The organism is Methanolinea sp., assembly GCA_030055515.1.
In the GTDB taxonomy this organism is placed as follows: domain Archaea; phylum Halobacteriota; class Methanomicrobia; order Methanomicrobiales; family Methanospirillaceae; genus Methanolinea_A.
Genome location: JASFYI010000002.1, coordinates 1 through 57,671 on the forward strand (window position 1 = coordinate 1; position 57,671 = coordinate 57,671).

Genomic DNA, 57,671 nt, shown 5'->3' on the forward strand with positions numbered 1-57,671 from the left:
TGTAGTTCGTCTTCCTCGTCGTGTTCGAGCCGTACGAGTTTGCCACAGTGAGCGTGACCGTGTAGTTCCCCGCGCGCTCATACGTGTGCACGGGGTGCTGCTCTGTGGAGTTGGGTGTGCCGTCCCCAAAGTCCCACTCCCACGACGTCGGCGCGTTCGTGGAAAGATCCGTGAATTGGACGGCGAGGGGCCTCACGCCGCGGGCAGGCACAGCTCTGAAATCAGCAACCGGATCTCGGCGTATGTTCCCGAATGCCTTGATGCAAGCATTGCTGTTTCTATAGTATGACGTGAGATCACTCCATGATACGCCGTCGGGGCTGATGAAACTCTGGCCCGGACCGGCGACGGCAGTGCTCGAATAGCCGGAAATGGGCGTTTCAATAGCAATCGGGTAGGTATACGCGGGATTCGTGACCTTCACCACGACGGAGAATCTCTGTCCCGCGTTGAGTCTCACCGGCCCGACAGGAACAGTGTGATACCCCGCGTACTGCATGGTCCCTGAGTGTGTCGCCTTGAGCGTCCCACTCCTCGGCTGTGACGGGGCAGGATCTGTATACATAAATATCTCGTACTGGGAGCCCGAGTCCGTGGTGTAGAATCCGACCGCGCGGATATCCTGGTCTGCAGGCGCCGTGAAGATATTCGCACTCCACGCGGATGACGTGTTGTACCCGAGGTTCGACGTCCACCCGAGGTGATCGTACTGGTGAATGTAGTCGTAGTTCGTGACAGGCTCGGCATCCTTGAAGAGAGAGAGTTGTTCGCGTCCGAGGAACTTGTCGTAATAGGAAATCCAGAAGTACCCCCTGTCTCCGAAACTCGTGCCCCAGCTGTTCTTGCAGAGGAACGCGCCCAGTCCCGGCGCCCCTGCCACCTGCCGCGAGTCATCCCACCCGACGATGGTGATCATGTGATTTCCGTAATTCGCCGGTCCGGATGGAGGGTAATAGTAGTTGCAAGAGCCACTCTGGTAGTACGCACTGTTCCAATAGAACGAGGCAGATACCCCGCCGTGGTTCATGATCGCTGCCTTGATGTGGTCGTTGTCGGTCGGGCTCCTCTTCAACGGGAGGTAGGTGACCTCTTGGACGTGCTTCTGGACGGGAGAATTCTGCCCCTCGTTCATCGGGCCGCTCCACCGCGCGAGGTACGCGGTGGACATCTCGTTGTTCCCGCCCTGGCAGGAAGGGTAGTCGAAACCGTGGTTGACGTTGAGGTGCCACTCGTTGAAGTCCCTCGGCTCCGCCGGCATGAGTGTCGATTCGAGTGACCCGTACGCACCGAACGCCCAGCAGTCACCGCACGTGCCCTGGTCCCTCACGGGAGTGACCCTCCCCTCGGAAACGAGAGAGTATGCGATGGGGAATGCGAGGGTCGTGATTTCCGCTCCCGTAGGGGAGAGGTGCGAGAGGTCAAGGGGCGAGGGGATGTACCCTGTTGCCTTTCCCGGTTGTTCGGTATCGCCATTCCCCATCTCCCTGAACATGACGAACGCCGGGTTGAGGGGTGACGTGATAGGTTCGTTCGGGGGTGCTGGGGTCGCAGTCGGGGTAGGGGTTGGAACGGCCGTCGTCGGCGTCGGGTTTACCGCGGCAGCAAGTGCATTCCCTGCATTGATCCTCCCGCTTGTCAGGACCTTGCCTTCGAGCGAGGGAATGCGATCGGCCGATGAAAGGATGGCCTCCTTCACGTGGAGAGTTGAGTATTCAGGATTTCTGGACTTCACGAGACCAGCAACGCCGGCGACGAAGGGGACTGCCATTGAGGTTCCCTGAAATTGTGCATACCCTCCACCTCTCGCGGTGGAGAGGATACCCGCACCCGGCGCGGCGATATGAACAGAATTCGCCCCGAAATTGGAGAAAGGTGCGAGTGTATCATTATCGACCGTTGCTGCCACGCTAAGCACGTTTGGGAGATCGAATGAGGCAGGATAGAAGGGTACCGCGTCATTGTCTGTCCCGCTGTTCCCCGCGGCACAAACGAAAAGTGCAGGAGACGAAGCCATTACCTCGTACAGCGCCGGGTAAGGGGCAGTTCCCCCCCACGAGACACTCACGACATCTGCACCGGTCGCACTGGCATACAGAATGGCGTCGATCGCGTCACTCTCGTACCCGTAACCCTCCGGCCCGATGACCCTGAGGGGGACGAGTTTCACGTCCCACAGCACCCCCGCGATTCCCAGTTTGTTGTTCCCTACCGCCCCGATGACCCCTGCGCACGCCGTCCCGTGCCCATTTTGGTCCATCGGGTCGTTTGTATCGCCAAAGAAGTCCCACCCGATGGTATCATCGACAAACCCGTTCCCATCGTCATCGGCGAAATTTCCCGGGATCTCCCCTGGATTGGCCCATATATTGCGGGAGAGATCAGGGTGCGTGTAGTCGATTCCCGTGTCGGGGACGGCGATTACAAGGTCTCTCATCCCTGTTGTGACCTCCCATGCATGGGGTGTCATGATCTTTTCTAGGCCCCATTGCTGGCCATAGAGGGGGTCGCTGGGTGAGGAGAGGATCGAGATCTTGTAATTCGGCGTTGCGGAAAGGACACTTGGGTTCTTGCTGTACTCGGAGATTGCTTCCTGTACGCTTTTTCCGGGTGGAAGTCTCACGACCTGCATCCCGGCGATGCCGTGCCGGGCGTAATCTCTTTTGACTACCGCACCGACAGCCCTGTGTGCGCGGGCCATCACCACCTCGCGGGAGCCTTGTTCTACAATGACAGATGGCTTGAACCTGACGATGACCTCGTCTGGTGCATATTCACTCCCACCCGTCTCGTGAATAGAACTCTCGTCATTGCCCTTTCCTGGCTTGTTCCCGCTCTGCCCGTCTCTTGTGGGCATGAATGCCCCTTTTGGATCCAGGACTGAGAGGGGAATGTCTTCTCCTCTCGCGGACTGTTCTCCTGATCGGCCATCGGCGGGAGGTATCCCTATATGAACACCTGAGGGGAGGTTCTCCGGGCACTTTGAATCCTCCTCTTCTGGAAGACAGGAAATAAAATTGACGCGAGGAGTATCATCTTGTGTGCATCCTTCCCGCGGGCGACCGGTACCTGATGTTCCTCTGTCAGGAACCTGTCCGTGCGATGCCGCCAAATCTCCCACTGCAGTGGGGTCTATAGAGGAGTCCCGCGCGGTAGAAGAATTCTCCCATGCATATTGGGACGTTCCGTCCTGAAGAGTATCCCGACCCGCAAAACCGTTCGCGGTAACGGCAAGCAGGATGATGAGCCCGATGAAAACCCGCCGGAGATTACAAGCCACGTGCATAATCCGCCCGCTTGGATTGGGATCCTGACCATGGGAAACATACAAAGAAGATCCCGGCTTTATTACGGTACTTGGAGAAATTTCATATAAAAGAATCGGTGATGTCACTGGTGCGGGGGGGATTATTCGCCGCGGACCACTCCGCGAATGTCATAGAACACCCCTGCACGTGCGGGACATGGAAATCTCTTATGCCTTGGATAAAGAGCGCACAAGATTCGAACTGCAATGCGTTCCACAGGATCGCCCGGGAAGGGTCCGACTTACGCAATCCCGCATCGACACGCGCGCCATGACGCGGTTTTCCCTCGCCTCTGCCCGGCGACCTCCATGAAACGCGGAAGAGACTTCCGCACACCCTATCTCCCCATAAGTACATACTCCGATTATCCATCCCGCACGTGGAATAGTGCTCCGGCATTGAACCAATACTACCTTTGCGGGAGTGCTCATCACACCTAAAGGAAACAGGAGGGGAGAGATTCATTGGAATTTACACCTGGTTCCAAGGAGCCTTCTCCTTGAGGCTGAGTAACTCCCAGTACTTTCCTTTCCTCTCCATGAGTTCTTCGTGCGTGCCCTCCTCGATGACCCTCCCCCTGTCGATTACCACGATCTTGTCGGCGTTGCGCACCGTCGTCAGCCTGTGGGCGATCACGAGTGTCGTGCACTCCCTCGCGACCCTGTCTATCGCCTCCTGCACAGCGGCCTCAGAGATATTGTCAAGCGAACTCGTCGCCTCGTCAAGGATGAGGAACTCGGGTCTCCCGATCATGGCCCTCGCGATCACGATGCGCTGTTTCTCCCCGCCCGAGAGCGTCACACCCTGGTCCCCGACGAGAGTATCGTACCCCTTCGGTAAGTCCATGATGAACTCGTGCGCGTGCGCGATCTTCGCAGCATGCATTACTTCCGCGTCGGAGAACTCGCGGCCAAAGGTGATGTTCTCCCTCACCGTGCCGTTGAAGACGAATGGTTCCTGGCTCACGTATCCCACGAGGCTCCTGTACGTGGTAATATCGTACTCCCTCAAGTCGCGCCCGTTCACGAGGATCCTCCCCGAGTCCGGGTCGTACAACCGGAGGAGGAGGTGCGCGATGGTCGATTTTCCGGAACCCGATGGTCCCACGAGGGCAGTCATCGACCCTTTCCGAATCGTGAACGAAACGTCGGAGAGGACCCTCGCGTGGTCGTACGAGAATGTGATGTTGTCGAAAACGATGTCGGACATGATACCCCGGCACTCGAGATTCCCATTTTTAATGGTATTGTACCTCTCGTCTTTGAGTACAGAGTAAACAGTGGCGAGGTGTGGGGCGTAATTTCTAAGCTCCATTTTCTGACTGCCCATGCTCGATGCCCGCGGGACGATCTTCATCAGGCCCACCGTGAACGTTCCCAGCACGGGGATTATCGAGAGGAAACTGTCCGCGTAGTAGATGTAGAGGATGAGGACGATTGCCCCGATGGTCACGAGGAACAGGGAATTGATCGCGATCACCGGGATCTTCTGGATGAACATGAAGTCTGCGAACCTGTCCCAGTATATTCGCAGGGCCTTGTCGTACATGGTTTTCCAGTGGCCAGAAACGTTCAATGCCCTTATAGGCTTGATACCGGTTATGTACTCGTTTATCACCTTGTTCTCGGATTGCCCGGAAGAAATCTGGAGTCTCCCCAGCCTCTCGGAGATGCTGCTGCTGATCGAAGTGATGACGAGGTAAAAGACCCCTCCCCCGATGAGCACCAGGATGAGTCCCCCGGGCGAGATGAAGAAGAGCATGGCGATGATGAAAAACGTCGTAATAACCTCGGAAGAGAGCGATATGAGGAGGTAGTATGTCATCTGGATGAAGTACGGACTCTGGTTGAAGAGGTTGATGAGGTCCCCCTGCCTCGAATCAACGAAAAATCTGTAATCGTTTGCGTCTATCTTCGAGAAGATCGACTTTTTCGTCCGGACGATGAGTTCTCTCTGGAAGATGAATGCAACCTTCCAGTACACCACCTGGAGCAGGAGCGAGAGGACGGTAAGCGAGATGAAAAATAACCCGAGGTGCACGAAGAGCGACCCGATGGGGATGAGACTACTTAGAGATTGGATGAGGCCGTAAAAGGGTATCGACTCCGTGTTTATCTGGAAACCGATGGATATCATCGGGTAGAGCAACGCGATGCTCGCTGCGTCCACGATGCCTATCGTGACGGCAGTGAAGAAGAGAAATACGATGTAATGCTCGTACCCGCGTGAGAAAAACCGGATGTAATGGAGATATTCCCTGAAATTCACCATTGCAGTAATGGTTGAGCCCTTCCGGCGAAATACATTCCGGTAATACCTCAAACTTCCCTGATTATCCCCGCGATCCTCCTGCTCGCGCCGGGCTCCCCGAAGACCATCCCCCTCTCCTCAGACGGGGAAAAGTGCCGTATCGCGTCTGCTATCTTCCCCCTGTCCGCCCCGACGAGCACGTTCCACCCGTCCCGGACGGTCTCGATCCATTCCGTCGTGTCCCGGAGCGTGATGCACGGCACCCCGAGGAGGTACGCCTCTTTCTGGATCCCCCCGGAGTCCGTGAGGATCTTCCGTGCGCAGGCCATCGCGTGGAGCATGTCGAGATAACCCAGCGGTGCGGTCGCGATCACATTTCCCGGCATCCTTTGCCAGAGTCCGTGTTCCTCGAGCGCTCTCCGCGTCCGGGGGTGGACGGGAAAGAGAACAGGCATGCCGGACTCACGGAGTGCCGCGAGGATTGCCTCCATGCGAATCTCCGAGTCCGTGTTTGCCGGCCTGTGGACGGTGAGGACGAGGTATCCTCCCGGCTGCAGCCCGAACCAGGAGAGGACCCGTGACGTCTCGGCCGCCCTTGCCCTGTTGTACTCGAGGGCGTCGACCATCACGTCACCGGTGAGGTGAACGCCCCTCGTGATCCCCTCGCGGGCGAGGTTCCGGACGGCAGTCTCCGTCGGGCAGAAGAGGAGGTCGGAGAGGTGGTCGGCCACGACACGGTTGATCTCCTCGGGCATGGCCCTGTCGAAACTCCGGAGACCCGCCTCGACGTGTGCGACGGGGATGCGGATCTTTGCTGCCGCGAGGGCTCCGGCGAGCGTCGAGTTCGTGTCCCCGTAGACGAGGACGAGGTCCGGCTCCTCCCGGAGAAGTACTTCCTCGATCGCGGAGAGCATCCTCCCGGTCTGCGCTCCGTGGGGACCCGAACCGATCCCGAGGTTATAGTCTGGCTCGGGGATGGAGAGTTCCTCGAAGAAGACATCCGACATCTCGGGATCGTAGTGCTGGCCGGTGTGGATGAGGACCTCGGTGTGCTCCCTGCGGAGTTCCCGGGAGAGGGGCGCACACTTGATGAACTGGGGCCGGGCCCCAACGATCGTCGCGATCTTCATAGTACCTTCCGCTGGAAATTCCGGTTTCTCAGACGAGAATCTCTCCTTCGATATCGTTAGACTGCCGGTCCCCCGTTACCAATGCCTGGCCATGGACCATGCCAATCACGTGGGAGAGTGCGTCGGCTGCAGTATACCCATAGAAACACCCGAGATGTGCGGCCGCAAGGGCAAATTCCCGGTCCACCGGGTGTACCGCGGCATGGGGAGAGATTGCCGCGATGGGGTCGCGCGCGGGGGCCCCTCCCCGAATTTTGCAAGGCCGGCAGGCTATGTCGGAGGGATTCACGACAGATGCGTGAATGGCTTCTTTCTTATCCACGATTCCGAGTGCTTTTCGTCCCTTTTCCGAACCCTGAATTTCTCCGAGCCACACGAAAGAGTCATGAGGTATTCCTCGTCCTGCACCTCTTCATGTTCCCTGGAGATGCGGGGAAGATCGAGTTCCGGAACTGTTTTAAACAGCGATTCGAGGGACTTGACAGACATCATTTCCGGATCCGGGTTTTCCCGGATTCCCCCCGGTATGCCCGCACGTCCATTGTTACCCGTTCGATTAATTTTTCCCATGCAATCTGGTCGAGCATACGAGTGTACCCACCTCAGGGAACGGGCGACTGGTTCATCCTTGTCTCGTCGGGAGCTGAAGGGATATCTCCGGAAACGATCCCGTGCGCGTTCTTGTCCCCCCTCCCGATCCCCTTGTACACCCACCCTTCCCGGATGAACGCGTCCGGGTCGACCACGTTGCGCCCGTCCACGATGACAGGGTGCGGGTGCCCTGTAATCTCCCTGAGCCGGGCGGGTTCGAGGGCGTAGTACTCGCGGTGCCCGGTGAAGATGGCGACCGCGTCCGCCCCCCGTGTCACCGCGCCGAGGTCGCGGGAGATCTCGACACCCCGCTCGTTGTCCACCCAGGGGTCGTGGACGCTCACCTCACCCCCCGCGGCGGTGACGAGCTCGCGGAAGACGGCGGACGGCGTGTTCCGGGAATCCCCAGAGTTCGCGATGAACGCCCAGCCGAGGATTGCAATCCTCGACCCCCGGATCTCCTTCCCGACCCGCTGGAGCCCTTCCCTCGTCAGGTGGAACATGTGCTTTGGCATGAAGTCGTTGATTGCCCGCGCGGCGAGGAAGAGTGACCTCTCCCCTTCCGGCCAGTCGAGCGCGGAAGACCGGAGGGCGACCCCCCGCTCGAGGTGGTACGCGTCCTTCGTGAGGCAGTGGCCCCCGACGCCCGCGCCGGGCCAGAGGATCGCGCGGGTCACGCCCTCCTCGCGGAGGCTCGCGATTCCCTCCCGCACCTCGTACACGTTGACGCCCATCGCCTCGCAGTAGAGGGCAAGCTGGTTCACCGCCGCGATCTGGAGGTCGCGGAATGCGTTCTCGGCGGTCTTCTCCACCTCGGCGGCAGTCGCGTCCATCGGGATCACCCTCCCCCTCGTGAGGATCGGGGCGTAGAGCTGCGCGGCACGCGCGGTGCTCGCGGGATCAATCCCCCCCACGATCCGGTCGTGTTCCCGCAGGTTCCGGAGAAGCCTCCCCACCATCACCCTCTCGGGCGCGTGGGCGAGGCCGAAATCCCTGCCGGCGACGAGCCCCGACTCCTCCTCGAGGATCTCCCGGGCAATCCCCGCCGTCGTCCCGGGCGTGACGGTCGATTCTACCACGACGAGTGCCCCCGGCGTGATGTGACGGCCGGTCTCCCGGATGGCAGAAAAGAGAGGGTTGTAATCGGGCTCAAGGTCCCTTGGGTCACGGAACGGCGTCTGGATCGCGAGCGTCACCGCGTCGCACTCCGCGATCCTCGAGTAATCCGAGGTGCAGCGGAACCTGCCGGCGCCGACCACTTTCCGGAGGAGCTCGGCGAGGCCGGGCTCCTCGCCCGCGAGCGGGCACTCCCCCCTGTTGAGCATCGCGATCTTGTGGCCGGACGTCGGCGAATCGCGCTGGATCCCGTAGACCATCCGGTACTCCGGGACGTCCGCGAAGAGGGCCGCCGACGGGATCCCCACGTACCCCATCCCGACGACCGCGATGGTGCGGATCGGGCCCCTCTCCTCGAATGCTCGCGCGAGCGAGGACCCCACCTCTTCACCTCCCCATGGCCGCGCGCACCTTCTCGCAGAGGAGGAGGTTTTCCACTCCCTGCTCCATGGTGACGGGGAACGGTGTCTTCTTCCGCGCGCACTCGAGGAACGTGGAGAGCTCGACCTTGAGCGGCTCGAGCTTGTTCACCATCACCTTCTCGATGATGTTCTCCTGGACGTATCTCTCGTTCTCCGAGCCGTACTTCTCGGGCTTGTAGTAGGTGAAGACCTCCTGGGTCATGAAGTCCCCTTCCAGCGTGAAGTCCTCTTCCTCGATGTAGATCCGCCGGATTTTCTTTGAGGCCTTCCGGCTCGCAGAGACGAACGCGGCAGTCCCATTGTACCGGAAGAGGGCAGATGCCGCGTCAGGGGTCCCCGCCGCGGAGACCTCGTAGTCGTGGCCGAGGAGGACGTGGACGAGGATGTCGAGGTCGTGGATCATCAGGTCCTCGATGACCGAGGTGCCCATGGGACGCGCGGAGGCAGGGTTGTGCCGGTTCATCTCGACGAAGAGAGGTTCTCCCACGATCCGCCTTATCTCCCCCACGATCGGGTTGAACCGCTCGATGTGCCCGACGCCCGCGACCTGCCCTTCCGCGACCATCCCCGCGAGGGCCCGGGCGTCTTCAGCCGTGGCGCAGAGCGGTTTTTCCATCAGCATGTGGACGCCGGAGGCGAGGACCTCCTCGCCGACAGCCCTGTGGAACGGCGTCGGCACGCAGACGCTCACCGCGTCGACATTCCCCAGCAGCTCCCCGAGGGTCGCGCAGGGCGTCGCCCCGTGCGCGAGCGCAACTCCCATCGCCGCGTCTCGGTTCACGTCGTACACGTACACCCTGCTCACGCTCTTCAGCTCGGAGTAGACGCGGACGTGGTTGCGGCCCATCGCGCCCACCCCGACCACGCCGACATCCATGCCTCACGGCACCTCCAGGATTGCCCTCACGACAGCCTCGCGGTCCTCGTGACGAACACCGGGATGGACGGGGAGGGAGAGGACGGTCGCCGCGCACTTCTCCGCGACGGGACAGTCCGCTCCGTCCGCGTATGCGGCGAGCGCGGGCTGCCTGTGGAGGGGAACGGGGTAGTGCACCGCCGTGCCGACCCCCCTCCCCCTGAGGTACTCCGCAAGATCGTCCCTCGGGAGGGGGAAGTCCTCGGTCACCCTGACGACGTACTGGTGGAATACGTGGGTGACCCCCGGTGCCGTGACAGGGCATTCGATCCCCGCCCGCGCGAGACGGGAGATGTAGTACTCCGCATTCTCCCTCCTTTGCCTGTTGAAACCGTCCAATTTCTTCAACTGTTCCCTCCCGATGGCCGCCGCGAGGTCTGTCATGCGGTAGTTGTACCCAAGTATCGCGTGCACGTACTTCCTCTCCTGCCCGTGGTCGATCAGGACCCTGATTCTCCGGGCGAGCGCGGGATCGTCCGTCGTCACCATCCCCCCTTCCCCCGTCGTCATGTTCTTCGTCGGGTAGAACGAGAAGCAGCCCGCGACGCCGAGGCTCCCCGCCTTCCTCCCGTGGTATTCTGCCCCGTGGGCCTGCGCGGCATCCTCGACGAAGGGGATCCCCTCGTCGCTGCATATCTCGCGGAGGGGGTTTGCATCGCAGGGGTGCCCGAAGAGGTGGACGCCGATGACCGCGCGGGTTTTGGGCGAGAGGAGGTCAAGGACGCTCTCGATGGAGACATTGAATGTATCCCGGTCGATGTCGGCGAAACGTGGCCGGGCACCGCACATGCAGACCGCGGACGCCGTCGCAAAGAAGGTGAAGGAGGGGACGATCACCTCGCACCCCGCGCCTATCCCGAGGGCCTGCAGGGTCACGTGGAGCGCGGCGGTGCCGGAACTTGTCGCGACCGCGTATTCTGTCCCGCAGTACCGCGCGAACTCCTCCTCGAATGCCGCGACCTCCGGGCCGCGCGCGAGCATCCCCGACCGGAGCACGCGGACCACGGCCTGCTCCTCCTCTGCACCGAGGCAGGGGGCCGCGACCGGGATCACGCGTCCCTCCTCCTCATCGCGGCGGGGAGGTCCCTCACCCGCGCCGGCGCGCCGATCGCCATCTTGCCCGGGGGAACGTCCCTTGTCACGACAGCCGCCGCGGCCACGAATGCCCCCTCCCCGATGGTCACACCCGGCATGATCGTCGCGTTTGCACCGATCACGGCATTCTCCCCTATTTCAGGACCCCGCAGATCACCGCCCGAAGGAGGGTACCGGTCGTTCGTGAGGACGGCGGACGGCCCGATGAAGACACCGTCCCCGATCGTCGTGTGGGTCGGGATGAAGACCATGCTCTGGATCCGGACGTTGTCCCCGATCGTCCCGTACCCCTCGATGATCGAAGACGATCCTACCGAGACGTTGTGCCCTATCCGCATTTTCTCACGGATCAGCACGTTGTGCCCCGACTGGAAGTTGTCCCCGATCTCGACCTCGCAGTACACGACGAGGCCGGGCCGCAGCACGGCGTTCTTTCCTATCCTCGTGCCTGGGTACTTCTCAGTCCCGATGTACTCGCGGGAGGGAAAACCGATGGTGACAGGGTCAAAGACCCTCGCACCCTCCCCGAGGGAACACGTGCCGAGCGCGATCAGAAGAATCCCCCGGATTGTTTCCTTTTTTATATATTTTGAATTGCGAGAAATAATGGTTGTGGGGATATCGACGAATTTCCGAGACGATTATCTAGGGCGATTGCCCCCACAGGAGGTCCTCTCCCACGGCAAAAAAACCGTTCCACGTGTATAGTATCCCCCTTTCCTCGCGATGGAAATGCCCGCATTCCATCTCTCCTCTTTCATCCCGTGAAATACTATTGAAAAAAATACGCTGCCCGGGATTGCAGAGTCCGGCGCGGCGGCGAATGCATCGCCGCCGGGGAAAGGGTCTCCCGGCACACCCTCCCTCACCACATCCTCTCCTGAATCCGTGCTTTCGGCGCGTACTTCCGTGCGATCGCCTTGACCTGCTCGAAGTTCTCCGGCGTACAGTAAATGGCAAACGGGAAGATGAGCCATTTCCGGGAGAACACGATCGACCGTTCCCTCGGGTAGATGGTGATGCTCCGTACCTCGTCCCAGCGCATGAAGTCCATCTCGCGGGTGATATTGACCATACTCCCCCCTGCACCGGAAATGGATCCCCCGAGGACCGTTCCCGCGAGTGTCGCGCGGTTGATGAGCCTGGATTCCTTCCCTGCCCGGTACCCGACTCCCCCGGGAGTGACCGCGAATTCCGTTGTGAGACCTCCCTTGGAGATGAACTGGACTGCCGCCGCGATGGCAAGACTCAGGATGACGAAGAAAACGAAGAGCCCCGCGATGTACGGGGCGGCAGCGATTCCTGCATTCACGTCCACGAGGGTAACGAGGATGATGACGAGCAGGAAGGCGATGCCGAGCGCCATGACGAGCTGGGTGACAACCGGCCGGCTGGAGATGACCGGGGCTTTCCGCGTCCAGAGCAGGACCTCTCCCCCCTCATCCCTGCCTTTATTCCCCTTGTTCCCGCACGCGGGGCAGGTCTCCCCATTTCGCAATTCTTTTCCGCACGTCTCGCAGAACGGCATGGACTGACCTCATTCAGAAGTATATCCGGCCATTGTATAAAAAGGAGATTTCCTCCCGGAGAAGTTAGAAGAATTCCATGATATATTCCCTTGGGATCTCCACTCTCACCTGAGTGGACACCGAGCTCGTTCCCACCGCTGCAGTGACCGTGAGAAGGACAGGGCTCTTTCCGACGGGGGATGAGATACTAATCCCCGATTCGACTGAGCCTGCGCCAGTAGAAGGCGATACCGAGAGCCCCTCACTGCCGGGAGGAACGGTAATTGTGATCGTGGTCTCGGGTGCCGGCACCGGCGGGCTCTCTCCCACGATCTTCCATGTTGTGACCCTCAATAGGGCAGGAGAGTCCGGCGTCACGGTCACGTGGTCCGCACTTACCTGGAGGATGTACCGGACATTTTCCTCCTCCTCCTTTTTCTGCTCCCTCTTCCTGGAGGATGCCGCTCGCTTTGCCTTCTGTCTGCCAACCACCTGTGCCCCGATCCCGATACCCGCCCCGATGACCACAAGTGCCCCTATGACCACGATCCAGGAAATACCCCCGTCACCACGGGGAGATGATTCGATCACATTGCAGTCGCACTGGCTGAATGGCCCTTTGCACTCAGTCTTCTGGCAGATGCCATTGATGCAGTCAGCTCCCCCCGAACAGGACATCCCGTTTTCCGGACAGCAAGGTACAGGTACTGGCCCTTCAATGGTCGTGTCAATACTCGACGAAACTGGGCACGTTGCGAGAGAGATTCCAAGCAAGAAAATGAGAATCACATGGAAATTTGGAAATGACAACCTAATGTGCTCCATACGCAAATTGGTGCATTCTCCTCATAATAAAGTTCTTGGTGAAGGATTGCCCGTTCTCGCATGGGGAGAGTACTCCTAAATTTTCCCAAGGAAAATTTCACTCCTTCCTGTTACTCCCTCCTGCATTCCCTGGCAATCTTTCTGAAATACATTTTTCATCCCCGAGTACGAGTGATACCCAACAGGGTGCGTCTCGGCACATACTCTCGGATGGCCGACATTCACGCATCGTGCAAGGTGCTCCATGGTAACAGTTCTCACCTTCCCTTACGACCCCGATTCCGGCAGGCTTGACCCTGTGACCGTCCGATCCCGTATCAGGGTCGCGGGGGGCGACGCCGTGCTCCTGAAAGACACAATCGACGTTGCCGTTGAACCGGGGTCCGGGTGGGAGGGTCTCGTGACGACTGCCGGCCACCAGCTGATTGACGGGAGACGGGCTGCCCGTTTCGAGGCTGCAATCAAGGAGGGGATGTCACTTGCCCAGTATGCGGCCCTGGTCATCCCCCGGGTCCCGGTCCGGCTGAAGGTCACCCTCATCCCGGATATGCAGGCGCCCGCCCCGGGAGTCCCCCTCTCCGTCCCGGTACCCATTCCCCCCCAGACAAGGGTCATCCCGATTTCCATACCCCCCATCGTCCCGGGAAAAATCGAGCTGGAAACAGTCTCCCTTCCCGACGACCCATCCGGAAATCCGCGGGGAGGGATCCGGGCGTGGGTCAGGTTCCCGTCATTTGTCCGACCAACCGCTGATGAACTCCGAGCAGTACAACAATCGCTTTCCTTTACCGAGACAGGAGGGCAGTCGGCAATCATCCCGGGTCCCGTCTTTAGAGATATCGATGGCAGTGTCACCCGGGAATATACCGCGCTTGCATCTCGCGAGACAATGGAGGGGGCACGGATCACCGTTGAGGTTACAGCAACGATCTGCGGGATCCTCCTCCGGTCATCCGCGAAACTCTCCTTTGCACCCCGGAGGGTCTTTCAGCCATACATTGTACCTGCCACTCTTGCAGTTGCGCCGGCACATCCATCCTCCTTTACGGCCCTCCTCAGGGAGATACTCCCCGACGGACAGGAGGCCGAGGTCCCCGATGCATCAATAGCGGTCACCGTCCCTGACTCTGCCACTGAAATCCTCTCCATCCAGCCATTGTCGGCAGTCGGGCAGTTAACTGCGACCGTGACCCAGGAAAAAGCAGGGCCTCCTGACCCTGTCCGGTGCCCCGTGGTATTCCAGGTCGGAAACGATCGGTTCGAGGATGCCATCACAATTACGCCAGGCCGGAGGGAGGGGCTCCTCGAGGTGGAGTTCTCTCCCCCGGAGAAAAACAGCATCAACCCCTACCTCGCCTCCGATTCGGTCATTCTCCGGGCACGCGTCAGGGATGTTCCGGCGACGATCTCCTTTGCAAAGGGTGCGATGTCCCGCTGGCTCGATGACCCAAGCGCACCAGTTGCCCATGCCGAGGGATGGATCGCAGTCCGGGTCAGTGCAACACCGCCCGAACCGGGCTTTTCCACCCCACCTCCTGAATCGGAACCGGTGATTGTCACGGCTTTCGTGGATGGGAGGGTCATTGCTGAAGAGGAGGTCGCCATCCGGTTCGTGATGCCGCCGGTACTGGACGCATCACCCGGCGAGATCCGCCTGCCGGCAGGGAGGGAAGGAGAGGAAAGGACAGTCGTTCTTACCCTCAAGGGGAGTGCCCCCGGGACATGGCGGTTCGAACTGGAAGAGGAGGAGAGTGCATTGCCGTATCTCTCGGTCAGTGACCCGGTGGTGAGGGGACCGACGGCGACGTTTACTGTGAAGCTTACGGGCGTAGTCCCCCCTCCTGCGAGGGAGACCGGTCCCTTGCGATGGCAGACCCTGATCATCCTCCGCTCGCGGGCCACTAACGGGACAAACGAGATCGAGGGGCCCAATGTCAGAGTCCTCATTCTCAGGGAGGGCCTCTTTGTCGAGAAGATCTATGCGGTGGATGAGAGGAACCAGTACAAGACCAGCGAGCAGATGACAGTTCTCCCGCTCCGGGTCGACCTCCCCTACGAAGACAGACGACGAGTCGCCCGTGTCAAGCTCGTCGCGATGGTCTGGGACGGGACCGACCTCGTACGGGACGTGGGAGCAATCCGGGGCAATAGTCTCACCTGGGATACCCCCGTCTGTACGGCGGAGGACTGCCGGAAGTGGGAGACCATTTTTTCCGGAATGAAGGCCACTATTGTGGCGACCGATCAGGACGAAGTTGCCCTCGGGCCCCATAGTGATCTTGCAGGGACCTGGGGCATCTCGCTTGACAGGGTCATCCCGGGACATGGGGAGAAACTTCCGGGAGTGATCACAGCGACCTGCGATGCAGGGAGCGTTACCATCCCCCTCGTTCTCCGGCTCGGCGAACCGCCGGACGAAAAGACCCGTGCCATCGAGAAGGAGCGGGAGCGGTGTATCCGCATCATTGAGAACTGTATTCCAAAACCCTATCGCAAAGTCCTCCTCGAGGATCTCGAGCGCCTCCCCTGCAAGGGTGCCCGTGACTACCAGGTCTATGCCCGGCAGGTCTATGAAACAGCCTGGAAAATCTGGGCAGAAGACCAGAAGGACTACCAGTACTGGGAGAATGGCTGGGGATATTACCTCTTTGCGGGTGCGGAATACGCAAAGATGGCAGGTGACCTTGCCTTTAACCTCCTCGTTGGGTACGCAACCAGTTCACTCGGGCCCGCTTACGCATACGGGGCTTCCACTATGGCCTCGGAGTTCAAGGAACAGGGGCTCGAGTTCTACGCGTACTACGTTGCACACGCAGATGAGAAGGATTTCCGGACCTGCATCATCGACTTCGTGAACGAGCGGTTCGAAAAGTTCCTCATCACACTCTCTACCGCGGCTGTCGATACTGTGATCCTGCAGGGGATCGATATCAGGAACCCCAAAACCTACACGCGGCTTGCCTGGCTGTGGCTCTGGAAGATCGAGACCAACTATGCACGAAATCCAGAAGCTGGTCTCCTAGAAGCCATGATCGCTGCCGGGAAGGAAGTGGCGATGGTATCCGGGACTTTGCTCCTCCATCAGTTTGTCAATACGCACGGGACCGCAAAATTGCGGGAGCTGCATACTTCCGTGAGAGAGAAAGGATGGCTCGGACAAGGACATGCCGGAAGGGACAAGGGTGAGGAGCCAAAGAAGAAACTAGAAAAAGAGGCTAAGCCGAAAAAAGAACAGACCAAACAGGAAGAAGAGGCTAAGCCGAAAAAAGAACAGACCAAACAGGAAGAAGAGGCTAAGCCGAAAAAAGAACAGACCAAACAGGAAGAAGAGGCTAAGCCGAAAAAAGAACAGACCAAACAGGAAGAGAGTGAGATACCCGGAGAAGAACCCAGTGCGGAGAAAGTGAGCTTTAAACCTCCAACGGGAGTGGGAAGCGAAGGGACCATCCAGCCCAAAAAGCGCCCTCAATCCACGTCCGAAGAGCATCCTCAGCCCCCACCCAAAAGGCCGCAGTTACCAAAGATGGTGAGAGAAGTGAATCAGTGGCTCAAGACTCATCCCGAGAGCCGACAGGATGTTTATATCTGCATGACTCCCGAGAGACAGGCACATATAAGCGTGGATGGTGCGCTTGTTCCCTCAAAAAAGGAGGGGCCGGCGGGAGGAGTGGAGGATAATATCTATGGGTCACCCCCCGGATTTGGCCCAATTGGGGGATATGGAGGACCGAAAGCGGTTGTGGTCCGGGTTCCAACCGATAAGATAGTGAAAGTGAGATACAGCGAATTGACCCAGAAGTACACCGACCATAACGGCCAGCCGCTCGATATGTCAAAACTCGAGGGGAAAGTCATCGCAATTTCCGCACCCCAGGGGACAGGTGTCATCCTCCTCCAGGTCCATAACGGGGTGCCTCAACCACGAATCTCCACAGATAACCTCCTCCGTTTCATCGATGGTCATTGGTACGATTTCAATGGGAGGCTTGTGGAATGACTTCTGAGAAAGAACGATGAGACAATTTGGATGGGAGTTTGGCATATATGGGTACGGAAAATGAATTATGTCCCCGGTGCGGCAGTCCCCGTTCGCCCAATGCACGGTTCTGCGGGTCGTGCGGATTCCGTTTCGGGGGACAGGATACAGGCGAAATTATAGGTAGTGCACAGGAGACTGTTCGGTCGGCTGAGTCTGTCGTAAGAGTAGCTGAATCGGTCGTCAGGACTGCGGGTGAGGTGCGCGACCTGACAATTACACCCCCGGCAGAATGGAAGGTTGTCATCGGCGATCGGCTCCCGGAAGCACTGGCTGCAAAGGCAGCAGCATCGGTAGAATCGAGGCTTACCGGTGTGGTGGTCGAGAAGGCAACTTCCGCCCTGGATAAAGCAATATCCGGTACGGGAACGGACGGTTCTTTCCCACCGGCGGGAACGCAACAAGTTCCGGGAGGAGGGGCGCTCGTTCACGATGTACAATGTCCCTCGTGCGGGGCAGCACTGAGACAGGGGGCAAAGTTTTGTAGGTCATGCGGGGCAGCAGTATCCAATGAAAGGATTCACCAGATGCCGGCACGGTGTCATGCCTGTGGTGCACCTGTACGTCCGGGCGCAAGATTCTGCGGGTCATGCGGGACAAAGATTGGATCGCCCTGATGGGGCGTGTCCATTGCAATAGGATGGTTTCCCTCCTGCCCTGCTGCTGATCCACCTTACTTCCAGCCGTCTCTCCGCATCACCCGTCTTGAGGAACGCGGTGACAGAACAATATTATTTCCCGGGGAGATCAACAACCCGAACCGCGATCAGAACGTGCCATAGTGTGTGGTGCATGCCATATAGTGATACGGGGAGACCCCGCCTCACGGATTGTCAGAGGAGACTCATCATAACCTCATGGGCTCTCCGATAGGAGGCATTCGCCTCTTCTGTCCTATTCTCAATGGTAAGGAGGGTGCCTCTCAGGATCAGAGCATGGCAGAGGTCGATGGCCTGTTCCCTGTCCCTGGGGGAGATGGCGATGGCATGGTCGAGGCTCTCGAGGGCTCCCGTCCGGTTCCCGGTCGCGTTCCGGGAAATGGCCTGGTAATAGTATGTCCTGATGTCCCCCGGCTCAATTGCGAGTGCCCTTGCAAAAGATGTTTCTGATTCTTCTGCATTCCCCATCGCGGCAAGAGACAACCCGCGATTTGTCCATGCCCTATGATTCTGAGGATCGATTGCAATTGCCTTGTCGAAAGCAGCAACCGCCTCCTTGTAATTCCCCATCACGTGGTATGCTTCTCCCTGCTGGTTCCATTCCTCCGATGGTGTGAGGCACCCGGTTGCGACAAGAGTAAATGCAACAAGGAGGATGAGTAATCTCTCCATGTCTGTCATAAGGAGAGTGGAAGGTAAAAGTGAGATGGTCATTTGCTATTCAGAGTGGATTGTACTATATTCACCATGGCTTATTTGTCCCCACGTTTCCAATGGAGGTACCCCCCCCGCACTCCCGGAATGTGCTCCTGCAGCGGTTTGACAGCCGATTTAGTTCAAATATAACAATGTTTCATCCCGGTTGGCACATTCAGATAAGTGACAGAGAACAGCGAATTCCAGTTCAATGGAGCCCCACAAAAATGGGGAAGAAGAATAGAATGGTGTTACAACAGGAACATTCGCGATAGGTGCACAACCCGGATCCAAATAGACCCAATCCAGAAAAATAACATATTTATAATCTCCTTGCCACTGTAATGCATGGCGGGCCAATTCTGCGAGTCGTGCGGTGCACCGTTGAGAGACAGGGACAGGTTCTGTGAACAATGTGGCGCAGCCGTGGCAAATACCCCACGCGAGACGGCCAGCTCTGTTCATCCCGTGACAGGAAACAAGATGAAGAATCCAGTCGTGGCACTCATCCTCTCGTTCTTCTTTTCCGGACTCGGGTCTATTTACAACGGAGAGACTCTGAAGGGAATTGCAATTTACCTTGGGACACTCGTGGGATTTTTCATTTTCATCATTCCCGGCATTGTCGTTTGGATATACGGGATGTACGATGCCTACACGACGGCAAAGAAGATGAACGAAGGGACTATTCCATTCAAGGAAGCCAACGTTCTCGTCATGATTGTGTTTGTCGTGGTGACCCTCGTCATCGGGGGAATTGTATTGTTAGCCGGGTGGTTGGCTCTCTAAATTCATAATATCCCGCTACTTTGAGCCTGGAGCGAGGCAAGTGACCGGACATCTCCCAGACCCCCACCCTCGCGTGTCAAGACACCCGTCTCCTGTGGCGAGAGTCCCCTCCCCACCCCTCCTCGCTCCCCCGAACGATCGGGATCACCTATTCCCCCTCCTCTCACTCCCCCACCACGATGTCGTACACCGCGTGCCACCGGCCCGGCGAGTACGAGCGGACGTAACGCTCGGTCACCTCCCTGACAGGGAGGTTCTCCCTGAGTAAGGGGAGGAACTGGCCCTCCTCCTCCTCGAGGGCGTAGAAGTGGATCGTCGTTCCCGGCCGGGAGAGGGCAGCTGCCTGCGGGAGGAACCGGCAGGCCCCGAGCGGGAGGTTCATCACGATGCGGTCGAATTTCCGCGGGAGGATGAGGGGGAGGCGGGACGCGTCGGCCATGACGGGGAGAACGTTTCGAATCCTGTTCCTCGCGATATTCCTCGCGAGGAGCCATACTGCCGCGGGGTTGAGGTCGCACGCGACGACGAGGGCTGCCTTCCGGGCAAGCGCGAGCGCAAACGGCCCCACGCCCGCGAACATGTCGAGGACACGCTCGCCCTCCCTGGCCACCGAGAGGATCCTGCGGCGTTCCTCCGAGAGCCGGGGCGAGAAGTAGGCGGCCGAGAGGTCGACCGAGAAGACGAGGCCGTGTTCGCGGCAGGTGGTCTGTGTCGTCTCCGCGCCGGCGAGTACCCGGAACTTCCTCGTCCGATACTCCCCCTCGACGTCCCCGAGCGGGTAGAGGACGGTGTGGATCGAGGGGCGAAAGGAGAGGAGGCGCTCCGCGGCCGCGGGATCCTCCTCCTGCACGATCGCGATCCCGCCGACGATCTCGTGCCGGGGGAGCTCTGGCGGCGGCGGGACCGGCTCGAAGACGGCCCGATCCGCGCTCCCGATAGGCTCCCTGACGGGGAAGAGGACGACGTCCCCCTCGCGGCGGGGCCTGAACGAGGTATCGAGGAGCCCCCGGGAGAGGAGATCCCTCCGCACCTCCTCGGCGCGGCCCTTCTCGACCCGGACGCACCACTGCTCGGCCATCTTTATACCCATGTCCTTTGTTTCTCAGGGGGATTAAGGGCTGGGTGGGGGACGAAAGGTTATCCCAGCTCCGCCCCCAATGCAGATACATGGACGAGTACCTTGAGCGCATTCGGGCGGGGTCGCTCAAGCTCTACGCGCTCGAGCAGGAGCTCCCCGCTGCCGACGCGATCGCGGTCCGGCGGCGGTACATCGAGGAGGTGACCGGGGTCTCGCTCGCGAAGGTGGGATCGTTCTCGATCTCGGTCGAGCGGGTGGCACGCAAGAACTGCGAGAACATGGTCGGGACGGTCCAGGTCCCCGTCGGCGTGGCCGGGCCCCTCCTCGTGCGGGGCGAGTACGCCTCGGGCGAGTTCTACCTCCCGCTCGCGACGACCGAGGGGGCACTCGTCGCCTCCGTGAACAGGGGGTGCGCCGCGATCACGCGGGCGGGCGGCGCCGAGACGCGGATCCTCCGGGACGGGATGACGAGGGCGCCGGTGTTTTCCGCGCGGAGCGTTGCGCACGCGCGGGAGGTCGCAGACTGGGTCGCCGCCCACGAGGACGAGATCGCCCGCGCGGCAGAGGCGACCACCTCCCACGGGAAGTTCCTCGGCGCGACGTGCACCGTGGTCGGGACGTCGGTCTTCGTCCGGATGGAGTTCGACACGAAGGACGCGATGGGCATGAACATGGTCACCATCGCGAGCGAGAAGGCCGCGCACGTCATCTCCGAGGCGACCGGTGCCCGGCTCGTCGCCCTCTCCGGGAACCTCTGCGTCGACAAGAAACCCGCCGCGCTCAACGTCGTCCGCGGGAGGGGGCGCAGCGTGGTCGCGGGGGTCTTCCTCCCGGACGAACTCGTCTCCTCGGTCCTCAAGACGGACGTTCCCTCCCTCGTCGAGGTGAACACGCGCAAGAACCTCGTCGGTTCGGCGGCCGCGGGTTCGCTCGGGTTCAACGCGCACGCGGCAAACATCGTTGCCGCGCTCTTCATCGCGTGCGGGCAGGACCCTGCCCACGTCGTCGAGGGGAGCCTCGCGGTGACGACCGTCGAGCCGGCCGGGGATGGCGCGTACGTCGCGGTCACCCTGCCGGACCTCCCCGTCGGGACTGTGGGAGGGGGCACGGGGGTCGAGACGCAGGCCGAGTGCCTCTCGCTGCTGGGCGTTGCCGGGGGCGGCGACCCGCCGGGGACGAATGCGAAGAAGCTCGCCGAGATCGTGGCGGCAGGGGTGCTCGCAGGGGAACTCTCGCTCCTCTCCGCCCTCGCCGCGCAGCACCTCGCCCGCGCGCACAGGACCCTCGGGAGGTAGGGCTACCCGAACCACTTCATCATCACGATCGCGTCCTCGCCGTTCGCGTAGTACCCAGCGATGCGGAGGACAGGCCTGTACCCGAGGCTCCTGTAGAACGCCTGGGCGTTCCTGTTCGATGCCCTGACCTCGAGCTGGACGCCCGTCGCGAGGCCGACTGCGAACTGCTGCTCCTCCCGCGTGACCAGCCGGCGGGCAATCCCCCTCCTCCTGAACGGCGGGTCCACGGCGAGGTTGCAGATGTGCCCGTAGATCTCCTCCCCCGTGTCCTCAAGGCCCCCGAGCACGAACCCCGCGATCCTCTCCCCGACCGTCGCGACGAAGAATGTGTCGGGGAAGAACGAGAGGGACTCGGCGAAGACCGCGGCGTCCCAGGGATCGGGGAAGGAGACCTGCTCGATCCTCGCGATCTCCGGGATGTCCTCTGGTCTTGCCCTGCGGATGGTGACCCCGGGGAGCACGTTGTCCATGCGATCTCCCCATTTTGACGTCATCGCTCTAATATACTGCGAGGGAGAATTTCTGAGGGAGACGCCGGAGAGATGGTCGAGATCTTTCGTTTCGCGGCGGTGCGCCCCGGGAGGGTTCACGCTCCACGCGTCGCCGCGGTCCCCTACGACGTGGTGACGAGGGAGGAGGCGGCAGAAATCATCAGGGAGAACCCCTCCAGCTTCCTCCGGGTGAGCAGGGCGGACGCCGAGCTCGCGGACGTTCCCCCCTACGACGGGAAGGTGTACGAGCGTGCCCGTGAGAACTTCCGGAGGCTCATCGCGGAGGGCATCTTCTCCCGCGACGATACTCCCGGCATGTACCTCTACAGGGTGACGGGGAACGGCAACGACTTCCTCGGGCTCTGCTGCACCGTCTCGACGCGGGACTACGAGGAGAATACCATCCGGCGGCACGAGCTCACGCGTGTGGAGAAGGAGGAGGACCGGACGAGGCACATCGACACGGTGAACGCCCACACGGGCCCCGTCGTCCTCCTCTACGTGGACGGCGCGGGCATATCCCGGCGTCTCCGCGACCTCTGGGAGAGGACCGGCAGGGTGGACACTGAGGTCCCCGCTCCCGACGGGACGGTCCACAGAATCGTGCGCGTGACGGACGGGGGGGAACTTGCCGCGCTCGAGGAGGCCTTCAGGGCAGTCCCGCGGCTCTACATCGCCGACGGCCACCACAGGGCGAAGTCTGCCGTTAACGTGGCAGAAAAGAGGAGGGCAGAGGGGAGGCTCACCCCCGAGGCGACGCGTTTTCTCGGGGTCCTCTTCCCCCACGATGGCGTGAAGATCCACGGGTACAGCAGGCTCGTCACTGACCTCGGCGGGATGGATGATAAGGAGTTCCTCGGGAGGCTCGGGGAGAGGTTCGCGGTCAGGCCGTGCGAGGTGGTGGATCCCCGGGCATTCCACGTCGTGCCACGAGCCGGGGACCCGGAGCGGTTCCACGTCTTCCACGTCTTCCTCGGCGGGAAGTGGTACGAGTGTTCCCGGCCCCGCGGGCAGGGAACCGACGCGATCGGGTCGCTCGATGTCACCGTCCTCCAGCAGGAGGTCCTCGGGCCGATCCTCGGGATCTCGGATCCCCGCACGGACCCGCGGCTCCAGTACCTCGGCGGGGCGCGCCCGCTGCGTGACCTCATGGAGATGGTGACGGGCGGCAGGTTCGCCCTCGCCATCGCGATGCAGCCCGTGCGCGTGGAGACCGTCATCGCGATCGCGGACGCGGGCGGGATTATGCCCCCGAAGTCGACGTGGTTTGAACCAAAGCTCCTCTCAGGGCTCCTCGTCCACGCGATCGACTAAAACCAAAAGGAGCGCGCGCCATCGCGCCGGGGGTGCCTTTTTTTCCCCGCGCGCCGAGATGATGTACCATGATCACTCTCGCACTCCCGAAGGGGAGCCTCGAGGAACAGACGCTCCTCCTCTTCCGCGAGGCGGACCTTGAGGTGAAGCGGACGGAGCGTGACTACAACCCGGTGATCGAGGACAGCCGGATAAGCAAGGTGAAGATCCTCCGGCCGCAGGAGATCCCGAGGTTCGTGGAGAAGGGGGCATTCGACCTCGGGATCACGGGACTCGACTGGGTGAAGGAGACCGGCGCCCGCGTCCGGGAGGTCGCGCGGCTCCCGTACAGCAAGACGGGCGAGGGGACGGTCAGGATCGTCGTTGCCGTCCACAGGGACGAGCCGATAGAGGACGTGAGAGGTATCCGGCCCGGGAGCCGGGTCACGACCGAGTACCCCGAGATCACGAGGGAATTCTTCGGGAGGCTCGGGATCCCCGTCGAGATATTCCCCAGCTACGGCGCGTCCGAGGCGAAGGTGCCCGACCTCGCGGACGTCGTCGTCGACCTCACCGAGACGGGATCGACCCTCCGGAGGAACGGCCTCAAGATCGTGGGGCAGATCATGGAGTCCTCCACCGTGGTGATCGCGAACCGCGAGAGCTTCGAGGACACGGGGAAGCGGCGGGCGATCGAGGAGATCGTGACGCTCCTCCTCGGCGTGATCGAGGCCCGCACGCACGTCCTCCTCTCGATGAACGTGCCGGCCGGGGCGATGGAGAGGGTCATCTCCGCCCTCCCCGCCCTGAAACGCCCCACGGTGAGCCGCTTGCACGGAATCGACTACTACAGTGTCCAGACGGTCGCAAAGAAGCGGGACGTCAACGTCCTCATCCCGTGCCTGAAGGCAGCCGGCGCGGAGGACATCCTCGAGATCCCCATCAGGAAGATCGTGAGGTAATCCCTCCATTTTTTGAATGCGCATCTTTCCGCGGGATTTCGCAGAATATCCCTATTCGCCGCGAGAAAGTCCCGATTTGAAAAAGGGTAAGTTTAATCGGCCTTGGGGCATCCCTGCCGCGCAAAGTTTAAGTAGGGAAAGGGGCAAACCCCCGGTGAGGACGGATGGAGGGAGAGGAGACCGCCCGCAGCCACGATCCGTGTTCCTTCCCTCCCCTCAGGATCCCCCGGGTACCCGCGTGCGACGCCCCTCTTTCCCCTGCCCCCGGCTGCAGGCTCCCCGTCATGGTGGACGGGAGCGGTGACGGCCACAGCATCGCGCTCTTCCCCGGCGACGAGGTCTACCTCAGCTACGAGAGGGGGGCCTCGAACAACGACGCGGAGTTCAACGCGGTCATCCTCGCGCTCGAGAACATGCCGGACCGATCCCGCGCCCGGATCCACACCGACAGCCAGGTCGTCGTCTGGCACCTCTCGGCCGCGGTGCCCCGCCGGCCCGCGACCTACGCGCGGAAAAAGGAGAGGATTCAGGACCTAATCGCTTCAAAAGACCTCGACGTCGAGTTCTGCTGGATTCCCCGGAGGGAGAACCGTGCCGACAGGCTGCTGCGGAACTACATCGCGAGCCTCTGCGGGGCGGGTGGGTCAGAGCCGCTCTACCACCGCGTCCGGCGGCTCGAGCGGGAGAACGCGATCCTCCGGGCACGCCTCCTGAAAGCGATGAAGATGCTGCGGGCGCGGCCCGCGGCGGATCCCGTGGATGAGCATTCCCACACTCTACCGTGATGCGGGTTGAGGAATGCGCAGCGACCGCGGGCGCACGCGCTGCCGGCGCTGTGGATCGTGGGGGTATAATTTCCCCCGCGTGCTAATTCTCACGCGATGGTTGCACGGGGGGACCGGCCGGTTCGCAGGCAGGCGTGCGGGGGACCGCCGCGTCCAGGGCGAGGCGGGGATATCCCGGGACGCGGACGGGCACCTCCACGGAGATACTTCCCCCTGACACCCGCGGGGGTGACGGGATGAGGCGCACGCGCCGTTCTCCCGCGGAATCCGTGGCGGGGGGAGATGAGTTCCTCAGGGTCACAGTCCCCCTCGCGGCCCCCCTCACGGAACGGGAGAGAGAGGTCATCTCGAGGATGGGGGAGGCCGGGAGGAACGGGGCGTTCTCCTTCGAGGTCGAGGACACTGCCCTCCACTTCTGCGTCCGGTCGCTCGGTCCCCGCGACCTCGAGGCGATGCGCCGCCTCATTCCCGCGGAGGGCGCGGACCGGGTGAAGAAGGTGCTCGGCGAGATCGCCCGGAAGATCGATGCGATCGGGAGCTACGGTGTCAGGGGCGGCCGGCGGATCTTCGCAGGCTACGACAGGGAGCGGAAGGTGAGGGGGAGGAAGGAGAAGGAGAGGGCGAGGGGCCCGTGGTTCTACGCCCTCGACCACGGTTTCTCCCAGGAGAACAACGAGCTGCCGGCGGAGTTTCGGAACAGGATCGTGGCCGGCGACAGCGGGGAAGTCCTCAGGAGGCTCCCCCCGCAGTGCGTCGACATCGTGGTCACCTCGCCGCCCTACAACTTCGGCCTCGGGTACGACACGACCGAGGACGGGACCGACTGGGAGAAGTACTTCGCGAAACTCTTCACGGTCTTCGACGAGTGCATCCGCGTCCTCAAGTACGGCGGGAGGATCGTCGTCAACGTCCAGCCGCTCTTCTCCGACTACATCCCGAGCCACCACATCATCTCCCGGTACTTCATGGACCGCCGCCTCATCTGGAAGGGCGAGATACTCTGGGAGAAGAACAACTACAACTGCAAGTACACCGCGTGGGGGAGCTGGAAGAGCCCGAGCAACCCCTACCTCAAGTACACGTGGGAGTTCCTCGAGGTCTTTGCCAAGGGCGACCTCAAAAAGGAGGGATCCCCTGACAGGGCCGACATCACCGCGGACGAGTTCAAGAAGTGGGTGGTTGCCCGCTGGTCGATAGCCCCGGAGCGGAGGATGGGGGAGTTCGGCCACCCGGCCATGTTCCCGGAGGAACTCGTCGTCCGGGCCCTCAAGCTCTTCAGCTACGAGGGCGACGTCGTCCTCGACCCCTTCGCGGGGACAGGGACGACCTGCGTCGTCGCGAAGAAGCTGAACCGCGTGTACCTCGGGATCGATATCTCGGAGAGGTACTGCGCGGTCGCGGAGAGGAGACTAAGGGAGATGCTGTGAGTGCCGGGTGCGGGCGGGGACTATCATTCCGGGATTGGAGGCGCGATCTGCGGGCGGAACGGGGACCCGGAGAGGCCTCATCGGTTCATTTTTACGGTAAGGTCTTATGGCTCATTCAATAGTATGCTGAAAAACATCACGGCTTTTAAGATGCCAATCCATGGTATTATGTAATTTTTGCGGGATGCTGTATACCAGAGAGGCCCCCTGTGAAACCTGGGATTCATCAATAAGCGACCTTTTTTTTAATGCGGGGGGGGCAATGGAGGATATTCAGTCTTGACCGTTTACTCGTTTCCGGACTTATTCTTTGCGCATGCGCTATATTTCCCTATCTCGGAAAATAATTTGAATATAACATATATTAAAGGGAGAGGAGAATCATATTCAAATTAGGATAGTTTTGGATTAGAATATATCGAGGAAAACATATTTAAAAAAACAAGTAATTCAAACATCCATTTCATATGACTCTGTCAAGGTATTGTATACTAATATTGATGGGACTTATTTTATCGATGATTTTTATGTCAGGGTGTCTTGAAAGAAGACCATCAGAGGAAGGTTTGAAACCACAATATATTCCTGAGACATTAGATACTTTTTATCCCATTGATTTGAATAATGCAATTTATCTCATGAATGGTCTAATTTTTGAAAATTTTAGTGAGAATAATATTTCACTGCCGATTTACTATATACGGGGAAGAGATTTCAGCGATGGAAAAGCAGCACAATGGATTATTGGGACGAAAATTAAAAATGAAAATTATTTTGTTCTTATTGAATCGAATAGACAAATATTAATCCCATATCAAGGAAAATTCCCTGAAAGGCCTATAACCATTGATAAAATTATTTCCCCTGATTCTTTAATACAAAAAAATATTCATATTATACAAAACAAACTTGGAAAAGATAGAAAATATTTCCCTATTACAATTGAATTAATTGATGATACTTATTGCATAATGCCATCTTCGATAAAAGATCAAAATTACATATTTTATTTTAATGCGTATACAGGAGATGTTATTTGAAAATTTTTTATTTTAATTTTATATACACTTTCCCAGGTGGAGGCATTGTTTGAGTGGGTGTAGGTAAAATATTAATCACGGGTCCGGGGGCATCAATTGCATTTCCAACAACCCTGAATTTTAATTTCGCATCCGGCGGAAATTGATTCCTATTCACTGAATATGATCCTTTTTTATTTAAAGGATTCTTGAGGAATTCACTATCGTATTCACTGGATTTTACAAGTATCCATGTTTTCCCATCATCGATTGAGAGATAGCAGTCTTCCCTCACTTTTTTAACCCCAGTGTATTTTCTATCCCATTTCCACATGACGATATTCGATGGTGTTTCTGATACCTCTGGATTTGAAAATTCAAGTGTACTGGAATTGACTCCTTCAGAGGTCATATTTGGAACCCCAGTTATGTATGTTTTGGGAAGTCTCAACTGCGAAGGCCCAAAAGTACCGTTGAAATACACGTATGAATTGTTTCCAAAAATGTTGATTGTTCCATCGCTGAGAACCTTTAATTTGTATGTTGCCTCCCATGTCTGACCAAGTTTCACAGTTCCTACATTGAAGGTTAACCTGTGGCTTTGGTTAAATTCTTCAGATTGATCGATTTCATAGGGATAGGGCGGTTCGTGGAATGGTCGAGTCCTATTTTGATCGTAGAAATCAATTGTTGTGGTGGGAATATACTGGAAAACCTTGTAGCTTTCATTGACTGTGACGATATCGTAATTTACCTCAATCTGGTCATATCCCATATTAATGAATGTGTCAACACCTGCTTCTTCCTGGAGCTGTCCTGCAATTGTTTTATAAATTTCTTCTATATTCGCAGAGGTTCCCTCAAAATATTGTCCCCCAGTACTTTCAGCCAAGACCCGAAGAGTATTATTCCCTCCCGATGTCAATTCATTTGCATACCCAATTGAATATATCTTTATATTATTACTCTTTGCGTAATTCGACATGTTCTGATTACTGTTAATCCCACTGCCAAGCCCTGAAAATTTACAATACCCCGTCGATAAGTCACCGTAACTTGTAGGGTTGCAACTATCAGAACCAGTCCCCCGAGCCAAGGGATCTCCATAATAATTGTAATCCCCATCGCTCAGGAGGATTATTGCCTTGATTGCATTGGTTCGCCCGTTTGTTATCAGCTCGTTGATTGCCTTGTAAAGACCGTACCTCATCGGAGTTCCCCCCGTCGGAACCATATTATTGATTGCAGTGATAATTAACGAGGGGCTATCTGTCAAACTGCTTTCAATAACTGCATAATCGCCGTAATTTCGGTTATCTGCAGGATAATATGTGTTTATATAAATTTGGTGGTTTGAATTCATATCATAATTTTCAGTATAAGGCCAGTAATTCTGAGTATTATATTGTGTAGGGGTATCCCAATAACCATCCCGGTATACCCACCTGAAACTGGAACTGCTTATCGACGTTGAGGTGGATGAGACACCGTATACATTTGTCCAATCATAGAACCAGCCTTTCAGATTCCTGTTGGCAAATCCAGATCCATTCTTATAACAATAATATGTCCCGTCAAGGTATCGGTAGACAGGAGCCAACTTTGCCCATCCGTTTGTCCCGAATGAAACCAAGCCGATATGATCCCGTGTCGGCCCCACGTGCATCACATTCACGAATTCCCGCGAGGCAGACATTACGGGAATCATTCTGTCGGGTTCATCCTTTAGCATGCTACCGGAACGATCAGTGCAGAGAACAACGTCAATCGGTTTGGGACGTAAAGCCCACCCATCACCCTTTAAATTCAACTTGACAGTAATGGTACCACTCACATTCACTGTCTGGGGAAACACATCAGTGCTAATCGATAAATAGGGATAGTTCTTCCATGTGAGGAGCACCGTTTTATTAGAATATTTTCCCCTCGAGACATTTTCCCAATGTGCAGTGACAATACAACTGCCCGAAGCCGTATCATCGTAGAAGGGGTCTGTCCAATTTCGGGTAAATTCACCTGGATTGAAATATACAATGGCAAACCCATCACTATTTGTCTGAGCTGACGTGGAGACTAATTCCGGGTCTCTCGTGACAACAGGGTAGAACGGTGTCGCTTCATATTGTATTGTGCCGAGACTGAATGTAACCGTCTCTCCCTCGACAGGATTCCCATTTTCATCAATAACCTTTGCCATCAGCATTGCCGGCTCCCATCCCTCGACATCCCGGCTAGCCATGGTATCTGGAACGGCAGTGAATTGTAAGTCCTCGGCCTCTTGACTCACAAACCAGATCTCTTTAGAAACCGTTGGAGGTGGGTCGCTTGCGATTGCCTTTGCAGTGATGTTGAATTTTCCAATGGATGTTTTTGGTCCGTATGTGAGCATGACCTGTCCGATAGAATTAGAATAAAGTATCCTATTTTCAATTTCTTCGTTCGTTGCAACGTCAGTTACTATTACCTGGACGGGAGAATTCATCACACCATTGCCAAATTCATCGACCACCAAATAAGTGATTGCAAAAGAACTTTTTCCATCGGCGTATACCTTGGGCGGTTTTCCCTGAACACCTTCAGGTTCAATTGTCTGGGAAATGGCTACTGGTGACCTGTTGGCAATTATATTGATGAAATAATAATTATCAGGGATTGTTCCCATCTCCGGATCCACCCTGATTACATTGATACTGGGAGAAAAACTCGCCCTTAATATTGCTATTGCATCACCCTTTTCATTGACCGGAACATTCGCGACAGTCGAATTTGAATTCAGAAATATCGCATCACCTAGGGCAGAGGACACCATAAAAATGACTTTTTCTGCAATTCTCCGATTATCAATCGGATTTCCCCACCGGTCACTATATGCCATTGTGATATTAACTATCGATCCTACTGGTGCTTCACTGGGAACGTCATATTTCGCCAATGCATACGGAATATCGTGGTCAATCTTCTGAATGAACTGTTTTTCGAGAATTGTCTCGATACCTTCATATTCATACCTGATGAATGCCTTCAAAGTTGCATTTCCACTCTTGTATTTCACAGTGAATTTAGATTCTGCCATACCTTCGTCGTTTGTCGTAGCAATTGTAGGTTGGAAAGCCCCCATTTCATTCTCTAAAATCTGGAAGCTAACCCCAATATGTGGAATAGGATATGTTTGGTTAAATGTGAATACACGAGCATATGTAAAATCAGTCCCATTTGCGACAAGCCAATCGTTCATGGTAGTAAAAGTAATATTATCCGGAATAGGATTCTGAATCCAGATTTTTTCCTCGCAAGTGAAGTCTTGGTATTTCACAGTATTATTTTCTATATATTGGACTCTCACTGAAAATTGCACGTGTCCATCCTTTTTGCCTGACCTGAATGTTGTTTCGGCAGTTCCAGAAATATTGGTATTTGTTATTGGCGGGATAAATTGGCCCATATCAGGATTATCAAGGATAAACTCAACAGGAATGTCACCGATTCTATTGTTTCCGGAATCATAGACAGTTACTATCACAATGGTCGTGTCCATTCCGTTCGCGATAAGCCCCTGGTGACCTATAATACATTGGATATGGTCCGGTCGGGGGGTGTCACCAATTACAGGGACGCAGAATATCAAACCAATCAGGATAATCGAAAGCCAATTACGATTATTTACCATGATGGCACACACCCGTATTTATTCGTGTAGTATCTGCTCATATATGATACAAGAATATATATGTATGCCAATGGAACCCCACCGTAATTATGAGTCCCTCATTCTCTGGAAACCAATTGACACATTTCATTCAACAATAAATTTTTCTATTGGGAAAACAGGTATTTTGTTAAAATGTTCGTCAGTAATCTAAAATTAGTAATAAATATAGGACTAACCGGATATGACACTCGGTGATTCTGGACAATTGTCGCTTGATTTTTTAGTTGGTATTTCGATTTTTGCTATCGCACTCATTCTCGCATCGACACTAATATCTGGTCTTCTCATTGGATTGCAAGCAAAGCAGATTGATTTAGACGCTGTCGCGTATCGGACGTCCGTCATCCTCGTTGAAGATCCGGGGGAACCTAGTACATTTGCTTCTAGTTTAAGGATTCAGGAAGAAAACCAATGGGAATTTATCGGGCATGACCAACGAGATAAGGTCAAACGGTTTGGTCTCTCGAATTATAAAAGTACCCCACGGATTCTCTCTGAACAGAAAATATTAAGTTTTTTTAACAAGGCACCATATCCGAGGGCAAATTTTCAAGATCTCTCCGAGTATCGCGATCGTTTAATTGGGGGGAATTATCCCTACCATTTTAATATTTCTTTGAAAATTGAAAATAATAATCCCCTCTATTGTGGAGAACCATTCTGGCAAAATAGTAAATATGGGTATATAAAGAGAATATTCCTCGTCAAGAAACAGAGTGTTGTCGGGGCTACTGTTGATATGCAAAATTTTGTTGGCTCCCCTCCTGCCACAACGTATCAGTTCATAGTATCCCTCCCTTACAACAGGTTATATGATATGCGCAGGAGTCCGCAATATTGGATTGAACCAACAAAAGAAGATATCACAATAAATTTGGTTAAGTGTGAATTTATCCGAAATCCCGACCTTCCACCCGATGAGAACATCAGAATTGAAAATATCTATATGACTTTTGAAGGAATTTATATTAATGGGACACGATTATCAAATTATCCATTACCCTATCGAGATTTTTATGCATCGATTGACGGAAATACTCCTGTGAAATTTAATTATTCTCATGGAGTACCCGATGGTCCTTTGAATGTGATGGATAGCATAAAGATAACATTTCCCGCTGGATATTTCATTCCCCCTTCTGCATTCGCAGATCTAACCCTCATTCAAATGAATGTCATTTTTACATTCACACCAGATAGTGTCAATATAGATTCCCTCAACAATATTTATTCATTTGAGCCCAACAGTCCGGGTTTTTCCCAACCTTCTCTTCAATACGGAGTACTTGAGGTCCGCATATGGTAAATGAATCCGGTCAGCTTTATACGATTGAGGGGATTGCTGCATCCGTGTTAGTTTTGACAACATTGTATATGGTTCTCAATACGACGACTATTCTCACCCCGGGAGAGACCCACATTTCAGACATGCAGCTTGAACAGCTCGGGAATGATATTCTCGCGGTAATGGACGTAAACCCGGAATGGACAGATAGTGGGGATGGTTTCCCGGAAAGCCCACTCCAACAATACATTCAGAATAATGACGACGAAGGTTTTAAAAATCATTTTAATAATCTTGCAAGAATGGCTATAGATGGTGTAAATGAGCGTGAAATTTATTTTGCCGCATATTTAACATATCGGACAAATGAAGGCATTAAAACTGAACCATTTTTTGAATATTGGCAATTCACCCGTGAACATGCAGTGAAAGTCACCCGATGGGTAAATGTCGATAATAGAAATGGTCAAATGAATTCGAATTACCCAGGTATCAGGGCAGAGAGACAGACTGTCCTGCTGGAGGTTCTCTTATGGCGGGGTTGAACGAGGAAGGTCAGTGGATTGTACTTATGGGTTTTGTAATTAGTATAGGGATTTTTTTCCTCGCCCTCCTGATAAACCAGTCTATTCTCGTCGGCCAAACTACTGCAGAAGCTGTCCTCGAATTCCCCAAAGCCGATATCCAGGATTTAAGGAGCGAAATTTGGCTGATATATATACGAAACTTCAATCAACAGGAACGGGATTCCATTATTAAAGATATCAAAACCATTTCCCTATTGAAGAAAAACTCTGTTGTAGACATCGATCCCACCACATGGAAAATTCATTTTAATAATGGCATCACGACTTATACGGAGGAGATTTGTGACGCACAAGGTTCCTGCAACTTTTATTATTAAAATAAATGATAATGAATCTGGCGTTTCACAAATGCTAGAATATATTTTGATAACCAGTATTCTAATCATTTTTTTCACTATAACCATCCTCACGGTTACAAATACTTTTATTCAGGACCCCGCCGATTACCTGACTTATCATGCGTATACTGATATAGGTAATGGCGTCAGTACACGTATCGTTGATTTATTCGCGATTATACCCTATAATTCAAATGCTCATATCGTATCAAAATTTGATATCCCTGATGATGTGGCAGGAAAGGATTATATCGTAGAAATAGTGCAAGGTCCACCAGGAAGTCCCGATGACCGACAAATTGCAATCTATGGCAGTGGGTCTATTAAATCTATTATTTCCCTTTCAGGGATCGGAAAAACAGTATTTGGAACGGCCGAAGGAAAAACAACTGCGAGTGGTTTGAATTATATTGAATATCAATATCCGTGATGGGATCAAATGACTTTAAACAAGAACAATCCAAAAAAAAATTCCGCCGTCTCCGAGACCGTCGGCTACGTCATCATCTTCGGCATCATGATGAGTGGCATCGCCCTCGTCACCCTCTTCGGTTACCCCGCCCTCCTCTCCCAGCAGCAGGAGGCAAACATCCGGAACATGGAGCGGAACATGATCGTGCTCCAGAGCGACGTCAACGCGCTCGTCTACAAGAGCGTTCCCTACAGGGAGACGACGATGCAGGTGAGCGGCGGGGTGCTGTCCGTGGAGAAGCCTTCGGATGAAAAATCGCTATCGATAAGGGTCGATGGTGCTGATGTCCTCGAGTTGTCATCTTCAGCGAATCGATTCCTGTTCGGAGGCCTGGTCTTCGCATCGGATTCCGGGCTGCCGCTTGTCACCCTTCAGAATGGGGCTGTCGTAAAAAGAGATATCAGTGGCTCGGTGATGCTCTCGGAACCGCGCTGGTTTTTTGATGAAGCCACCGCGACTCTTGTAATTACTTTAATTCAAATAGATTCGGATAAACCTCTGGCAAAAAGTGGCATTAGCACGATAATGATGGAAATATATCCTTTTGATATCACTGCCGGCTCAAATATCATCAATAATGACTATAGCGCGAGTCCCAAGGAAGTTTACATAAATTATAGGGATGTCCAATCTGATTATAAAAATGCATGGGAAAACTACTTCCAAAACTCCATGAAAATGGAGAAAACCGTATCTGATTGGAAAAAGGACAATGTGAAGAGGCTCGTCGTCAAGGCCTGGAAAGTCAAAATTTTGGACATTTAATATTTCATTCACCCCCCCCAAAACCACAACCTCCATCACCCTTCCCGCCTAAATTCTCCCATGGTACTCGAAGAGACCCTGCTCTTTGACACGGCGGGGGGTGCCGACGCGTTCATAAAGTACCTCCGGAAGAGGGGGTGCAAGGCGCACAGGAAGACGGTGACAATTTTTTTCGAGGACGAGGACCTCGAGGGGACCATTGACAACGTGATCGCATTCCTCGATGGCCTGCTCGAAAAGGAGAGGATGTCCTGCCTGGGGGGAGAGCGGAACGCAGGATCCGGGACGATGCATGCAGGGGAGGAAGGTGCGGGAGCGCAAGGAGAGGGCGGGGAAGACCGCGGGCAGGAGAGCGAGGACGAGTGTGGAGGGGAGATCTGGACGGCTGACAGGGCCGGCAGGTTCTCGGGGACTGTCCACACCCTCCAGAGGCTGAAGTGGGCGAGGGAGAAACTTGGGGATCTCATCGATTCCCGCGACGAGGGAGATATCCTCTTTTCGGAAGAGTACCTCCGGGCCCAGCAGGAAGTCCATGTCCAGAACCTTTTCCGCGCGGGATTCCCCGTCCTCGAGAAAGCCCTCTCGGAGAGGGGGATCCAGCTCCCATCCCGGGAGGAGGACGAAGATATCCCGCCGGAGAGGGTGATAGAGGCCAAAACATTCCTCTTCGTGCACGATATCCTGCAGGAGAACGGGCTCGTGGAGAAGGATTCCGACGGGACCTTCAGGCTCACGCGGAAAGTCCCCGCCGGGGAGTGCCGGGTGAGGATAAGTGCGGACGATCTCCTCGAGTTTGACGACGGGGACCTCTCCTCCGCGGGGGTCTCGTCCATTATCCGGGTCACGGCCGGAGCCCAGCATGCGGCGGTGATGGAAGGATCTGTCATCGTGGAGTTCTCGGCCGAAGACATCGAGGACGGGCTGGAGGGACTCGAGGTCGACGTCGAGAGCCTCGAGGAGTTCCTCTCGCGCTTCGAGATGAAGCGGCTCGCGGTCATGGCGGTCATCGATGCCGTGCACGGTGCGGGGAGGATCCCGCTCGGGAAGCTGGAGGAAATTCTCAAGCGGTACGAGATCGAGACAGGAGATGTCCTAAGGAGGGTGGTGGTCACGCTCGAGCCGGACTTTCTCTCCACTCTCGTCGCCGAATTGCGCAAGCTCGGGTACCTCGCCGGGTCGCAGGAGAATATCCGGCTCGCAAAATAGTATGCGTGAAGGCGGGCGTGTCCACCGGTGCCGCGGAACACCGTGGACGGCCATAGGGAGCACTTTCTCCTCGTCCCCAGCCTCCGAACGCCCGCCCGGTCTTTCGCGATCGTTCTCCTCCTGCCTGCATCGATCACCGGACGCATGGGCGCGAGGAGCGCGCCGTGTGGGCCGTGTGGAAAAACCACGCGCGGATTCTTCGGGATCCTTCGCCCGCGAACGGGGAAGGGGGAGCAGATCACCGTGGGAAAACCCCGGCCCCCTTCAAGGCAGCACCATCGGCGCGAAGGAGAGATGGTGGGGGGATCTCTCCTCCCCTCTTTCCAGAGACATTTGGTGACGGCTGAAGGAGGAACCGGAAATCTCGGGAATGGAAGGCACGAGGTGACCGGGGCAAATGCGGTTTCCTACAGGTACCCGTTCCGCCGCAGCCACTCGACCTGGGGGCCCGTGTAGCGGTAGATGATATCGCACTTGTCGTCCTGGAAACTCCACGGGACGACGATCAGGATGTCCCCCTCGCGGATCCATATCTTCTTCTTGATCTTGCCCTTGATGCGCCCGAGCCTCGTCACGCCGTCGTAGCACCTGACGCGGATGTGGTTTGCGCCCATCATCAGCTCGGCCTGCGCGAACATCTCCCTGTTCCTCTTCTGGGGGAGCCTGACGCGGATTATCTCGCCGGCCTCGTTCTTCTCCTCGTCGGGCCCCTCCTCTTCTCCCCTCCTCGGGTTCAGCCAATCAACTCCTCGGTGGTTCCGGACAGGAGATCCTCTCCTGCAGTGAAAAGTACATTTCAAGGTCAGGAGATATAGAATTTTCCCGATTGCCTCCCGGGAGGCTTTTTTCACGCGGGGAGTCAGTGGGCGTTCCCGCTCTCCCGTACCACCGCGGACCGGCCGGGCAATTTGTTTTGGTTATAGCGAACAATTCTCGCGGGACACGGGGATCCCCCGCGCAGGGTCCCGGGGACGAGTGATCGCCCCGCGTCTGATGGTGGAGAAAGAAACTTCCATCCCATATTATATATATTTATCAGAGAGAGTGTACATGCATGACAAGGAGCGGCGGCGCACGGGACGTTGCAGAGATCATCCATGGCCTCCACAGCCCCGACTGGAACGGGAGGCAGTCCGCGGTGAAGAGGATTGCCGGGATCAAGGACCCGGCGATCCTCGCTGAGCTCGTCCGTGAACTGCGGAAGGAGAAGTGGTACATCCGCGAGGCGGCCGCGGCGGGGATAAGGGCACTCGACTGCCCCTCGCTCCTCCCGCAACTCATCTCGTGCCTCGAAGAGGGGGACGAGATCATCCGCAGCGCCGCGGCCCACGCCCTCGGGAACTTCTGCATCCCCGAGTCCGCGTGCGCCCTCGAGAGGGTCCTTGCCGACCCTGACTGCAGGGTCAGGAAGTGCGCCCGGAACTCCCTCGACCGGATCCGATCCGCACGGGGGGAGGAATCGCAGGTCGCTCCCTGACAAGGAGAGGGGAGACGGGCAGGAGCCGTTCCGGAAAACCATACCCCGGGTCTGCCAGCGGCGTGTACACCCCCCGCAGGGGAACCTGCCCATTCCTCTGGGCAGGCCTCCGGTGGAATACCCTTTCGCCCGCGGAGTGGCCCACGTGGGTCACTCCGTCGCCTCTAGCAAACACCCGCATCCCCCGTGACCACCGGGTGAACCCTCACATGGTGGCCCTTCCTTCCGGGATCCCTCCATATTTATCTCCCTTGGCGACCACAGCGGGAACAAAATGGGAGATCTCATCGAAGACCCCCTCCTGCGGGACAGGACGTTCGTCTTCTCCGGCCGGCACGACGCGGGGGAGAGGCTCGGGAAACTCCTCGCGTCACTCCCCGCCATCCGGGACCCCGTTGTCCTCGCCGTGCCCGCCGGGGGAGTGCCGGTGGGCAGGATGATCGCGGGCGCACTCTCCGCGCCCCTCGCGCTCGCCGTCGCGAGGAAGGTCCGCATCCCCGGGACGACCGAGTCGGGGTTCGGGGCCGTGACGTGGGACGGGAGCGTCCTCATCAACGAGCGGCTCCGCGAGGCCCTCGGTCTCTCCGAGAGGGAGGTCGAGAGGGCCGTGCGGGAGACGCGGAAGAACGTCCGCCGGAGGATGGAGACCTTCGCGAGGTGGCGGGAGTTTCCTCCCCTCGGCGGGAAGACCGCGATCCTCACCGACGACGGGCTCGCCTCGGGATTCACGATGCTCGCCGCTGCCCGGAGCCTGAGGAGACTAGGGCCCGCGAGGGTCGTCGTCGCGGTGCCCACGGCGTCGCTCGCTGCCGCCGAGCTCCTCCGACGCGAGGTCGACCTCGTGGTCTGCTTAAACGTCAGGACCGGCAGGATCTTCGCGGTCGCAGACGCCTACCGCGAGTGGCACGACCTCACGGATGACGAGGTCATCGCGGAACTCGCGGCCGTGTCCTGACGGGCGGCAACGCCGGCGGGTGTGGAGGTACCCGGCCGGACTCAAGGCAGGCGGCCCTCCCGGCATCTCCTGCCGTGGACGCGGGGAGGGCAAGGGCACGCGGCCCGGCAGCGGGATCACCTATATGAGGCAAGCGGAAAGATGTGGACACCATGCAAGGAATCGCGGTCTTCGTCGACTCGAGGGGAGGGAACACGCGGAAGGTGGCGGACGCCATCGCCGCGGAACTCGGGGTCTCCGCCGGGGAGTTCCCCGGGACTGTCCCAGAGGACGCCCGGGTCATCTTCCTCGGGAGCGGCGTGTACGGGGGCAAGCCCGGCGAAAACATGCAGAGGTTCGTTGCGTCCGGGCAGTTCGAGGGGAAGAAGGTCGCCCTGTTCGCGACGTCGGCGGCGGCGAAGGGTGCGGAGACGATGCTCTCGAACGTCGCGGGAGAACTCGCCCGGAAGGGCGCGACGGTGCTGGGGTCATTCCACTGCAGGGGGAAGTTCCTCCTCGTGAACCGGGGCCACCCGGACGGCGCGGACCTCGACCGCGCGAGGAGTTTTGCCCGCGAGATGATCTCGAGGGCGTGAACCGAGCGCCGTGCCGGGGGTACCGCGGGCCCCCCCTTCATGCCGGGGCCGGAGCCTCGCCGCGCTGCCCCTCTGCCCCGCGACCCCCCGCCCCGTACATCAGGGCGATGATGGCGGGCATGATCAGGATCGCGCCGATGAGCGAGAACCCGACCGTGATCACGGTCGTGATCCCGAAGTTCGAGACGATGTTGAACTCCGAGAGGATGAGGGCCGAGAACCCAAAGACCGTGGTGAGGCCGGAGACCGTGATCGCCGTCCCTATCCTCTGCACGCTCGTCCGTATCGCGGAATAGAGGTCGAGTCCCCGCCCCATCTCCTCCTCGACCCTCTCCATGATGAGGATCGTGTACTCGGATGCGACCCCTATGGTCATCGACCCGAGGACCGCCGTGAGGGGCGTGTAGTCGAGGCCCAGCCAGTACATGATCGCGCCGTTCCAGCCCACTATCGCGACGATCGGGAGGAGGGGGGAGACCGCGCGCAGACGCCTGTACGCGGCGAGGAGGAAGGCGAGGATGAACGCGAACCCTAGCAGCGTCATCGTGGTCTTCGAGTTCTTGATGTCGTCGATGAGCGCCGAGAACATCTCGATCGTGCCCGTGACCCTCGCGCTCGCGCCTGCCGGGGGCGTGTACCACAGGAGGTCATTCCTGATGAGCGCGATCTGGGACCGGGCCTGCGAGATCTCGAGGTCGACCGTCGAGAACTCCATCACCGCCTCGATGTTGCCGCTCAAGTACCTCTTCCGCGCCTCCTCCGGGATCCGCGCGAGCACCTGCCTTATCTCCTCCTCTGTCGAGGGGAGGATGCCGTTGTTGTACCGCGCGAGGAGGGTTGCGATGCTCGTGACACCCGTGATCTTGTCGTTGCGCGTCCGCTCGTACTCGCCGAAGTCGTAGATCCACCGCACCGTTTCCGGGTCAAGGACGTTGCTCGACGAGACCATGACCGGGATCGTCGTCGTGGAGCCCATCGTCCTCGTCACCTTGTTCATGTACTGGAGGGCGGGCATCTCGGAGGGGACGAACGTCTTCTCGTCCGCGCTGATGGGGACCTCGTTGTCGAGGCTAAACCCCACGATCGCGAAGAGGAAGACGAATATCAGGACCGGGACGGGGTTCCTCGCGATGCGGCAGGCGACGTTCCCGAGGAACGCGTCGTACCTCTCGATGAGGGAATGCTGCGGGCGGTCCCTTTCGGCCGCGTCATCATCTTCCCTCTTCGCCTTCGGCCGGTACCCGACCAGCATCGCGAAGACCGGGACGAGGACGAGCGCGGCGAGGTAGCAGGAGACCACCCCTATCGTGCACGTGATCCCGAAGTCACCCACCATGGGGATGGGCCCAAAGACCATCGCGATGAATCCCATCGAGGTCGCGAGCATCGCGATCAGGACGGCGGGGCCCGTCTTCGTCACGGTCGTCCTGACGGCCTCGGGGAGCGGGACCTTCCTCGACTCCTCGTCGAGGCGCGAGTGGATCTGGATCGCGTAGTCGATCCCGATCCCGATGAGGACCGGGAATGCCCCGATCACCACCATGCTGATGGGGATGCCGGCAAGCCCCATCACCCCGAAGGTCAGGACCAGTCCCACGCCCACGATCCCGACCGGGAGGAGGGTGTAGCGGACGTGGTGAAAGAGCGTCATCACCGCGACGACCATCAGGACCATCGCCGCGAGGATGAGGACCCTCATCGAGGATCCCATCTCCTGCATCATCTCCTGGGAGAACGCGGGGCTCCCGGAGAGGGTCACCTTCACGCCGGGCGGCGGGTGAGAGAGTGCGACGATGTTCCGGATGGTGCCGAGGACCTCCTGCTGGCGGTCGCTCGTGAGGGCAGGCTGGAGGGTGACCACGCTTATCGTCATCATCCGGGAGGGCATGTAGCGCGCGACGACCTCGGGGGGGGCCTGCGCAATGATCCTGTTCACCTCGGCCACGGAACGCGGGAGCTCGCCCCCGTTGCCCTGGGAAAGGAGGTCGACGACGCCCGAGACCCCCGCGACGTACATCTCGTCCGCGATGTCGTCCTGGAGCCTCTTTATGTAGTGGAGGGTCTCGAGGTCGGTGATGTCGTCGGACTCGAAGATGACCATGATCGCGTCCGACTGGTACGTGTTCGTGTAGTGGGTGAGTGCGGCCCCGCGGGGTGTCGCCTTCTCGATGTAGGTCTCCTTCCCGGTCTTCATCGTGACCATGGTGAGCCCTGCCATCGCGACGAGGATGAGGCCGACCGCAACCGCCCCGACGACCCGGGGGTGCGCGACGATCCGGTCGGCGAGCCACTCGTAGACGCTGGCCATCGGGGATCACCCGCCGGGATGGCCGCGGCGCACGATAGTTGTCATGTTCACTACAACATAGCTGGGAGGGGGTGAATGATAATGCTATTGACGGGGACCGGCTGCCCGCCCCGCGGCGGAAATGGCCGAAAAAAATTTTTCCCGGGAAACGGAGACCGCAGCGAGGGAAAACTGGGGCACTCCAGGGAGACCGCGGATGGCCGCGGGATCCCGCCCGCACGCGGGGACCGGGAGACGCGATCCCGGGAAAAACGGCGTTCCCGGTGGGGGGTTCAGGACGAGGGGACGAGCACGAGGACCCTCTCCCCCTCGACCCTGACGGGGTACGTCGCGAGCGGGCGCGGGGGGATTTGCCGCGAGGCATACCGAAGGATGGTCCCGGAGAGGTCCGTCCATCGGACGACGTGCCCGTCCCTTATGTCGAACTGCGAGTGGTGCATCGGGCACGTGAGGATGTACCCGTGGAGCGTGCCCATGGAGAGGTCGGCCTGGAGGTGGGGGCAGAGGGCATCCGTCGCGTAGACGCGGCTCCCCCGTCGGACGAGGAGGATTTCCTTCCCTCCCGCCTGCACCTTCCTGAGCTCTCCCTCCCCGAGATCCTCCAGCCGGCAGACCTCGACGAATTCTGCCACCCCGCGTCCCCCGTTGTATTTCCTCTCCCGGATGGGTCTCGCGCGAAACGAAAAAATGGTTGTGACCGCGAGCCCGGCGGGGGAGGTCCCGGGAGACTTTCATGCGGCCGGGGACCGCAAGTGATCCCCTCCCACGGGGAAAACCGGGATCCCCTGCACGCCGCTCACTTCGGCCTGTAGTACCCCCACTTCTCGAGCGCCCGGGAGAGCTCGGGCGAGGTCTTCGCCTTCTCCTCGAGAGTGACGCCGTCCTTCCAGGCCTCGATCGCCTGCATCGTCGCGACCGCCCCGGCCCGTGTCCCGTCCGGGTGGCCGTGGATGCCCCCGCTCACGAGCAGCACGAGGTCGGTCCCGTAGATGTCGAGGACGTCGGGCACGAGCCCGGGGTGGAGGCCGCCCGAGGAGACCGGGAACGCGCTCTTGATCCGCCCCCAGTCCTGCTCGAGAAGGAATCCGGGCACGGCTTCCACGTGCTTCTCCCGCAGCACGCCGGCGAGAAGGGCGGCCTCCTTCTTCGTGCCGGCGAGCTTCCCGACGGCCGTCCCCGTGTGGATTTGCGAGACCCCGATCAGCCGCATCAGCTTCGCGAGGAACTGCATGCTGATCCCGTGCTTCCTGTTCCGCGTGAATGCCGCGTGCATGGCGCGGTGCGCGTGGATGGCGAGGCCGAGGTCGGAGCAGTAGTCCCGCATCGTCGCGACCGCCGCGGTCCCCGCGACGACGACGTCGATCATCGCGTACGTCCAGCCTGTGTCGGCGAGGAGGTCTGCGCGCCTCTTCATGGTCTCCGTGTCGGCCGTGATGTTGAGGAGCGCGGACTTCGTCTCGCCGGTCTCCTGCTCGGCGCGGTCCCGCATCCTCGTCATCTCCAGCACGCGTTCCTCGAACCTATTGAAGGCGGGCGACGTGAGGTTCTCGTCGTCCTTCGTGAAGTCAAATCCCCCCGTCCACGTCTCGTAGGCGACCTCCGCGTGCTCCCGCGCGGAGAAACCTATCTTCGGCTTCGGGACGGCCCCCGTGAGGGGCCGCCCGTGCACGCCGAGCATCTTCCGGATGCCCTCCATCCCGAAGTGGGGTCCGCGGAAGTGCCGGATGTAGCCCGCGGGGAGGGCCACGTCGACGAGCCTCAAGTTCCTTATTGCCTTCATCCCGAAGATATTCCCCGCGATCCCGCTCAGCAGCTGCACCGCGTTGCCCTCCTCCCAGAGCGCGAGGGGGTAGGAGATGTACGCGTAATTCCCCTCGATGCGGAAGACCGTGGCCTTGAGGTCCTCCATCCGCGGGGGGACCGTGTGGAGGGTCGTCCACGTGCCCGTGGAACTCTCGGAAGCGATCCTCCCCGCGGCCTCCTCCCTGCTGATCCCCGCGGCGGGCTCGAACGAGAAGAGTGCGACGAGCTCGTCCCTCCCCGGCTCGTAGCCCGTGTCCACGAATTCCATGTACCAGTCGATGGCCATATCTCTCCCGGCCTAGAAGTGTGAGGGGGAATGATTTAAAGGTGGTTGCGGGAGGGGGTGGACCCGGTCACCGTCGCCTGCGCCTGACGCGGACCGACTCGGCGTGCGCGGAGAGCCCCTCCGCGTCCGCGATCGCCTCGATGACGTCCCCGATCGCCTCGAGGCCCTCCCTGTCGATGATCTGGACCGTGGACGTCTTGCAGAAGTGGGCGACGTTCAGCCCCGAGTACATCCTCGCGTACCCCGCGGTGGGGAGGACGTGGTTCGTGCCGGAGGCGTAGTCTCCGGCGGCGACCGGCGCGTAGGGTCCGACGAAGATGGAGCCCGCGTGGTGCACGGCGGAGAGGACCGCGAGCGGGTCGGCGACCTGTATCGAGAGGTGCTCGGGGGCGACCCTGTCCATCATGCAGCACGCCTCGGAAAGGTCCGCGGCGACCGCGTACCCTGAGTGGGAGAGCGCGCTCTCGATGATCTCCCTCCGGGGAGAGCCAGCAGTAAACCGCTCGATCTCGCGCCCCACCTTCTCGGGGAGCGCGGGGTCGGTCGTTACGAGGACGCAGGCCGCGTCCGGGTCGTGCTCCGCCTGCGCGAGGATGTCGATCGCGATGAACTCGGGGTCCGCCGTGCCGTCCGCGATGATCCCGATCTCGCTGGGGCCCGCGGGGAAATCGATCTCGGCGTGCTCCCGGAGGAGCATCTTCGCGGCCGTCACGTACACGTTCCCGGGCCCGACGATCTTCTGGACAGGGCGGATGGTCTCGGTCCCGAGCGCCATCGCGGCGACTGCCTGCGCACCGCCTATCCGGTAGATCTCGTCCACGCCCGCGATGTCGAGGGCGACGAGCGTGAGGGGGAGGATGGGGGGCGGGCTGCAGGCGCACATCTCCCCCACCCCCGCGACCCTCGCGGGCACCGCGTTCATGAGGGCGGTCGAGGGGTACGCGGCCCTCCGGCCGGGGACGTACAGCCCGACCCGCTCGAGGGGGGTCGTCTTCACGCCGAGGATGATCCCCGGCTCGATCTCCTCGAGCCAGAGCGCCTTCTCCTTCTGGAGCTCGTGGAACCGCGCGATCCGTGCCTCCGCCTCTATCAGGCTCTCGATCAGCCGGTCTTCGACCTGCTCGTAGGCAGCGTCGACCTCCTCCGGCATGACCCTCACGGAGGTGCACTCGGGCTCGTGTTTCTGTGCCATCCGCAGGAGGGCTGCATCCCCGCCCTCGCGGACCTCCCTGATGATCCGCAGGGCCGATTCCTTCGCCTCGTCGAGGCTCGACCGCCGCTCGCTCACCCACTTGTCCACGTCGAGGGGTCCAAACATGTGGTCACTTGTTTCCCTTCCGGGAGATTAAAGGATGGTGTCAGGATGCCGTCCCGGTACCGTGCACCGGGCGCCGCGGCCGGGGAGACGGCGGGAGAAAAGGGATCCGGAGGGGATGCGAGTGGCAGGATTCGAACCTGCGAACTCCTGCGAGAACCGATCTTGAGTCGGTCACTTTTGGCCTCTCAGTCACACTCGCTCCTGTACATGTACAAGGGCAGGGGAACGGGATAAAACTTCACGAGTTCCCATTCCCCGCCGCTCCCTCACATGAAGTCGGCGAGGCCCTTCTGCTCGGACTTCTCGCGGCCGAACGTCGACTCTATCGCCATGTCGAGGACCGCGACCCTCTGGCGCGTGTAGTCCGAGACCCTGTACTTCTCGCATATCTCCCGCGAGACCTCGAGGTACTTCTTCACCGAACCCTCGTGCACCGTCGGGACGATGTTGCCGCCGCACCGGTTGCACTTCCCTGCAAGCGGCATCCGGCGGAAACTCGCGTTGCACTTCGTGCACCGGAACTTCTGCCGGGAGAACGCGGAGAGGTTCCCCATGAGGTCGCGGATGAAGTGGGTGGAGAGGACCCTCTCGGCCACGTCGTGCTCGTCCACCGCCCGTATCTTCTCGGCGAGCTCGAGCTCCCTGCGGAGCTTGTCGATCATCGACTTCTGCTCCGTGTACGTCGACTCGATGGGCCCCGCGGAGATGTCCGACGTGTCGTGCGTGAACGAGAAGCCCTCGAGCTGCGCCGGTGTCCCGAGCCTCCTGCCCACCCTGTCGACGAGATCCTCGACCTCGCGCGGGTGCGCGTAACGCGCGGCGGCGAGGTAGAACTCGAGCGGGTACCCGCTGCCCACGTCGAGGTTGTGGCTCTCCTTGTCTATCTCGGCGGGGTCGAGCCGGGTCGTGAGGACGAGGGGTGCATCCATCGTCCCGCCCCTCGTCTCGGGCAGGAACGTCCGCGAGAAGTTGATCAGCCCGTCGAGGAGGAGCATGATGCAGTCCTCGTCCCCGTCGCACTGCCCGGTGAAGATGCCGTTCGCGCAGACCGTGTGCTCGTCGGTCACCGTGAGGCAGTACACCCTCTCGTCCGGGCAGGGGACGATCTCCTTCCGGGCGACGTGGTCGGAGAGCACGTTCGTCCCCACCATCACGGGGACCGCGTCCCCCTCCTTCACCTCGACGGCCCTGACCTTCCTGAGGAAGCAGAGGTCCCACACGAGCATCGCATGGTCCGGCGTGACCGCGAGGGAGCGGCCCCCCCTCGTCTCGAACCTGACGAGCGCCGGGGGGGCACGGTGGACCGAGACCGACGTGACGCGGCGGAGGTGGGGCTTCCCCTCGATGTCCACGGTCCTCACGAGGAGGGTGGACCGGGGGTCCGAGTAGTACGTCCCGAGCCTGTCGATCCCGGGGCGCGAGAGGTCGAAGTTCTCGGCGACGATCTGGCGGATGGGCTTCTGGCTCCACTCCCTCCCGTCGAAGGTCTCGATGAGCGTGTCCCCGTAGAAGCAGTTCCGCCTCTTCGCCGCGTGGAAGAACGGGTGCGCGTACCCGACGTTTGCCCGCGTGAAACCCACGATGCGGGCGAGGACGCCCGCGCTCGTGTGGGGCGCAAGCCCGATGACGAGGTGGCCGAGGAGGTCGTCCCTCGTCTCCACCTTGTAGAACGGGGGGAGGTCGTAGCACTTCACGAGGAGGTCGTCCACGAACTGGGCGACGCGGACCATGTACTCGGCGCAGGAATCCGAGAGGAGGATGTCCTGGGGGCGGAGCTCGACGACCTGGTCCGGGGAGACGAGGGGCCTGCCCCCGGTGTCGGTCGCGTAGCCGAGTTCGCGCAACTTCTCGGGGGAGACCCCGATTTCCCTGGGCCTCACGTGGGTAAGGGGGAGGTCGATCATGTCGAACCTCACGGTGCCGTCCTTGAAGACGTAGATGTCCCTCGCGGCGCGGAGGATGCCCTTCTCGATCGGCTCGACCGATTTTTCGCGCGAGATGAGGCCGCGCACGCCCTTCACGAGCGCAATCCCGCTCTCGCGGAGGGAGAGCCTCTCCACCGCCTGCAGGTACTCCTGCTTCACGTTGAGCGTCGTGGTGGTCGCGCAGCTCGCGGGGACGTGGCAGGCCGGGCAGGTCCCGTTCCCGACCTCCCTCCGGCACCGCGGGCAGGAGTACACGGGTTCCGTGTGGGCGCCGCACGTGCACATGTTCCGGAAGGTCTCCGCGCCGCAGGACGGGCACCTGCGCCTCCCCGTCTCGACCGTGATGATCCCGCCGTCCATGTTCGGCTGCGGGGCGTGGTTCTGGGCCTCCTGGAAAGAGCGCCTGCTCCCTCCCGCCTCCCCGAGCGGGAAGAGGCCGTGGGGCGGGGGATTCATCTTGCGGGGCCGGGACTTGCCCGGCCGGCCCATGCGGCCCCCTATCCTCGTCCCCGCCCGCGACCTCATGGGGAACCCCGAGAGGTGGCTCGCGAGGGCGAGGGCATCGCACCCGGGGGGTGCCGTCTCCCACACGGGGCGCTTCGAGAGCCTGATGTCGAGGCCGAGGCACGCGATGAAGACGAGGTAGTCGCTGATGCAGATCTGCCCCTCCCTCACCCTGTGGGGGAGGAGGATCTCCTCGAGGAGGTACTTTATGCGCGGGTCGGGCGGGAGGACGAGGATGCCGTGCCGGATCTCCCCCTTCCCGGAGACGTAGTCGGAAAGTTCCCGCAGATCGGAGGGCGTGATGTCGTCCCAGAGGTACGTGAAGTCCGGGTGGAGGAACGCCCCCTCGAAGCAGAGGGCAATCGCCTCCTCCTCTGTCCGCGGGTACCCCTTCCCCCCCTCCTGCACCCACCACTCGTGGCAGTACGCGGGCGGGACGAGCGGGTGGTTGTTCTCGAGGAACTCGCCGTACCCGATGAGTATCTCGCCGACGTCGAGCACGAGCTCGACCTCGTCCTTCAGCTGGACCGCGAGCGCGGCGTCGTCGATCCGGAGGACGTCGCCGTTCCTGAGCCGGACAGTCGGTCCCTGTATCGTGTCCACCGGGACGATCCCGGCTGCCTTCCCGGGCCGCTCGATCTTCATCTGCGTCCCGACGGCAAGGTAGTCGCCGAGGATGTGCATGGTCGCGGGGGAGAGGCCCGCCGCCGCGAGCCCCGTGTTCCGGGAACGGCCGTACCGGAGCCGAAACCCGCCCTTCCGCATGGGGTAGGCGAAGACCGGCCTCCCCCCGATGAGGTCGCGGAGGTACTTGTCCCGCGGGGCGATCGCGCCCCCTTCCTCCGCCCCGCCCGGTTTCGTCGCGACACTGGTGAGGTCCTCGAGCCAGTCCCACCCGTCCATCGAGAGGGCGCGGACGTGACGGAGGATCTTGGGCGCCTTGAGCGCGAGTCCTTCCGCGATGACGAGCGCCATCCCGCCCCTGACCGCGTTCGTCTCCACGCGCTCGAGGTTCCGGTACCCGCTCACCTCCTCTTGCTCCGTCCCCTCGCCGTCGATGCAGACCGGGCAGTTCCTGACGATGAGGCGGATCTCGTCGTCCGAGGGGAGGTACTGGAGGTTCATGATCGCGTTGTACTGGCGGATCTCCTCGATGTACCGCTCCACCTCCTCGGGCCGCGGGATGTACCGGTTCATCCCGAGTTCCCGCCGGACGAAGTCGCCGACGAGGACCGAGAGTGCCTGTGCCGTTCCTCCCGCGCTCCGGATCGGGCCGGCGTAGTAGATCTTCAGGTACTCGGTGCCGTCGTCGTTCCTCCCTGTCCCCACCTTCGCGATCCCTTCCGTCGGCGCGGCGACGACGCCCTCTGTGAGGATCGCCATCGCGGTCCGGATGGCGCGGTCGAGCACCTCCTCGCGGCTCTTCTCCCCGAACCGCCGCTGGACGAAATCGAGCCCGATGCGGAGTGCGGCCTCCTCCCGCGAGACCTCCCCCTCGAGTTCCCTGATCCGGTCGGCGAGCCCCGGGATCCCGAGGAGGGCCTCCACCCGCTCCGCGAGGTCGTGCGCGACCGGGATCTCGACGTGCGTTCGCGGGTCGATGCCCTTCTCCCTCGCCCTCCTCGCGACCTCCATCGCCCGGGAAAGCCCGTCCTGGAGCCTCCCGATGTACTCCTCCATCGACGGCGAGCAGTGGAACATCACGATAATCCTCCCCGCCGGGGGACTTATCCCTTCGGATTCCTCTGCGGCGGGGCGGGGAGGACCGGCGCGGCGTGCGGGGTTCACTCGCCGGTCTCGGAGAGGAGCGCGCTTATCCCCTCCTCGCCCATCTGCCAGAGGACGAGTGCAGCGTACCGGCGCATCTCGGGGTCCGGCGAGGAGAGCTCGCGGCGGAGGACGTCGACCGCGGGCTTCCCCGCCCTGCAGAGGGCCTCGGCGAAGAACCCGCGGGCGGAAGGGTCACCCGTCTTCAGGGCTTCAACAAGGAGCCGGACGGCAGGCTCGCCGATGTGGCCCAGCGCGGCGGCCGCGTACTTCCTGAAGCGGGTATCGGGGTTCCGGAGGATGGCCGCGATGAGGGGCCCGACGCTCGGCGCCCCGATCCGCGCGAGGGCGACTGCTGCGTACCAGCGCGCGTCGTCCTCTCCTGCCCGCTCGAGGAGACCGACGAGGGGCGAGACGGCAGGTGCACCCTCTGCCGCGAGCGCCGCGACCGCCCTCCTCCTCGCCGGGAGGTCGCCCGTCGCGATCTCCGCGAGCAGTTCCCCGATCTCCTCCTCCCTCACCCACCCATCTCCCCAGGCTCGGCCCGCGCCACCTCGATTCTCGCGCCCGGCGCGAGGGTGACGACCCTCTGGGGGAAGGGGATCTCGATCCCCGCCTCCTCGAGCGCCTCCTTGATCGCCCAGAGCATCTCTGTCCTCACCGACCACCAGACCCGGGAGGGAGCCCACACGTGGACGCGGATGACCACGCTCGACTCCGCGAGGGTGTCGACGAAGACGCTTGGGGAGGGGTGGGCGAGCACGAAGGGGTGGGCATCGAGGAGCTTCCGGATGATGCGGATCGCTTCCCCGGCATCCGCGCGGTAGCTGATCCCGATCGTGTACTCGAACCTCCGCGCGACGTTGGCCACGTAGTTCGTGATCTCGGACGTGAACACCTTCTCGTTGGGGACGCGGACGTAGACGCCGTCGTACGTCTTGAGGATCGTCGAGAGGACGCGGATCTGCTCGACCGTCCCCGAGATCCCGCCGATCGAGACGTTGTCCCCCGGTTTCATCGGTCGCTCCGCGATGATGAAGAGGCCCGAGCCGAAGTTCGAGACGAGCCTCTGGCTCGCGAACGCGGCGACGAGACCGATCGTCCCGCCGACGACGAGCATGTCCGCGACGTTGATGTCGAAGCTCGGGAGCGCGGCGTAGACCCCGAGCACGACGATCCCGGCCTGTATCACGGTGACGAGCTTGTCCAGCTCCGCGGCATCGACGCGGTCACCGAGGATCTTCTTGAGGTACACACCGACGAGGCGGGAGATGATGAGGACGACGAGGACCGCGACACCGAAGACGAGGAGGTCGAGGATCGTCACGGAGCCGAAGACAGGGGCCGAGAGCGACTCGGGGATCATCGGGCTTTCACTCCCCCACCCCGTATTCCATGAGGTAGCTCGGTTTTTCGGGAATGAGGCTCTTCTTCGTCGGGAATATCCTGAGTGCCTCCGCCATCCCCTCCGACGGGGGTGTCTTCTGCACCCACGTCTCGCCGAGGTGCCGCGAGTAGACCATCATCTCTGCAGAAATCACGGCGTGCGGGCCGTAGAAGATGCGGAACGACGGACTCTCGAAGACCGCGCGCGAGACCCACACCCAGTCCCTGCCCGTGTTCCTGATCGCGAGCGAGAGGATGCCCTCCCTGAGGGGATCGACCTCCGGCGGCCGGTCGTGCACGCGTGTCTCCACGTGCCGCGTGATCACGCCCTTCTCCGGCGTCCCGTAGAGCGAGTATTTGGGCGTGGCGAGCGAGAAGACGTCGATGAGCGTGTGGGAATCGCCCGTCCCGGAGAAGACACCTATCTCCACCGGGAATGTGAGGTACACGGTCACCTCGGAGAGGGGCATCAGCGCGACGGGGGGGAAGTGGAACTCGACGGTCCCCGTGATCTCCTGGGGGAGGTTGACCGGTTCCACGGGGTTGATGGTGATCTCCCCCTCCCGGAAACCGAGCGTCTTTTCCACCCGGCCGGCTGACGAGACCCGCTCGTACCTGGTGAACTGGCCGGCGGGCCTCGTCTCCACCGACACGCCGCCTGCCTCGACGCGGAACGGTATCGTGTACCTGCCGAACACAGGAAGATATCGGGTTCTCCGATGTGATATACCTGACCGCCCTCGCCGCCGCGGGAACCCGCGCGTCACGCGCCGGGGCGGGATTCCCCGCCGTCGCCCTGCTTCTCCCTTTCTCCCGGCCCGGTGACGGAGAGGATGATCTCCCGCGTCTCCTCGCCTGCCCCCGCGAGGAGGGGTTCAAATCCCCGCAGGAGCCTTTGGTTCGGGACTTCCCGCAGCGCGCCGGCGATTTCCTCCCTCGCGCCCGGGGATGCAGAGGAGAGGGAGTGGATGATGCGCCTGTACCCCTCCTCGCCGTGGTGCATCAGGGCATCGAGCGCGGCCGAGACGACCGCGCGGTCCGGGTCGGAGAGTGCCCTCTGGAGGTCGTCGAGGGCGTCGGGGTCGCGGATCTCCCGCAGCGCGGTGATTGCGCCCTTCCGGACGCGGGGGTTCCCCTGCGCGAGGGCGAGGCGGAGGAGGGGCGTTGCCCTCCTCCCGAACTCCCCGAGGGCGTAGGCAGCCCTGCTCTGGACGAACCTGTCGGGGTCGCCGAGGAGCTCGATGAGCGGGGGGATCGCGCGTTCGTCCCCTATCTCGCCCAGCGCGATCGCCGCCTTCCACCGGACGTCCTCGTCGGGGTGGTGGAGGATCCCGACGAGTGCGTCCACGGCCGGAGCACCGATCCGGGCGAGGGCTTCCGCTGCCTCCCACCTCACCCCCGGGTGCCTGTCGCCGGCGAGTGCTTCCACGAGGGCGGGGACGGCCGATGGTTCCCCTAGCTCCCCGAGCGCCTCTGCCGCCGCGTACTGGACGGCCGGGTCGGGGTGGCCGAGCGCGGAGAGGAGCCCCGCGACGTCCCCCTCGTCCCGCATCCTCGCCGGGTCGGGCCCCGAAAACCGCGCGAGGAGCGACCCGCGGTCCCCCGGGCGGCCGTGGCTCCCCCGCATTGTACATGAGACGAGGCCGACGACGAGCGAGACCGCGACGAACATCCCCGCCCTCGCCGCGGGGTCCACCCCCACCATCCCCGAGAGGGCGTACGTGTCCCCGATGTAGAGCGCGGAGAGGAGGAGGCCGACGGTTATCCCGCGCACGCCGTACCACACGGCGGCGAGCACGATGGGGATGTAGAAGAAGTGCGTGTACACCGTCTCCATCCGGAGGAGAACGTGCGCGACGAGCTCGAGCGCGACCGCGAGGGAGACGAGGACCGCGAGGACCGCGGGCCGCGCGCGGCCGTCCCGGAGGGCGTGGAGGGGGGGAAACCTCATCGAGGAGATGGGTGGCACGGTCCTCCGGATAAATCCTCCGGGGAACCGCGGGCGCGGGGCTCGCCGCGGGATCGCGCGGGCGCGGGGGAATCCTCCCCCGTCGCGACCCTCACGCATTCCTCCGTCGTCCCGAGGCGGACGGCCGCGCCGCACATGTCGGGGACGTACGCGAACGCCTTGCCGGAGTTCACCATGATGGCGGCAAACCGCTCCAGCGCGGGCGAGACGACCATGCAGGTATCGGCGTAGATGCGGGCACCGCTCGCCCTGATCGCGGCGACCTCCTTTCCGTGCCTCTCGATCACGTCCCTCGACGCGAAGACGAACGTGGGGATCTTCACCCTCTTGCCCGCAAGGAGCCGCGCGATCTCCCTAAGCTCCCCCGGCGAGCAGTGGGGACAGCCAAGTGCCACCGCGTCGACGGGGATACCGGTGAGGACCCGCTCGACCTCCCGCCTCTCCACCGTGATCACCTCGAGGTCCTCTCCCCGGAAATCGAAGATGCGGGCCTCGGGCGTGACGCCGGCGACGTGGAAGAGCGCGACGGCCCCGGAGGCCGCCATCGCCGCGCCGAGCGCCTTGAGCCCGTCCACCGAGGGCGAGATCCCCAAAAAGAGCGGGATCCTGCCCCCGACGATCTTCCCCGCGTGGTACCCGAGTGCCCCGTAGAGCGCCGTGTCCTCCCGCGGGTCCCAGCCCTCGACCCTCACGGCGACCTGCGGCCGCCTGTTTCCGGGAAGGTGCAGGCCGTACTCCGGCGTCTTCCCGACGATCGCGGCGGCGAGGGCTCCCGGCCCGCCCTCGCGGTTCGTCCGCGCACCGATCACGGAGTTCGCGTACGCGACCGCGGAGGACTCGGACCACGCGAGGTGGTCGCCGAACCTCGTCTCGTAGATGTAGTACGGGGTGCAGGTGCACTCGAGCGTCACGCCGAGCCTCCTGTAGGCCGCGATCACCTCCTCCTGCGCGCGGGCAAAGTCCTCGTCGATCCCCATCTCCCTCCAGAGCACCCTGTCCATCCCCACGGGGTTGAGCACGGTCGGGACCGCGACCCTCGCGTCGAGCTGCTTCAGCCACTCGAGGCCCCACTTCCCGATCGTCTTGTACGACGCGCCGCTCACCTGGGCGCTCTTTATCGGGATGAGCCGCTCCGCCCCGTAGACCTTCCCGAGGGCGACGAGGATCTCGAGCATCCTCGCCCGCGTCTCGCCCTGCTCCCCCGCGAGTATCGCCTCTTCGTCGGGCGAAAGCCTCATCCAGATCCTTCCCACGTCGCCCGCAGGAACTCCTCTTCCCGGCCGAGGTCCATCGTCGCGTCCACCCCGACCTTCACGTTCGTCCCGTCAGCGAGCCTGCAGGGATCGAGCGACGAGCCCCGGGCACCGGGGATCACGAGGATGTCCCTGTCGCCCCGGACCCGCGTCGCGAGCGCGTACTCGACCTCGGAGGGGTCGGCGGGGTCGATGTCCTCGTCCACCACGACCACGTGCTTGAGGGACGTGTGGGCCGAAAACGCCGCGAGGATCGCGTTCTTCCCGTCCCCCTGCGTGTTCTTCCTCACCTGGACGACGGCGTGGAAGTACCCGCAGCCGCCCGTGGTGAGCACGACGTTCCGGACGGTCGTCACCGCGGAGACGGCGCGGAAGATGACAGGCTCGTAGGGTACCCCCATCAGGACCCTGTGCTCGTTTCCGCCCGGGAGGATGCTGTGGTAGACAGGGTCCGGCCGGGTGTACATCCCCGTGAACCGGATGACGGGCTGGATCCTCACGCTGTCGTACGTCCCCGTGATGTCCACGAAAGGCCCCTCCTCGGCGGTCTCTGCCCCAATGTACCCCTCGAGCACGATCTCTGCCTCGGGCACGTCAACGCCGTTCCGGCACCGGTGCACCCTCACCTCCCCGCCGAGGAGCTCGGCCGCGAACGGGAGTTCCTTCCCCTCCGGGACCCTCGTGCAGCTCGCGAACATGACCGCGGGGTGGACACCGATCGCGACCGCGACGGGGAGGACGTCGCCCGCGCGGAGGGCCTCGCGGTGCATCACGTACGTGTGCCGCCCCTCGACGAGCCGCGCCGCCACCCTGTCGGGGCCGAGCACGAGCATCCTGTGGACGGACGCGTTCTCGACGCCGTTCCACTTGGAAAAGACGATGCCTGCCGTGATGTAACGCCCCGCGTCGCGCGGGAAGAACTTCATGACCGGGAGGCGGGAGAGGTCGGCCTCCCCCATGGGGAGCGCATAATCCCTCACGACCTCCCCCTCGTACGTCGCGCGGGCGAGCCTCCGCGCGATCTCCCCCTCCTCCATTCCGAGCGCGAGGGCGAGGGCCCCCCTTGAGGCCGTGACGTTCATGACGGCCCGTCCCCCGGGGAGGTCGTGGAAGAAGAGGACCTTGTCCGTCCTGCTCGCCATCCGGGGAGCACCGAACTCTCCGGGGGGGCGCTCCTCGACGTCGATCACCCCGTCCCTCTCCCTCATCGTCTCAATGAACCCGCGCAGCGTGCTCCCGCCGTCCATGCGTGTAGGTGTGCCCTTCCGCCAGATAAAACCTCCAAGCACGCGGCCCGGGATTCCGGGGACGCCCCTTTCCCAATAGCGCGCGGGTGCTCCCCCGGGGATGCCCGTGCCCGTCGTTCACGCGTGTTACCCGTCGTCCGGGAAGAGGGGTTCCTGCGTGGTTGCCGGTTTCACGTGGAGGACCTCCGCCGCGATCTCGCCGACCTCCTCACGGTACTCGGCCGGGGTGTACACGCCGAGCCTCCACTGGCCCTTCCGGGTCTCGTTCAGCGTGTGGAGGAGCGGCGAGAGCTCGGAGAGGGGGACCGCCCTCTTCTGGTGGCTCACCTGGACGGGGAGCGACATCTCGGACGGGAAGGGGGGGATGTCCACCATGACGAGGGAGGGATCTATCCCCGCCTCTGCCGCGATCCTCTCCCCGACCTCCCTCCTCCTCTCGTGGGAGGTGCACCGCGCCATCCTCGCGGTGTTCACCCGGTCCCTCCCGACCCAGAGGGCCCTCTTGTAGAGCCTCCGTTCGTAGATCCTGAGGGCGAGGTCCCTCGCGACGACGTTCTCCGAGGAGAGGAGTGCCTGCATGCAGGCCGAGTCGTCTGCCGAGAGGAGGGCCGAGAGACCCCCCGCGGGATCGTCCTCCACGTGGGCCATCACCGCCGCCTGGAACATCATCTCCCCGATCCGGCTCACGTGGTGAAAGTACACGGACGGCCGCATGAGCGTCCGCGCGATGAGGAGGCTCTCTGCCGCGTTGACCCCGCTCTCGGCGAGGACGAGCCTGCCGTCCATGAGGAATGTGTTCCTGATGAGGCGGTGCGCGTCCACGGTCCCGTAGGGCGCACCCGTGTAGTGGGCGTCGCGGAGGAGGTAGTCCATCCTGTCAACGTCCAGCTCCCCGTGGATGATCCCCGAGAGGGGGTGGGTACCCCGGATGAGCGAGACGACCTCGTCTGTCCCGATCCCCATGGCGCCGAGGGCACCGCGGATCTCCCCCGACGCGAGGAGGTCGGCGACGTCGTGGTGGTGGCGGCCGAGGTACTCGCGGGCGAGCGGTTCGAACGCGTGCGAGAACGGCCCGTGCCCGACGTCGTGGAGGAGCGCGGCCGCTCTCACGAGCGCGGATGTCCTCCCGGGGAGCCCGAGCTGCCGTGCCATGATGCCGGCAAGGTGCATGGTGCCGAGCGAGTGCTCGAACCGCGTGTGGTGTGCACCGGGGTAGACGAGGTAAGAGAACCCTAGCTGCCTCACGTGGCGGAGCCTCTGCACGAGCCGGGAATCGAGGAGGGGGAGGAACGGTCCCTCGACCTCCACGTAGCCGTGGACCGGGTCCTTGATGATCTTCGCACCCATCCCGAAGAACACTCTTTTCCCGGGAGGATAAAGAGTACAGCACTATGATCGTCCTCCTCTCGGGGGGCACGGGAACCCCAAAGCTCGTCCAGGGACTGCGCGAGATCCTGCCCGACGAGGAGATAGGGGTCGTCGTGAACACGGCAGAGGACCTCTGGATCTCGGGCGGGTTCTGCTCCCCCGACGTCGACACGCTCCTCTACCTCTTTTCGGGGATCCTCGACTGCCGTAGGTGGTGGGGGATCGCGGGCGACACCTTCGTCACCCACGGCGAGCTCGTCAGGCTCGGCGGCGACGAGTACATCGCCATCGGTGACCGTGACAGGGCGCTCCACATCCGGAGGGGGGAGATGCTCCGCGACGGCATGACCCTCACCGAGGCGACGGCTGCCCTCTCCGCCATCCTCGGGGTCAGGGCCCGGGTACTCCCGATGGCAGACACTCCGGTCGCGACACTCGTCCGCACGAAGGGCCGAACAATCCACTTCCAGGAGTACTGGGTCCGCCACCGCGGGCAGCTGCGCGTGGAGGAGGTGATCCGGCAGTGGGACGGCCCTGCCCGTGCGACCCCCGAGGTGATCTCCACGATCCGGGAATCCGAGGGTGTCATCATCGGCCCGAGCAACCCCGTCACGAGCATCCTGCCCATCCTCGAGTGCGAGGGCGTGAAAGAAGCGCTCCGCGAGGTCCCCGTCGTCGCGGTCAGCCCCTTCGTGGGGGATGCCCCCGTGAGCGGCCCTGCCGCCGCCCTGATGCAGGCCCGCGGCTACTCCCCTGACTCGGCGGGGACCTATGCCATCTACCGCGACGTCGTGGATATCTTCGTCCAGGACGTGCGCGACAGGGTCGAAGTCCCGGGGGCGGTCAGGGCAGACACCCTCATGGCAACCCCGGCAGTCGCCCGCGAGCTCTCCTCGCTCCTCCTCTCCCTGCTCCGGGAACACGGGAAGGGATCTCCCTCCCCGGCAGACAGATAGGGTTTTTACCTGCCGGACAGACATTCGTGGAAGGAGCGGGAAAAAATGAGCATCTTTCGATCCCTCCGGGGGGCGCTCGGCGGCGATGCGGAGAGGGGCGCCGAGGAGGCGGAGAGGGAGCGCGTGGAGAGCGTGCGCAACGCGCTCGTGTACGGGGACCTCGAGGCGAGGTGGAACGCGATCCGGGCGGCGGGCGAACTGGGCGACGCGTTCATCGATCCCCTCATCTCTGCCCTGAACGACGAGCACTGGATCATCCGCCGCGGGGCCGCGCAGACCCTCGCGAAGATCGGTGCCCCCGCCGTTCCCCCGCTCATCGAGATGCTCGGCTGCGACGACGAATCGGTGAGGAGGGAGGTTGTCCAGGCGTTCCTCATGATTGGGGAGACAGCCGTCGACTCGCTCATCAGGGCACTCGGGAGGGAGCAGCTCGCGATCAGGGAGGGGGCGGCCCGGATCCTCGGCGAGATGGGCGTGCAGGCGGCGGTAGGGCCGCTCGTGGAAGCCCTGCGGGACAGCGAGCC

General features: G+C 60.7%; 45 protein-coding genes and 1 tRNA gene (1 of these 46 running past the window's edge). 18 read left to right on the forward strand and 28 right to left on the reverse strand.

The window, feature by feature from the left end; all coding sequences use genetic code 11:
* From QFX32_04260 to QFX32_04305, 10 genes are all read right to left on the reverse strand, one after another.
* A partial coding sequence (locus tag QFX32_04260) for a S8 family serine peptidase (protein MDI9633253.1) occupies positions 1-2,854 on the reverse strand: 2,854 nt, incomplete at its 3' end.
* A gap of 922 nt (positions 2,855-3,776) precedes the next feature.
* The gene (locus QFX32_04265) at positions 3,777-5,576 is read right to left on the reverse strand and encodes an ABC transporter ATP-binding protein/permease (GenBank protein ID MDI9633254.1); all 1,800 of its coding nucleotides are present in this window, start codon (positions 5,574-5,576) and stop codon (positions 3,777-3,779) included.
* Between the two features lie 47 nt (positions 5,577-5,623).
* Positions 5,624-6,685 (reverse strand): UDP-N-acetylglucosamine 2-epimerase (non-hydrolyzing), encoded by a 1,062-nt coding sequence (wecB, locus tag QFX32_04270; protein MDI9633255.1) that lies wholly within the window; start codon positions 6,683-6,685, stop codon positions 5,624-5,626.
* A 285-nt stretch (positions 6,686-6,970) separates the two neighbouring features.
* The gene (locus QFX32_04275) at positions 6,971-7,174 is read right to left on the reverse strand and encodes a hypothetical protein (protein ID MDI9633256.1); all 204 of its coding nucleotides are present in this window, start codon (positions 7,172-7,174) and stop codon (positions 6,971-6,973) included.
* A 113-nt stretch (positions 7,175-7,287) separates the two neighbouring features.
* Positions 7,288-8,775 carry a nucleotide sugar dehydrogenase gene (locus tag QFX32_04280; protein ID MDI9633257.1) on the reverse strand — a complete coding sequence of 496 codons (1,488 nt, stop codon included), beginning with the start codon at positions 8,773-8,775 and terminating at the stop codon, positions 7,288-7,290.
* Positions 8,776-8,779: 4 nt separating this feature from the next.
* Positions 8,780-9,691 carry a Gfo/Idh/MocA family oxidoreductase gene (locus tag QFX32_04285; GenBank protein MDI9633258.1) on the reverse strand — a complete coding sequence of 304 codons (912 nt, stop codon included), beginning with the start codon at positions 9,689-9,691 and terminating at the stop codon, positions 8,780-8,782.
* 3 nt (positions 9,692-9,694) lie between these two features.
* Positions 9,695-10,783, reverse strand: coding sequence for a DegT/DnrJ/EryC1/StrS family aminotransferase (locus QFX32_04290; protein ID MDI9633259.1), 1,089 nt, complete (start codon positions 10,781-10,783; stop codon positions 9,695-9,697).
* Complete coding sequence (locus QFX32_04295) at positions 10,780-11,379, reverse strand: acyltransferase (protein ID MDI9633260.1); 600 nt, start codon at positions 11,377-11,379, stop codon at positions 10,780-10,782. Before QFX32_04295 ends, QFX32_04290 begins: the two co-directional genes overlap by 4 nt.
* A gap of 311 nt (positions 11,380-11,690) precedes the next feature.
* Entirely contained in the window at positions 11,691-12,353 is a 663-nt protein-coding gene (locus QFX32_04300) for a hypothetical protein (GenBank protein ID MDI9633261.1), read from the reverse strand.
* A 64-nt stretch (positions 12,354-12,417) separates the two neighbouring features.
* Positions 12,418-13,158 (reverse strand): hypothetical protein, encoded by a 741-nt coding sequence (locus tag QFX32_04305; GenBank protein MDI9633262.1) that lies wholly within the window; start codon positions 13,156-13,158, stop codon positions 12,418-12,420.
* A gap of 244 nt (positions 13,159-13,402) precedes the next feature.
* Here QFX32_04305 and QFX32_04310 point away from each other — a divergent pair, with 244 nt between their 5' ends.
* On the forward strand, positions 13,403-17,155 hold the full coding sequence (locus QFX32_04310; GenBank protein MDI9633263.1) for a hypothetical protein: 3,753 nt from the start codon (positions 13,403-13,405) through the stop codon (positions 17,153-17,155).
* Positions 17,156-18,027: 872 nt separating this feature from the next.
* Here QFX32_04310 and QFX32_04315 read toward each other — a convergent pair.
* On the reverse strand, positions 18,028-18,534 hold the full coding sequence (locus tag QFX32_04315) for a tetratricopeptide repeat protein (protein MDI9633264.1): 507 nt from the start codon (positions 18,532-18,534) through the stop codon (positions 18,028-18,030).
* A gap of 363 nt (positions 18,535-18,897) precedes the next feature.
* On the opposite strand from QFX32_04315, the gene QFX32_04320 reads away from it, so the two are divergent.
* Entirely contained in the window at positions 18,898-19,338 is a 441-nt protein-coding gene (locus QFX32_04320) for a zinc-ribbon domain-containing protein (GenBank protein ID MDI9633265.1), read from the forward strand.
* A gap of 163 nt (positions 19,339-19,501) precedes the next feature.
* Here the strand turns inward: QFX32_04320 and QFX32_04325 are convergent, their stop codons facing one another.
* Complete coding sequence (locus tag QFX32_04325) at positions 19,502-20,428, reverse strand: methyltransferase domain-containing protein (protein ID MDI9633266.1); 927 nt, start codon at positions 20,426-20,428, stop codon at positions 19,502-19,504.
* A 77-nt stretch (positions 20,429-20,505) separates the two neighbouring features.
* Between QFX32_04325 and hmgA the strand changes: the two genes are divergently transcribed.
* Positions 20,506-21,711 (forward strand): hydroxymethylglutaryl-CoA reductase (NADPH), encoded by a 1,206-nt coding sequence (gene hmgA / locus QFX32_04330; protein MDI9633267.1) that lies wholly within the window; start codon positions 20,506-20,508, stop codon positions 21,709-21,711.
* Between the two features lie 2 nt (positions 21,712-21,713).
* On the opposite strand, the gene rimI is transcribed toward hmgA, so the two are convergent.
* Positions 21,714-22,181 (reverse strand): ribosomal protein S18-alanine N-acetyltransferase, encoded by a 468-nt coding sequence (gene rimI / locus QFX32_04335; protein MDI9633268.1) that lies wholly within the window; start codon positions 22,179-22,181, stop codon positions 21,714-21,716.
* A gap of 72 nt (positions 22,182-22,253) precedes the next feature.
* Between rimI and QFX32_04340 the strand changes: the two genes are divergently transcribed.
* From QFX32_04340 to QFX32_04360, 5 genes are all read left to right on the forward strand, one after another.
* Positions 22,254-23,516, forward strand: coding sequence for a DUF1015 family protein (locus QFX32_04340; GenBank protein ID MDI9633269.1), 1,263 nt, complete (start codon positions 22,254-22,256; stop codon positions 23,514-23,516).
* A 68-nt stretch (positions 23,517-23,584) separates the two neighbouring features.
* Entirely contained in the window at positions 23,585-24,457 is an 873-nt protein-coding gene (gene hisG, locus QFX32_04345) for an ATP phosphoribosyltransferase (protein MDI9633270.1), read from the forward strand.
* A 164-nt stretch (positions 24,458-24,621) separates the two neighbouring features.
* Complete coding sequence (locus QFX32_04350) at positions 24,622-25,242, forward strand: hypothetical protein (GenBank protein MDI9633271.1); 621 nt, start codon at positions 24,622-24,624, stop codon at positions 25,240-25,242.
* 236 nt (positions 25,243-25,478) lie between these two features.
* Complete coding sequence (locus QFX32_04355; protein ID MDI9633272.1) at positions 25,479-26,669, forward strand: site-specific DNA-methyltransferase; 1,191 nt, start codon at positions 25,479-25,481, stop codon at positions 26,667-26,669.
* A 527-nt stretch (positions 26,670-27,196) separates the two neighbouring features.
* On the forward strand, positions 27,197-27,709 hold the full coding sequence (locus tag QFX32_04360; GenBank protein MDI9633273.1) for a hypothetical protein: 513 nt from the start codon (positions 27,197-27,199) through the stop codon (positions 27,707-27,709).
* A 7-nt stretch (positions 27,710-27,716) separates the two neighbouring features.
* Here QFX32_04360 and QFX32_04365 read toward each other — a convergent pair whose 3' ends face one another.
* Positions 27,717-31,223 (reverse strand): VWA domain-containing protein, encoded by a 3,507-nt coding sequence (locus QFX32_04365; protein ID MDI9633274.1) that lies wholly within the window; start codon positions 31,221-31,223, stop codon positions 27,717-27,719.
* 355 nt (positions 31,224-31,578) lie between these two features.
* On the opposite strand from QFX32_04365, the gene QFX32_04370 reads away from it, so the two are divergent.
* From QFX32_04370 to QFX32_04390, 5 genes are all read left to right on the forward strand, one after another.
* Entirely contained in the window at positions 31,579-32,703 is a 1,125-nt protein-coding gene (locus QFX32_04370) for a hypothetical protein (protein MDI9633275.1), read from the forward strand.
* A complete protein-coding gene (locus tag QFX32_04375) occupies positions 32,697-33,227 on the forward strand; it encodes a hypothetical protein (protein ID MDI9633276.1) in 531 nt (176 codons plus the stop codon). The genes QFX32_04370 and QFX32_04375 overlap by 7 nt, the downstream gene beginning before the upstream one ends.
* 324 nt (positions 33,228-33,551) lie before the next feature.
* The gene (locus QFX32_04380) at positions 33,552-34,037 is read left to right on the forward strand and encodes a hypothetical protein (protein ID MDI9633277.1); all 486 of its coding nucleotides are present in this window, start codon (positions 33,552-33,554) and stop codon (positions 34,035-34,037) included.
* 9 nt (positions 34,038-34,046) lie between these two features.
* Positions 34,047-34,844: a hypothetical protein gene (locus tag QFX32_04385; GenBank protein MDI9633278.1), complete on the forward strand. Its 798-nt coding sequence runs from the start codon at positions 34,047-34,049 to the stop codon at positions 34,842-34,844.
* A 60-nt stretch (positions 34,845-34,904) separates the two neighbouring features.
* On the forward strand, positions 34,905-36,050 hold the full coding sequence (locus tag QFX32_04390) for a hypothetical protein (GenBank protein MDI9633279.1): 1,146 nt from the start codon (positions 34,905-34,907) through the stop codon (positions 36,048-36,050).
* 407 nt (positions 36,051-36,457) lie between these two features.
* Here QFX32_04390 and eif1A read toward each other — a convergent pair whose 3' ends face one another.
* Positions 36,458-36,787, reverse strand: a complete 330-nt coding sequence (eif1A, locus tag QFX32_04395) for a translation initiation factor eIF-1A (GenBank protein ID MDI9633280.1) — start codon at positions 36,785-36,787, stop codon at positions 36,458-36,460.
* A gap of 317 nt (positions 36,788-37,104) precedes the next feature.
* Here eif1A and QFX32_04400 point away from each other — a divergent pair, with 317 nt between their 5' ends.
* The 3 genes from QFX32_04400 to QFX32_04410 all read left to right on the forward strand — a co-directional run bounded on the left by QFX32_04400 (position 37,105) and on the right by QFX32_04410 (position 39,057).
* On the forward strand, positions 37,105-37,527 hold the full coding sequence (locus QFX32_04400; protein MDI9633281.1) for a HEAT repeat domain-containing protein: 423 nt from the start codon (positions 37,105-37,107) through the stop codon (positions 37,525-37,527).
* Positions 37,528-37,801: 274 nt separating this feature from the next.
* Positions 37,802-38,482: a phosphoribosyltransferase family protein gene (locus tag QFX32_04405; protein MDI9633282.1), complete on the forward strand. Its 681-nt coding sequence runs from the start codon at positions 37,802-37,804 to the stop codon at positions 38,480-38,482.
* A gap of 152 nt (positions 38,483-38,634) precedes the next feature.
* Positions 38,635-39,057, forward strand: a complete 423-nt coding sequence (locus QFX32_04410) for a flavodoxin family protein (GenBank protein ID MDI9633283.1) — start codon at positions 38,635-38,637, stop codon at positions 39,055-39,057.
* A 37-nt stretch (positions 39,058-39,094) separates the two neighbouring features.
* Here QFX32_04410 and QFX32_04415 read toward each other — a convergent pair whose 3' ends face one another.
* The 13 genes from QFX32_04415 to QFX32_04475 all read right to left on the reverse strand — a co-directional run bounded on the left by QFX32_04415 (position 39,095) and on the right by QFX32_04475 (position 56,170).
* Positions 39,095-41,365, reverse strand: coding sequence for a hydrophobe/amphiphile efflux-3 (HAE3) family transporter (locus tag QFX32_04415; GenBank protein ID MDI9633284.1), 2,271 nt, complete (start codon positions 41,363-41,365; stop codon positions 39,095-39,097).
* Between the two features lie 272 nt (positions 41,366-41,637).
* Entirely contained in the window at positions 41,638-41,997 is a 360-nt protein-coding gene (locus QFX32_04420) for a Rieske 2Fe-2S domain-containing protein (protein MDI9633285.1), read from the reverse strand.
* 164 nt (positions 41,998-42,161) lie between these two features.
* On the reverse strand, positions 42,162-43,454 hold the full coding sequence (rbcL, locus tag QFX32_04425) for a type III ribulose-bisphosphate carboxylase (protein ID MDI9633286.1): 1,293 nt from the start codon (positions 43,452-43,454) through the stop codon (positions 42,162-42,164).
* A gap of 67 nt (positions 43,455-43,521) precedes the next feature.
* Positions 43,522-44,772 carry a histidinol dehydrogenase gene (gene hisD, locus QFX32_04430; GenBank protein ID MDI9633287.1) on the reverse strand — a complete coding sequence of 417 codons (1,251 nt, stop codon included), beginning with the start codon at positions 44,770-44,772 and terminating at the stop codon, positions 43,522-43,524.
* Between the two features lie 116 nt (positions 44,773-44,888).
* Positions 44,889-44,971: transfer RNA gene (locus QFX32_04435), tRNA-Leu, on the reverse strand.
* 67 nt (positions 44,972-45,038) lie between these two features.
* Positions 45,039-48,902, reverse strand: a complete 3,864-nt coding sequence (locus QFX32_04440) for a DNA-directed DNA polymerase II large subunit (GenBank protein MDI9633288.1) — start codon at positions 48,900-48,902, stop codon at positions 45,039-45,041.
* An 83-nt stretch (positions 48,903-48,985) separates the two neighbouring features.
* Positions 48,986-49,489, reverse strand: coding sequence for a HEAT repeat domain-containing protein (locus tag QFX32_04445; GenBank protein MDI9633289.1), 504 nt, complete (start codon positions 49,487-49,489; stop codon positions 48,986-48,988).
* A complete protein-coding gene (locus tag QFX32_04450) occupies positions 49,486-50,334 on the reverse strand; it encodes a mechanosensitive ion channel family protein (GenBank protein ID MDI9633290.1) in 849 nt (282 codons plus the stop codon). The genes QFX32_04445 and QFX32_04450 overlap by 4 nt, the downstream gene beginning before the upstream one ends.
* A 7-nt stretch (positions 50,335-50,341) precedes the next feature.
* Positions 50,342-51,052, reverse strand: coding sequence for a DUF432 domain-containing protein (locus tag QFX32_04455; protein MDI9633291.1), 711 nt, complete (start codon positions 51,050-51,052; stop codon positions 50,342-50,344).
* A 65-nt stretch (positions 51,053-51,117) separates the two neighbouring features.
* Positions 51,118-52,305, reverse strand: coding sequence for a HEAT repeat domain-containing protein (locus tag QFX32_04460; GenBank protein ID MDI9633292.1), 1,188 nt, complete (start codon positions 52,303-52,305; stop codon positions 51,118-51,120).
* Positions 52,302-53,561 carry an aconitase X catalytic domain-containing protein gene (locus QFX32_04465; GenBank protein MDI9633293.1) on the reverse strand — a complete coding sequence of 420 codons (1,260 nt, stop codon included), beginning with the start codon at positions 53,559-53,561 and terminating at the stop codon, positions 52,302-52,304. The genes QFX32_04460 and QFX32_04465 overlap by 4 nt, the downstream gene beginning before the upstream one ends.
* Complete coding sequence (locus tag QFX32_04470; protein MDI9633294.1) at positions 53,558-54,805, reverse strand: UbiD family decarboxylase; 1,248 nt, start codon at positions 54,803-54,805, stop codon at positions 53,558-53,560. Before QFX32_04470 ends, QFX32_04465 begins: the two co-directional genes overlap by 4 nt.
* A 144-nt stretch (positions 54,806-54,949) precedes the next feature.
* Positions 54,950-56,170: an HD domain-containing protein gene (locus QFX32_04475; protein ID MDI9633295.1), complete on the reverse strand. Its 1,221-nt coding sequence runs from the start codon at positions 56,168-56,170 to the stop codon at positions 54,950-54,952.
* Between the two features lie 44 nt (positions 56,171-56,214).
* Between QFX32_04475 and cofD the strand changes: the two genes are divergently transcribed.
* Both cofD and QFX32_04485 read left to right on the forward strand, forming a co-directional pair.
* Positions 56,215-57,147 carry a 2-phospho-L-lactate transferase gene (cofD, locus tag QFX32_04480; protein ID MDI9633296.1) on the forward strand — a complete coding sequence of 311 codons (933 nt, stop codon included), beginning with the start codon at positions 56,215-56,217 and terminating at the stop codon, positions 57,145-57,147.
* A 45-nt stretch (positions 57,148-57,192) separates the two neighbouring features.
* Positions 57,193-57,671, forward strand: the beginning of a protein-coding gene (locus QFX32_04485) for a HEAT repeat domain-containing protein (GenBank protein ID MDI9633297.1). Its footprint extends 787 nt past the window's final position; 479 of the gene's 1,266 nt are visible here — the first part of the coding sequence; it begins with the start codon at positions 57,193-57,195; the stop codon falls past the right edge of the window.

What these genes read in the sequence shown, in the direction of transcription:
- rbcL (MDI9633286.1), bottom strand. Translation starts at nt 43,454, where the DNA reads ATGGCCATCGACTGGTACATGGAATTCGTGGACACGGGCTACGAGCCG.
- QFX32_04265 (MDI9633254.1), bottom strand. Translation starts at nt 5,576, where the DNA reads ATGGTGAATTTCAGGGAATATCTCCATTACATCCGGTTTTTCTCACGC.
- QFX32_04355 (MDI9633272.1), top strand. Translation starts at nt 25,479, where the DNA reads ATGAGGCGCACGCGCCGTTCTCCCGCGGAATCCGTGGCGGGGGGAGAT.
- QFX32_04450 (MDI9633290.1), bottom strand. Translation starts at nt 50,334, where the DNA reads ATGATCCCCGAGTCGCTCTCGGCCCCTGTCTTCGGCTCCGTGACGATC.
- QFX32_04390 (MDI9633279.1), top strand. Translation starts at nt 34,905, where the DNA reads ATGGTACTCGAAGAGACCCTGCTCTTTGACACGGCGGGGGGTGCCGAC.
- hisD (MDI9633287.1), bottom strand. Translation starts at nt 44,772, where the DNA reads ATGTTTGGACCCCTCGACGTGGACAAGTGGGTGAGCGAGCGGCGGTCG.
- QFX32_04415 (MDI9633284.1), bottom strand. Translation starts at nt 41,365, where the DNA reads ATGGCCAGCGTCTACGAGTGGCTCGCCGACCGGATCGTCGCGCACCCC.
- QFX32_04410 (MDI9633283.1), top strand. Translation starts at nt 38,635, where the DNA reads ATGCAAGGAATCGCGGTCTTCGTCGACTCGAGGGGAGGGAACACGCGG.
- QFX32_04365 (MDI9633274.1), bottom strand. Translation starts at nt 31,223, where the DNA reads ATGGACACGACCATTGTGATAGTAACTGTCTATGATTCCGGAAACAAT.
- QFX32_04370 (MDI9633275.1), top strand. Translation starts at nt 31,579, where the DNA reads ATGACACTCGGTGATTCTGGACAATTGTCGCTTGATTTTTTAGTTGGT.
- cofD (MDI9633296.1), top strand. Translation starts at nt 56,215, where the DNA reads ATGATCGTCCTCCTCTCGGGGGGCACGGGAACCCCAAAGCTCGTCCAG.
- QFX32_04275 (MDI9633256.1), bottom strand. Translation starts at nt 7,174, where the DNA reads ATGTCTGTCAAGTCCCTCGAATCGCTGTTTAAAACAGTTCCGGAACTC.
- QFX32_04310 (MDI9633263.1), top strand. Translation starts at nt 13,403, where the DNA reads ATGGTAACAGTTCTCACCTTCCCTTACGACCCCGATTCCGGCAGGCTT.
- hmgA (MDI9633267.1), top strand. Translation starts at nt 20,506, where the DNA reads ATGGACGAGTACCTTGAGCGCATTCGGGCGGGGTCGCTCAAGCTCTAC.
- QFX32_04475 (MDI9633295.1), bottom strand. Translation starts at nt 56,170, where the DNA reads ATGGGTGCGAAGATCATCAAGGACCCGGTCCACGGCTACGTGGAGGTC.
- wecB (MDI9633255.1), bottom strand. Translation starts at nt 6,685, where the DNA reads ATGAAGATCGCGACGATCGTTGGGGCCCGGCCCCAGTTCATCAAGTGT.
- QFX32_04440 (MDI9633288.1), bottom strand. Translation starts at nt 48,902, where the DNA reads ATGTTCCACTGCTCGCCGTCGATGGAGGAGTACATCGGGAGGCTCCAG.
- QFX32_04360 (MDI9633273.1), top strand. Translation starts at nt 27,197, where the DNA reads ATGTCAGGGTGTCTTGAAAGAAGACCATCAGAGGAAGGTTTGAAACCA.
- rimI (MDI9633268.1), bottom strand. Translation starts at nt 22,181, where the DNA reads ATGGACAACGTGCTCCCCGGGGTCACCATCCGCAGGGCAAGACCAGAG.
- QFX32_04315 (MDI9633264.1), bottom strand. Translation starts at nt 18,534, where the DNA reads ATGACAGACATGGAGAGATTACTCATCCTCCTTGTTGCATTTACTCTT.
- QFX32_04340 (MDI9633269.1), top strand. Translation starts at nt 22,254, where the DNA reads ATGGTCGAGATCTTTCGTTTCGCGGCGGTGCGCCCCGGGAGGGTTCAC.
- QFX32_04405 (MDI9633282.1), top strand. Translation starts at nt 37,802, where the DNA reads ATGGGAGATCTCATCGAAGACCCCCTCCTGCGGGACAGGACGTTCGTC.
- QFX32_04305 (MDI9633262.1), bottom strand. Translation starts at nt 13,158, where the DNA reads ATGGAGCACATTAGGTTGTCATTTCCAAATTTCCATGTGATTCTCATT.
- QFX32_04400 (MDI9633281.1), top strand. Translation starts at nt 37,105, where the DNA reads ATGACAAGGAGCGGCGGCGCACGGGACGTTGCAGAGATCATCCATGGC.
- QFX32_04300 (MDI9633261.1), bottom strand. Translation starts at nt 12,353, where the DNA reads ATGCCGTTCTGCGAGACGTGCGGAAAAGAATTGCGAAATGGGGAGACC.
- QFX32_04325 (MDI9633266.1), bottom strand. Translation starts at nt 20,428, where the DNA reads ATGGGTATAAAGATGGCCGAGCAGTGGTGCGTCCGGGTCGAGAAGGGC.
- QFX32_04465 (MDI9633293.1), bottom strand. Translation starts at nt 53,561, where the DNA reads ATGAGGCTTTCGCCCGACGAAGAGGCGATACTCGCGGGGGAGCAGGGC.
- QFX32_04385 (MDI9633278.1), top strand. Translation starts at nt 34,047, where the DNA reads ATGACTTTAAACAAGAACAATCCAAAAAAAAATTCCGCCGTCTCCGAG.
- QFX32_04460 (MDI9633292.1), bottom strand. Translation starts at nt 52,305, where the DNA reads ATGAGGTTTCCCCCCCTCCACGCCCTCCGGGACGGCCGCGCGCGGCCC.
- QFX32_04320 (MDI9633265.1), top strand. Translation starts at nt 18,898, where the DNA reads ATGGCGGGCCAATTCTGCGAGTCGTGCGGTGCACCGTTGAGAGACAGG.
- QFX32_04375 (MDI9633276.1), top strand. Translation starts at nt 32,697, where the DNA reads ATGGTAAATGAATCCGGTCAGCTTTATACGATTGAGGGGATTGCTGCA.
- QFX32_04350 (MDI9633271.1), top strand. Translation starts at nt 24,622, where the DNA reads ATGGAGGGAGAGGAGACCGCCCGCAGCCACGATCCGTGTTCCTTCCCT.
- hisG (MDI9633270.1), top strand. Translation starts at nt 23,585, where the DNA reads ATGATCACTCTCGCACTCCCGAAGGGGAGCCTCGAGGAACAGACGCTC.
- QFX32_04285 (MDI9633258.1), bottom strand. Translation starts at nt 9,691, where the DNA reads ATGGATGTCGGCGTGGTCGGGGTGGGCGCGATGGGCCGCAACCACGTC.